The 57,671-nt window shown below is 36.9% G+C and carries 46 protein-coding genes (1 of these 46 only partly in view); all 46 read left to right on the top strand.

Going from position 1 to position 57,671, the window contains the following annotated elements:
- A protein-coding gene (locus J2Z23_RS02685) for an isoprenyl transferase (protein ID WP_057986590.1) crosses the window boundary here: on the top strand, nt 1-366 show its final stretch. 432 nt of this gene lie to the left of the window's left edge; 366 of the gene's 798 nt are visible here — the last part of the coding sequence; the start codon falls outside the window, past its left edge; the stop codon is at nt 364-366.
- Nucleotides 363-1,157, top strand: a complete 795-nt coding sequence (locus J2Z23_RS02680; protein WP_057986587.1) for a phosphatidate cytidylyltransferase — start codon at nt 363-365, stop codon at nt 1,155-1,157. Before J2Z23_RS02685 ends, J2Z23_RS02680 begins: the two co-directional genes overlap by 4 nt.
- Nucleotides 1,158-1,219: 62 nt before the next feature.
- Nucleotides 1,220-2,365: a 1-deoxy-D-xylulose-5-phosphate reductoisomerase gene (gene dxr, locus J2Z23_RS02675; RefSeq protein WP_209973167.1), complete on the top strand. Its 1,146-nt coding sequence runs from the start codon at nt 1,220-1,222 to the stop codon at nt 2,363-2,365.
- Nucleotides 2,366-2,380: 15 nt separating this feature from the next.
- Nucleotides 2,381-3,646 carry an RIP metalloprotease RseP gene (rseP, locus tag J2Z23_RS02670; RefSeq protein ID WP_057986583.1) on the top strand — a complete coding sequence of 422 codons (1,266 nt, stop codon included), beginning with the start codon at nt 2,381-2,383 and terminating at the stop codon, nt 3,644-3,646.
- Nucleotides 3,647-3,670: 24 nt separating this feature from the next.
- Entirely contained in the window at nt 3,671-5,380 is a 1,710-nt protein-coding gene (locus J2Z23_RS02665) for a proline--tRNA ligase (protein ID WP_209973165.1), read from the top strand.
- A gap of 276 nt (nt 5,381-5,656) precedes the next feature.
- The gene (locus J2Z23_RS02660; RefSeq protein ID WP_420798606.1) at nt 5,657-9,991 is read left to right on the top strand and encodes a PolC-type DNA polymerase III; all 4,335 of its coding nucleotides are present in this window, start codon (nt 5,657-5,659) and stop codon (nt 9,989-9,991) included.
- A gap of 650 nt (nt 9,992-10,641) precedes the next feature.
- Entirely contained in the window at nt 10,642-11,109 is a 468-nt protein-coding gene (rimP, locus tag J2Z23_RS02655) for a ribosome maturation factor RimP (protein ID WP_057986577.1), read from the top strand.
- Nucleotides 11,110-11,124: 15 nt separating this feature from the next.
- Nucleotides 11,125-12,252: a transcription termination factor NusA gene (gene nusA, locus J2Z23_RS02650; protein ID WP_057986575.1), complete on the top strand. Its 1,128-nt coding sequence runs from the start codon at nt 11,125-11,127 to the stop codon at nt 12,250-12,252.
- A 14-nt stretch (nt 12,253-12,266) separates the two neighbouring features.
- A complete protein-coding gene (rnpM, locus tag J2Z23_RS02645) occupies nt 12,267-12,542 on the top strand; it encodes an RNase P modulator RnpM (protein ID WP_057986573.1) in 276 nt (91 codons plus the stop codon).
- Nucleotides 12,539-12,847, top strand: coding sequence for a YlxQ family RNA-binding protein (locus J2Z23_RS02640; RefSeq protein ID WP_057986571.1), 309 nt, complete (start codon nt 12,539-12,541; stop codon nt 12,845-12,847). Before rnpM ends, J2Z23_RS02640 begins: the two co-directional genes overlap by 4 nt.
- A 15-nt stretch (nt 12,848-12,862) precedes the next feature.
- A complete protein-coding gene (gene infB, locus J2Z23_RS02635; protein ID WP_057986569.1) occupies nt 12,863-15,172 on the top strand; it encodes a translation initiation factor IF-2 in 2,310 nt (769 codons plus the stop codon).
- Nucleotides 15,169-15,447 carry a DUF503 domain-containing protein gene (locus J2Z23_RS02630; protein ID WP_057986567.1) on the top strand — a complete coding sequence of 93 codons (279 nt, stop codon included), beginning with the start codon at nt 15,169-15,171 and terminating at the stop codon, nt 15,445-15,447. The genes infB and J2Z23_RS02630 overlap by 4 nt, the downstream gene beginning before the upstream one ends.
- 329 nt (nt 15,448-15,776) lie before the next feature.
- A complete protein-coding gene (gene rbfA / locus J2Z23_RS02625) occupies nt 15,777-16,118 on the top strand; it encodes a 30S ribosome-binding factor RbfA (protein WP_057986564.1) in 342 nt (113 codons plus the stop codon).
- A 124-nt stretch (nt 16,119-16,242) separates the two neighbouring features.
- Nucleotides 16,243-17,157 carry a tRNA pseudouridine(55) synthase TruB gene (truB, locus tag J2Z23_RS02620; RefSeq protein ID WP_064467960.1) on the top strand — a complete coding sequence of 305 codons (915 nt, stop codon included), beginning with the start codon at nt 16,243-16,245 and terminating at the stop codon, nt 17,155-17,157.
- A gap of 20 nt (nt 17,158-17,177) precedes the next feature.
- Nucleotides 17,178-18,125 (top strand): bifunctional riboflavin kinase/FAD synthetase, encoded by a 948-nt coding sequence (gene ribF / locus J2Z23_RS02615; protein ID WP_057986562.1) that lies wholly within the window; start codon nt 17,178-17,180, stop codon nt 18,123-18,125.
- Between the two features lie 125 nt (nt 18,126-18,250).
- Nucleotides 18,251-18,520 carry a 30S ribosomal protein S15 gene (gene rpsO / locus J2Z23_RS02610; protein WP_057986560.1) on the top strand — a complete coding sequence of 90 codons (270 nt, stop codon included), beginning with the start codon at nt 18,251-18,253 and terminating at the stop codon, nt 18,518-18,520.
- A 632-nt stretch (nt 18,521-19,152) separates the two neighbouring features.
- Nucleotides 19,153-21,273, top strand: coding sequence for a polyribonucleotide nucleotidyltransferase (pnp, locus tag J2Z23_RS02605; RefSeq protein ID WP_057986556.1), 2,121 nt, complete (start codon nt 19,153-19,155; stop codon nt 21,271-21,273).
- A gap of 251 nt (nt 21,274-21,524) precedes the next feature.
- Nucleotides 21,525-22,523: a polysaccharide deacetylase family protein gene (locus J2Z23_RS02600; RefSeq protein WP_174517088.1), complete on the top strand. Its 999-nt coding sequence runs from the start codon at nt 21,525-21,527 to the stop codon at nt 22,521-22,523.
- A 48-nt stretch (nt 22,524-22,571) separates the two neighbouring features.
- The gene (locus J2Z23_RS02595) at nt 22,572-23,813 is read left to right on the top strand and encodes a M16 family metallopeptidase (protein ID WP_064467930.1); all 1,242 of its coding nucleotides are present in this window, start codon (nt 22,572-22,574) and stop codon (nt 23,811-23,813) included.
- Between the two features lie 548 nt (nt 23,814-24,361).
- Entirely contained in the window at nt 24,362-24,601 is a 240-nt protein-coding gene (locus J2Z23_RS02590) for a YlmC/YmxH family sporulation protein (protein WP_057989310.1), read from the top strand.
- A gap of 152 nt (nt 24,602-24,753) precedes the next feature.
- Nucleotides 24,754-25,653, top strand: coding sequence for a dipicolinic acid synthetase subunit A (dpaA, locus tag J2Z23_RS02585; protein ID WP_057989308.1), 900 nt, complete (start codon nt 24,754-24,756; stop codon nt 25,651-25,653).
- On the top strand, nt 25,653-26,240 hold the full coding sequence (gene dpaB / locus J2Z23_RS02580) for a dipicolinate synthase subunit B (RefSeq protein WP_057989306.1): 588 nt from the start codon (nt 25,653-25,655) through the stop codon (nt 26,238-26,240). The genes dpaA and dpaB overlap by 1 nt, the downstream gene beginning before the upstream one ends.
- A 565-nt stretch (nt 26,241-26,805) precedes the next feature.
- Nucleotides 26,806-27,858: an aspartate-semialdehyde dehydrogenase gene (gene asd, locus J2Z23_RS02575; protein WP_057989305.1), complete on the top strand. Its 1,053-nt coding sequence runs from the start codon at nt 26,806-26,808 to the stop codon at nt 27,856-27,858.
- Between the two features lie 229 nt (nt 27,859-28,087).
- Nucleotides 28,088-29,323, top strand: a complete 1,236-nt coding sequence (gene dapG / locus J2Z23_RS02570) for an aspartate kinase (protein WP_209973162.1) — start codon at nt 28,088-28,090, stop codon at nt 29,321-29,323.
- Nucleotides 29,324-29,339: 16 nt separating this feature from the next.
- Nucleotides 29,340-30,215, top strand: coding sequence for a 4-hydroxy-tetrahydrodipicolinate synthase (gene dapA, locus J2Z23_RS02565; RefSeq protein ID WP_209973160.1), 876 nt, complete (start codon nt 29,340-29,342; stop codon nt 30,213-30,215).
- A gap of 391 nt (nt 30,216-30,606) precedes the next feature.
- Complete coding sequence (locus tag J2Z23_RS02560; protein ID WP_057989300.1) at nt 30,607-32,277, top strand: ribonuclease J; 1,671 nt, start codon at nt 30,607-30,609, stop codon at nt 32,275-32,277.
- A gap of 262 nt (nt 32,278-32,539) precedes the next feature.
- Nucleotides 32,540-33,295, top strand: a complete 756-nt coding sequence (locus tag J2Z23_RS02555) for a ClpP family protease (RefSeq protein WP_064467929.1) — start codon at nt 32,540-32,542, stop codon at nt 33,293-33,295.
- Nucleotides 33,292-33,507 (top strand): YlzJ-like family protein, encoded by a 216-nt coding sequence (locus J2Z23_RS02550; RefSeq protein WP_057989298.1) that lies wholly within the window; start codon nt 33,292-33,294, stop codon nt 33,505-33,507. Before J2Z23_RS02555 ends, J2Z23_RS02550 begins: the two co-directional genes overlap by 4 nt.
- A gap of 204 nt (nt 33,508-33,711) precedes the next feature.
- Nucleotides 33,712-36,042, top strand: a complete 2,331-nt coding sequence (locus J2Z23_RS02545) for an FtsK/SpoIIIE family DNA translocase (protein WP_209973158.1) — start codon at nt 33,712-33,714, stop codon at nt 36,040-36,042.
- Nucleotides 36,043-36,373: 331 nt separating this feature from the next.
- Nucleotides 36,374-37,648 (top strand): EF-P 5-aminopentanol modification-associated protein YfmF, encoded by a 1,275-nt coding sequence (gene yfmF / locus J2Z23_RS02540; protein ID WP_064467928.1) that lies wholly within the window; start codon nt 36,374-36,376, stop codon nt 37,646-37,648.
- Between the two features lie 3 nt (nt 37,649-37,651).
- A complete protein-coding gene (gene yfmH, locus J2Z23_RS02535) occupies nt 37,652-38,941 on the top strand; it encodes an EF-P 5-aminopentanol modification-associated protein YfmH (protein ID WP_057989292.1) in 1,290 nt (429 codons plus the stop codon).
- Nucleotides 38,942-39,030: 89 nt separating this feature from the next.
- Nucleotides 39,031-39,753 carry an elongation factor P 5-aminopentanone reductase gene (ymfI, locus tag J2Z23_RS02530; RefSeq protein ID WP_209973155.1) on the top strand — a complete coding sequence of 241 codons (723 nt, stop codon included), beginning with the start codon at nt 39,031-39,033 and terminating at the stop codon, nt 39,751-39,753.
- A gap of 72 nt (nt 39,754-39,825) precedes the next feature.
- Entirely contained in the window at nt 39,826-40,083 is a 258-nt protein-coding gene (locus J2Z23_RS02525) for a DUF3243 domain-containing protein (protein WP_057989282.1), read from the top strand.
- Nucleotides 40,084-40,267: 184 nt separating this feature from the next.
- On the top strand, nt 40,268-41,056 hold the full coding sequence (locus J2Z23_RS02520) for a DUF3388 domain-containing protein (RefSeq protein WP_057989280.1): 789 nt from the start codon (nt 40,268-40,270) through the stop codon (nt 41,054-41,056).
- A 12-nt stretch (nt 41,057-41,068) separates the two neighbouring features.
- Nucleotides 41,069-41,974 carry a helix-turn-helix domain-containing protein gene (locus J2Z23_RS02515; RefSeq protein WP_128738513.1) on the top strand — a complete coding sequence of 302 codons (906 nt, stop codon included), beginning with the start codon at nt 41,069-41,071 and terminating at the stop codon, nt 41,972-41,974.
- Between the two features lie 74 nt (nt 41,975-42,048).
- Nucleotides 42,049-42,627 carry a CDP-diacylglycerol--glycerol-3-phosphate 3-phosphatidyltransferase gene (gene pgsA / locus J2Z23_RS02510; protein ID WP_209973153.1) on the top strand — a complete coding sequence of 193 codons (579 nt, stop codon included), beginning with the start codon at nt 42,049-42,051 and terminating at the stop codon, nt 42,625-42,627.
- Between the two features lie 30 nt (nt 42,628-42,657).
- Entirely contained in the window at nt 42,658-43,908 is a 1,251-nt protein-coding gene (locus tag J2Z23_RS02505; protein WP_057989273.1) for a competence/damage-inducible protein A, read from the top strand.
- Between the two features lie 441 nt (nt 43,909-44,349).
- A complete protein-coding gene (gene recA / locus J2Z23_RS02500) occupies nt 44,350-45,402 on the top strand; it encodes a recombinase RecA (protein ID WP_209973151.1) in 1,053 nt (350 codons plus the stop codon).
- A 233-nt stretch (nt 45,403-45,635) separates the two neighbouring features.
- Nucleotides 45,636-47,198 (top strand): ribonuclease Y, encoded by a 1,563-nt coding sequence (gene rny / locus J2Z23_RS02495; protein ID WP_057989270.1) that lies wholly within the window; start codon nt 45,636-45,638, stop codon nt 47,196-47,198.
- 98 nt (nt 47,199-47,296) lie between these two features.
- Entirely contained in the window at nt 47,297-48,097 is an 801-nt protein-coding gene (locus J2Z23_RS02490; RefSeq protein WP_209973149.1) for a TIGR00282 family metallophosphoesterase, read from the top strand.
- A 261-nt stretch (nt 48,098-48,358) separates the two neighbouring features.
- Nucleotides 48,359-48,619, top strand: a complete 261-nt coding sequence (spoVS, locus tag J2Z23_RS02485) for a stage V sporulation protein SpoVS (RefSeq protein WP_018705045.1) — start codon at nt 48,359-48,361, stop codon at nt 48,617-48,619.
- A 716-nt stretch (nt 48,620-49,335) separates the two neighbouring features.
- Complete coding sequence (miaB, locus tag J2Z23_RS02480; protein WP_057989266.1) at nt 49,336-50,871, top strand: tRNA (N6-isopentenyl adenosine(37)-C2)-methylthiotransferase MiaB; 1,536 nt, start codon at nt 49,336-49,338, stop codon at nt 50,869-50,871.
- 1 nt (nt 50,872) lies between these two features.
- Nucleotides 50,873-51,298: a YlbF/YmcA family competence regulator gene (locus J2Z23_RS02475; protein ID WP_057989264.1), complete on the top strand. Its 426-nt coding sequence runs from the start codon at nt 50,873-50,875 to the stop codon at nt 51,296-51,298.
- Between the two features lie 630 nt (nt 51,299-51,928).
- Entirely contained in the window at nt 51,929-52,483 is a 555-nt protein-coding gene (gene cotE / locus J2Z23_RS02470) for an outer spore coat protein CotE (protein WP_057989262.1), read from the top strand.
- Nucleotides 52,484-52,874: 391 nt separating this feature from the next.
- A complete protein-coding gene (mutS, locus tag J2Z23_RS02465; RefSeq protein WP_057989260.1) occupies nt 52,875-55,469 on the top strand; it encodes a DNA mismatch repair protein MutS in 2,595 nt (864 codons plus the stop codon).
- Nucleotides 55,470-55,661: 192 nt separating this feature from the next.
- On the top strand, nt 55,662-57,527 hold the full coding sequence (gene mutL / locus J2Z23_RS02460; protein WP_057989258.1) for a DNA mismatch repair endonuclease MutL: 1,866 nt from the start codon (nt 55,662-55,664) through the stop codon (nt 57,525-57,527).
- The last annotated feature ends 144 nt before the right edge of the window (nt 57,528-57,671 follow it).

Raw genomic sequence — 57,671 nt, 5'->3', positions numbered from 1 at the left:
GGAAATACGGGTTTAAATTTGAATTTTGCATTAAATTATGGTGGAAGAGCTGAGATCATTGATGCAGTCAAAAATTTAGCTGATGATGTTAAAAATAATAAATTAACGCCTGATGAAATTACTGACTCGTGTTTTTCACGCTATTTAATGACTCAATCTCTAACTGATCCGGATTTACTAATACGAACTAGTGGAGAACTGCGATTAAGTAATTTTATGCTTTGGCAAATCGCCTATACCGAATTATGGTTTACCGATGTATTATGGCCGGATTTTTCTGAAACACAACTTATCGAAGCTGTCGAAGCCTTTCAACAGCGAACAAGACGATATGGTGGATTAAATGAAGAGGAGTCCAAAAGATGAAGGAAAGAATCATTACTGCAGCTATACTAATAGCTATTTTTATACCAATGGTCATTATTGGAGGCATACCATTTTTATTATTGACTTATGTGATGGCAACTATTGCTCTCTATGAACTATTACAAATGAGGAAATTATCTATTTTTTCTTTTCATGGAGCATTAGCAACGTTGTTCCTCTGGATATTTCTGTTGCCTCCTCATTTATATGATAAACTCTATCTTTTTAGTTTGTCGAAAATGGAGATATCCTTTGTTATAGTGTTAATTTTACTCTCTTATACGGTCATCGTAAAAAATAACTTTAATTTTGATCAAGCCGGTTTTTCCTTTTTTTCGATATTTTACATTGGAATAGGTTTTTACTACATGGTCCAAATTAGAGAACAAGGACTTGTATTATTATTTTTTGCCTTACTCGTTGTATGGATGACAGATTCAGGGGCTTATTTTGTTGGTAAATATTTGGGGAAACGTAAACTTTGGCCAGAAATTAGTCCTAATAAAACAATTGGTGGTTTTATTGGCGGAATTCTATCAGCTATTTTAGTTGCGATTGTTTTTGCCATTTTCACTAATATTCCAGTAACTACTGTTAAATTGTTAATTATCACAGTAATCCTGTCAATATTTGGACAACTAGGTGACTTGGCTGAATCTGCTTTGAAACGCCATTTTGCTGTCAAAGATTCAGGGCGGATTTTTCCAGGACATGGTGGGATGTTAGATCGATGTGACAGTTGGCTATTTGTATTACCACTATTGTACTTTTTATTAACCAAGCTCCCTTAATAGGGGAACTGAGACCAATAAAAATTATCCAGATGTGCTTTTAGCTATAAGGAGAGAACATAATGAAGTTAATAGGTTTATTAGGTGCGACCGGTTCAATTGGGACGCAAACCCTTGATATTATTAGAAATAATCCTGAGTATTATAAATTAGTGTCAATGTCGTCAGGAAGAAATATAGATTTAACAAGAAAAATTATTACAGAATTCAAACCTCAATTTGTCTCCGTACAGGAAAAAGCACATTGTGAACAATTGAAAAGTGAATTTCCCCACATTACAATTTCATATGGGAACGATGGACTAATCGATGCGGCTGTTCATAGTAAGGTGGATATTGTAATAAATGCTGTAATGGGAAGTGTTGGTTTAGAGCCAACCTTAATGGCGATTGAAGCGGGGAAAACGATTGGACTAGCCAACAAAGAAACACTCGTGACGGCTGGTCATATTGTTATGGACGTGGCAAAGCAAAAGCAAGTACCGATCATTCCGGTTGACAGTGAGCACTCGGCTATTTTTCAATGCCTGAATGGGGAAAGTAAGGGAAATGTATCACGATTAATTCTTACTGCTTCAGGTGGAAGCTTCAGAGATCTTACAAGGGAAGAGCTTAGAGAAGTGACAGTCGAGCAAGCCTTAGCCCACCCAAATTGGTCAATGGGGTCCAAAATAACGATTGATTCTGCTACAATGATGAATAAAGGATTAGAGGTAATTGAAGCTTATTGGTTGTTCGGAATTGCTTATGATCAAATTGACGTCATCCAGCATAGAGAAAGTATTATTCACTCAATGGTTGAGTATCATGATAGTAGTGTTATAGCTCAATTAGGGAGTCCGGATATGAAAGTTCCGATTCAATATGCACTTAGTTATCCGGAACGATTACCTCTCCAGAATGGGGAGTCACTTGATCTTGTAAAAATCGGGAAACTTCATTTTGAAGAAATGGATACAGAACGTTTTCCATGTTTGCGATTTGCCTATGAGGCGGGTAAGATAGGAGGCTCTATGCCAACCGTATTAAATGCAGCAAATGAAGTGGCAGTGAACCAGTTTCTAAATGGTAAAATTTCCTTTTTAATGATTGAAACTTTAATAGAAAAAGCCCTCACACATCATCAACATATTAAAAATCCTGATTTATTAACTATTCGGGAAGTTGATACCGAAACTAGAAATTATGTTCATTCACTCTCTTTATAAAGGTGGTTATGCCGGTTGAATACAATTATATCGTTTATTATCATTTTCGGGGCTCTAGTATTTTTCCATGAATTTGGACACTTTATTTTTGCAAAAAGAGCGGGAATTTTAGTAAGAGAATTTGCTATCGGTTTTGGTCCAAAGGTTTTTTCTTATAAAAAGAACGAGACAATATATACAATTCGATTACTTCCTATTGGCGGATATGTCAGAATGGCTGGCGAGGATCCAGAAATGGCAGAAATTAAACCAGGTCATAGAATTGGTCTCCTCCTTGATGATAATGAGATTGTCACGAAAATAATTCTGAATGGCCGTGATCGCTTTCCAAATGCCCGAACCATTGAAGTGGAAAAAGCTGACTTAGAACATCAATTATTTATTAGTGGATATGAGGATGTTGAAGATGATTTGCTACAAACTTTCCAACTTTCTCGTGAAGCCGTCATTGTAGAGAATCAAACTGAAACTCAAATCGCGCCATGGGATCGCCAATTTGCTTCGAAAAAGCTTAGTAGCAGAGCGATGACAATTTTCGCTGGCCCATTGTTTAATTTTATTTTAGCTGTAGTTGTTTTCACAGTTATCTCTATGATCCAAGGGGTGCCTGTGAAAGAAGCTGTTTTTGGAAATATATTGCCAGATAGTCCAGCAAAAGAAGCTGGATTTCAAGAAGGTGATATCGTCTTAAGTATCGATGGCTCTGAAGTAAAGTCATTTACCGACATGACAACCATTGTGAGAGCACATCCAAATGAAGAATTATTATTCACGATTGAAAGAGACCAACAAACATTAGAAATTCCTGTTGTTCCAGAAAAACAAGAGGTGGAAGAAAGTGAGCCGATTGGTTTAATTGGGGTTCAGGCAGAATTAGATAAATCCTTTAGTAAGATTGCATTAAGTGGTTTTCAAGAAACGTATTTAATGACAATTGAAATTTTTAAGTTACTCGGACAACTTGTAACAGGGAATTTCTCTATAGATATGCTCTCTGGCCCAGTTGGAATTTATAAAACAACTGAAACAGTTGCGAAAACAGGGCTGTTAAACCTTCTTCGCTGGACTGGTTTACTCAGCATTAACCTAGGTATTATGAATCTTTTACCTATTCCTGCTCTTGATGGTGGACGGCTCTTATTTTTTGGAGTGGAAGCTTTGAGAGGAAAACCTGTCGATCGGCAAATGGAGGGTGTTGTTCATTTTATCGGCTTTGCGTTGCTTATGCTACTAATGATTGTTGTTACCTGGAATGATATTCAGAGATTTTTTATACATTAATATTGTAAAAGTCGAGGTGCCAAGATGAGACAAAGTATGACGTTAATTCCTACACTTCGTGAAGTTCCTGCTGATGCAGAAGTAAAAAGCCATCAGCTCCTTCTTCGCGCAGGGTTTATTAAACAAACGGCTAGTGGTGTGTATACTTATATGCCACTAGCCAAACGAACGTTAGATAAAATAGAAAAGATTATTAGGGAAGAAATGGAAAACGCTGGGGCGGCGGAAATTTTAATGCCTACATTGCAACCAGCTGAGCTATGGCAGGAATCAGGCCGTTGGGATAGCTATGGGGCAGAGTTAATGCGCATGGAAGATAGGCATGGACGTGAGTTCGCGCTGGGACCTACTCATGAAGAAGTAATTACTTCGATTGTGAAAGATGAACTGAAATCATATAAACGCCTTCCACTAACTTTATACCAAATCCAAACGAAATTCCGTGATGAAAAACGCCCAAGATTTGGTCTGTTACGTGGACGTGAGTTTATTATGAAGGATGCCTATTCCTTCCACGCTAGTCAAGAAAGCCTTGATAAAGTTTATGATAAAATCTACGAAGCTTATAATAATATCTTCTCAAGATGTGGTTTAGATTTTCGTGCTGTTCTAGCTGATTCAGGAGCAATCGGCGGAAAAGATACACAAGAATTTATGGTCTTATCAGAGATCGGTGAAGATACGATTGCTTATTCTGACTCCTCCTCATATGCCGCAAATATTGAAATGGCTGACGTAAAACGTACATATGAGCGACCAACTGAAGCTGAACAAATATTAACAAAGGTAGAAACGCCAAATCAAAAAACGATTGAAGAGGTATCTTCCTTTTTAAAAGTTGCAGCAGAGCAGTGTATAAAATCGCTTGTTTTTAATGTTGATGGAGAATTTGTATTGATCCTTGTCCGTGGGGATCATGAAATTAATGATATAAAAGTGAAAAATTTATTACAGGCTGATTCCGTTGAGCTAGCAGAGCATGCCAGTGTTGAAAAACTACTAGGATGTTCAGTAGGTTCAATTGGACCTGTTCAATTGCCAAAAGAAGTTAAAATCTATGCTGATCTTGCCATACAGTCGATGATAAATGCTGTATGTGGTGCAAATGAAGAGGGGTACCATTTTACTGGTGTTATACCTGAAAGAGATTTTAAAGTAGATGAATATGCAGATCTACGCTTTATACAAGAGGGAGACCCTTCACCAGATGGGAATGGCACGATTCGTTTTGCTCGTGGAATTGAGGTAGGGCATATTTTTAAATTAGGAACAAAATATAGTGACGCATTAGAAGCTAAATATTTAGATGAAAATGGAAAAGCACAAAGCATTATAATGGGGTGCTATGGAATTGGAGTTTCGCGTACCCTTTCTGCTATTGCTGAACAATACAACGATGAAAATGGACTGAAATGGCCAAAAAATATTGCTCCATATCAAGTTCATTTGATTCCGATCAATATGAAGAATGAACAACAAAAAGACCTAACTGAAAGTTTATATCAAGAATTGCAGTCGCAAGGCTTTGAGGTATTAATGGATGATCGTTTAGAACGTCCAGGTGTTAAATTTAAAGATGCTGATTTAATTGGTTTGCCGATAAGAGTCACAGTTGGTAAAAAAGCTACAGACGGCATCCTTGAAGTTAAAATAAGAAATTCAAATGAAGTATTGGAGATTGAAAAATCCGATCTACAAGCGACAATTGCCCAATTATTAAAAAGTGGTGAGTAATTCAAGATACCTTTAGGTTCATGCTCAAAATGAGTTTGGCTAAAGGTGCTGACGTCAATAGCAACATCATGATAGTAGTACATCCTGTACATCGAAAGTTCGAAGTGGCAAGACTTCGATCAGCAGACTTGTACAGGATGTATTCACTTCTGCGTTGTCCTGGGACGTTGGCGTTCCTTAGTAGAAATGACTTTATTATTCAAAGCGGCATTTTTACCAGTTTTTTGAACAGCTTCTAAAAGGGTACCATATTCCGTTAGAAAATCATTATAAAGGATGGGAGAGAGAAAAATGGCTAATGATCCCGCCTCTAGAAGAGAGAGATTTCAAGTACTATTACAACAATTAGAACTGACTGCTGATGTAAATGTTCCTTATTTTCAGCATGCCGAAATTACGAAATTAGTTGTAGATCGAACACAAAAAAAATGGCATTTTTCTTTTCAATTTAAAAAAGTACTTCCATATGAATTATTTATTCAATTTGCTCAAAGACTGCAACAGTCTTTTCAACATATTGCATCTATTAGTTTTGAAATTTCAACAGAAGAATCCACCGTTACGGAAGAAACGGTACAGGCCTATTGGACTCATTGCCTTAAAGAACTAGATGGTATATCCCCAGTATTATTATCCTTATTAAATAATCAGGTACCACAAGTAAATGGGAATATCATCTTAATCAATGCTAGAAATGATACGGAATTGCAAACTTTAAAACGTAAATACAGCCAAATCATTCAAGACATTTTTAGGAAATTCGGCTTTCCTGCTTTGCAATTGGATGGTCAGATAATGAATCAAGATGAAACAAATGATGATTATCAGAAATTCCTTGAAGCAAAGCAAAAAGAGGATGAAGAAAGGGCTAAGCAAGCTGTAATCGAGATGCAGAAACAGGAAACTGAAAAAGAAAGTAGAAAAGGAATCCCTAGTGGCCCCCTAACTATTGGAATAACAATCAATCCGACAGAAGAAATCATAAGTCTAAAAAATATAGTTGATGAAGAAAGAAGAATCACTGTGGAGGGCTATATTTTTGATGCAGAAACAAGAGAACTTCGGAGTGGGCGTACACTTTTAACATTTAAAATAACAGACTATACGGATTCGATACTTGTTAAAATGTTTTCTAGAGATAAAGAAGATGCGGAAATTCTCAAACAAGTATCAAAGGGTATGTGGGTTAGAGCGCGAGGGAGTATTCAGAACGATACTTTTGTCCGCGATCTAGTAATGATTGCGAATGATATAAATGAAGTTAAGCCAAAAGAGCGGATTGACAAGGTAGAAGAAAAAAGAGTTGAACTTCATCTACACACAACCATGAGTCAAATGGATGGTCTAACATCGATGTCTAATTATGTAGCTCAAGCTAAAAAATGGGGACATAAAGCAATTGCTGTAACGGATCATGCTGTTGTTCAGTCTTTTCCAGAGGCATATAGTGCAGGGAAAAAACATGATATAAAAATCATTTATGGATTGGAAGCCAATCTTGTCGATGATGGTGTACCGATTGCCTATAATAGTATACATCTTAAATTAGAAGATTCAGAGTTTGTAGTGTTTGACGTGGAAACGACAGGTCTCTCTGCGATATATGACACGATTATTGAATTAGCAGCAGTTAAGATTCGTGGTGGAGAGATTGTTGATACTTTCGAAAGTTTTGCTAACCCCCATCATCCACTTTCCAATACAACGATTGATCTTACAGGAATCACTGATGAGATGGTCCAAAATGCTCCTGACATCGATGCTGTTTTACATCGGTTCCATGAATGGACAGGAGATGCTATTTATGTTGCTCATAATGCATCATTTGACATGGGATTTTTAAATACAGGTTATCAAAGGTATGACCTTGGAAAATCAACGAATCCAGTCATTGATACATTAGAGCTCGCAAGATTATTATACCCACAATTGAAAAATCACCGATTAAATACTTTGGCTAAAAAGTTTGATATCGATCTTACTCAGCATCACCGTGCTATATATGATGCAGAGGCAACAGGTTATTTGTTTCTGAAAATGTTGAAAGATGCATCTGAAAAAGGAATCGAATATCATGATCAATTTAATGACTATATGGGAGAAGGAGAAGCCTATAAACGGGCACGTCCTTACCATTGTACGATTTTAGCTAAAAATGAAATTGGTTTAAAGAATTTATATAAATTAGTTTCTATTTCTCATCTTCATTACTTTTATCGAGTACCTCGTATTCCAAGATCTGTATTAGAAAAATATCGAGAAGGCTTGGTAATTGGTTCCGGATGTGACAAGGGCGAAGTCTTTGAAGCGATGATGCAAAAAGGACGCCAAGAGGCAGAAAAAGTCGCAAGTTTTTACGATTATTTTGAAGTCCACCCTAAACCTGTGTATGCCCCATTAATTGAAATGGAGCTTGTCAGAGATCAAAAGGACTTGGAAGATATCATTACAAACATTATTGATATGGGGGAAAAAATGGATATTCCTGTTGTAGCAACGGGGAATGTGCATTATTTAAATGAGGAAAATAAAATTAATCGGCAAATATTAATCAATTCTCAAGGTGGGGCCAATCCATTAAATCGTCATCGACTTCCGTCTGTTCATTTTCGTACAACGGATGAAATGTTAGCTGAATTTTCTTTTCTAGGTGATGACAAGGCCCGTAAAATTGTGGTGGAGAACTCTAACGCAATTACGGATTCCTTAGAGTCGATTAAGCCAATTAAAGATGACTTATATACGCCGAAAATTGAAGGGGCCGAAGAGGAAATACGTTCCATGAGTTATGGTCGAGCGAAGAGCATCTACGGAGATCCATTACCAGAGATCATCGAAGCGAGACTTGAAAAAGAATTAAAAAGTATAATTGGACACGGTTTTGCTGTTATCTATCTAATCTCACATAAATTAGTAAAAAAATCTTTGGATGATGGATATCTAGTTGGATCAAGGGGTTCGGTTGGTTCCTCTTTAGTAGCGACGATGACAGAAATTACCGAGGTTAACCCACTGCCTCCACACTATGTCTGTCCAGAATGTAAGCATTCTATCTTTTTTGATGATGGCTCAGTTGGATCTGGTTTTGATTTACCTGATAAAGATTGCGAAAACTGTGGGACACCCTATAAAAAAGATGGACATGATATCCCATTTGAAACATTCCTTGGATTTAAAGGGGATAAGGTTCCTGATATCGATCTTAACTTTTCTGGAGAATATCAGCCACAGGCTCATAATTATACGAAGGTTCTGTTTGGAGAAGATTATGTCTATAGAGCTGGAACAATTGGTACTGTTGCTGAAAAAACGGCTTATGGTTATGTGAAAGGTTATGCCCAAGACCATAATCTTCAACAGAGAGGTGCAGAAGTCGATCGACTTGTACAAGGATGTACAGGTGTTAAACGAACGACAGGACAGCATCCCGGCGGTATCATCGTTGTCCCAGACGATATGGAAATTTATGATTTTACGCCCATTCAGTTTCCGGCAGACGATGTAGGCTCAGAGTGGAGGACAACTCATTATGATTTCCATTCAATCGACAGCAATCTGCTCAAACTAGATATACTTGGACACGATGATCCGACTGTTATCAGGATGTTGCAAGATTTGAGTGGTATTGATCCTAAGACAATACCTACGGACGATGCAGAAGTAATGAAAATATTTACCGGTACGGAATCTCTCGGTGTGACAGAAGAACAGATCATGTGTAAGACAGGGACATTAGGTATTCCAGAATTCGGGACTCGTTTTGTTCGGCAAATGTTAGAGGACACAAAACCTACCACTTTTTCAGAACTTGTCCAAATCTCAGGCCTATCTCACGGAACCGACGTATGGCTAGGAAATGCCCAAGAATTAATCCATAACAAAACATGTACTCTGTCAGAGGTAATTGGCTGCCGGGATGATATCATGGTTTATTTAATTTACCAAGGGTTAGATTCTTCACTTGCCTTTAAAATTATGGAATCTGTTCGTAAGGGGAAAGGTTTACCTCCAGAATGGGAAGAAGAAATGAGAAAAAATAATGTCCCTGAGTGGTATATAGATTCTTGTAAAAAAATTAAATATATGTTCCCAAAGGCTCACGCAGCTGCGTATGTGTTAATGGCTGTAAGAATTGCTTATTTTAAAGTTCATCATCCTCTTTATTATTATGCAGCTTATTTTACTGTCAGAGCAGAAGACTTTGACCTTATTGCAATGAATCGCGGTTCACAAGCCATTCGTACACGAATTCAAGAAATTAATGCTAAAGGATTAGATGCAGCTCCAAAGGAAAAGAGTGTTTTAACTGTACTGGAACTTGCGTTAGAGATGTGTGAGAGAGGATTTAAATTTAAGCAAGTTGATCTCTACCGTTCTAGTGCAACAGACTTTATTATTGATGGGGATGCATTAATTCCTCCTTTTAATGCAATTCCAGGGCTCGGCACGAATGCAGCTTTAAATATCGTCAAAGCTCGAGAAGAAGGAGAATTTCTCTCTAAAGAAGATTTGCAAAAACGCGGAAAAGTATCTAAAACAATTATCGAGTATCTTGATCAACAAGGTATTTTGCAGGATCTCCCAGATCAAAACCAATTATCGTTATTTTAATTGTCCATAATGGAGTCTGATCTATAACTTGTTGAAAGCTAGATAGAAAAAAGTTCATGTTTCAAGGAGTAATTAAGAATTTTCATTTTAATCAACATTACTCACTATTCAGAAATGGCAAGCTTCGTGTTTGCAACTACTTAGTGATTGTGGTATATTTTTTATGGATATACTATGAATAACTCTCTGTTAAAAAGAGTGGGCGCCCCCCACTCTTTCGTATTGTCACAACAAATTTGATTATAGTATGCGTTCAAAAACTCCGATAAAAAGAGTCAGGTCGGCTAAAGGCTGACGCTAAGCAAACAACGACACTAGTTCATATTGTACGTCGAAAGTTTGGGGCGGTGCCGTTTCGCATAGCGGGCTTGAACAGGAAGTACTGACTTCCGTGTTGGCGATTGTCGTGGGTGCTTTTGATTGAAACCCTATTCCTGTTACAGGATCACAAGGAAGATACCTCGGGTCCGCACCACATGAAAAAATGTTTTTTTCGGCATGGAGGAATAAGTAACTAAATTTATGCGTGTTGTAGTGACTTTGATGTTTGAGACTAATGTGGCTTTTATTCAAAGATCCCCATTACGCATTGTCATTTTTACCGGATTATTTGAACAACCACTTATAACTTTGAAATTCTGGAGGTAATTATGAGCAAAGTAACAGACCTCGTTGAAGAGCTCGCAAGGCCGATTCTTGATGATATGGAACTAGAATTAGTTGATATTGAATATGTAAAAGAAGGAAAAAACTGGTTTCTACGCCTATTTATCGATAAGGAAAATGGCGTTGATATTGAAGAATGTGGTCTTGTTAGTGAGCGACTAAGTGCACAACTAGATGAAATTGATCCAATTCCTCATAATTATTTTTTGGAAGTATCTTCACCCGGAGCAGAACGTCCACTAAAAAAAGAGAAGGATTTTATGAAGGCAATCGGCAAAATGGTACACATTAATCTCTATGAACCGATGGATGGTGATAAGTCCATTGAAGGTCGTCTCACTGCCTTTGATAATCAAATTCTCACACTTGAAGTGAAAGAAAAAACACGAATGAAAAAGATTGAACTGCCATTAAATAAAGTATCAAAAGCTAGATTAGCTGTAGAATTTTAAAGGGGATGACATTTAATGAGTTCAGAGTTATTGGATGCTCTCATTATTTTAGAAAAGGAAAAGGGAATCAGCAGAGAAGTCTTAATAGAAGCAATTGAAGCTGCGCTCGTATCAGCATATAAAAGAAATTTCAATCAAGCGCAAAATGTTCGTGTTGATCTAAATTTAGGAACGGGAACGATGCGGGTTTTCGCAAGAAAAGATGTAGTTGAAGAGGTTTTTGATTCAAGACTAGAAATTTCTATCGATGAAGCGAAGAAAATAAACCCTGCATATGAAATTGAAGATATTGTTGAGTTGGAAGTAACACCGAAGGATTTTGGTCGTATTGCTGCTCAAACAGCTAAACAAGTAGTTACTCAACGAGTTCGTGAAGCAGAACGTGGGATTATTTATTCTGAATTTATTGACCGTGAAGATGATATTATGACAGGGATTGTTCAACGCTATGATTCCAAGTTCATCTATGTCAGTCTTGGTAAAATCGAGGCGATTTTACCACAAAGTGAACAAATGCCGAATGAAGTGTATAAGCCGCATGACCGCATTAAGGTATACATTACTAAAGTAGAGAAAACAACAAAAGGTCCGCAAATCTATGTTTCCCGAACCCATCCAGGTCTATTGAAAAGACTTTTTGAAATCGAAGTTCCAGAGATTTATGATGGAACGGTAGAATTGCGATCTGTTGCGCGTGAAGCCGGAGACCGTTCGAAAATTTCGGTAAGTACTGATTATCCCGAAGTAGATCCTGTAGGTTCTTGTGTTGGACCCAAAGGATCCAGAGTTCAGGCAATTGTAGATGAACTCAAAGGCGAAAAAATCGATATAGTTGAATGGTCAGCTGATCCGAAAGTGTTTGTTGCTAATGCTCTAAGTCCATCTAAAGTTTTAGAAGTTATAATAGACGAAGAAGACAAGGCAACAACAGTAATTGTACCAGACTATCAGCTTTCTCTTGCAATTGGTAAAAGGGGCCAAAACGCAAGACTTGCTGCAAAGCTTACAGGTTGGAAAATTGATATTAAAAGTGAAACAGATGCCCGTGAAGCCGGAATATATCCTTTAAATAATGATCTGTTTTTTGAAGAAGAAGATACCTCAGAGGTAACATTCGATTTAACCGAGGATGAGATCGAATAGGGGGGGGAGAAAAAATGGCTCGCAAAAAAGTGCCATTGAGAAAATGCCTAGCAACGGGTGAAATGAAACCTAAAAAAGAAATGATGCGAATTGTCCGCTCTAAAGAAGGGGAAGTTTCGATTGATCCTACAGGTAAAAAACCTGGAAGGGGAGCGTATGTTTCTTTAAGTGAAGAAGCAATATTAAGCGCAAAAAAGAGTAATGTATTTGCTAATCAATTGAATGCTAAAGTAGAGGATTCTCTTTATGATGAATTACTTACCTTAGTTCAGAAAGATGAGTCAAAATGAGAAAGCAGGACCCTTGGATGAACCTGCTTGGTTTGGCAAATCGAGCTAGAAAAATAATTTCAGGGGAAGAATTGGTGTTAAAGGAAATTAAGGCGCAAAAGGCAAAATTAATTTTAATTTCCAAAGATGCATCAATGAATACTTCTAAAAAAATACAGGATAAATGTACTTTTTACCATGTTCCTTTCCGCTTTGTAGAATCCAGAGAAAAACTCGGCCACTCTATAGGAAAGGATGAAAGAGTGGTTGTGGCTGTCCTGGAAGAAGGTTTCGCAAAGAAACTTATTTCAATGCTCGATGATTAAAACGGGGGTGAACCGATGAGTAAGGTACGAGTTTATGAATATGCAAAAAAGCAAAACAAAACAAGTAAAGAAATTATTAATAAATTAAAAGAAATGAATATTGAAGTAGGAAATCATATGTCGATGATTGATTCTCAAACAATTAGTCGACTTGATGCTACTTATCAGAAAAACGAAAAATCTACGGATAAGTCAAATGAGAAAAAGAGTTTCCCAAGAAAGAATGAACAACATAAGCCATCACAATCAAATCAGAAAAATCGCCATCATCATGGTCAACAAAGACCACCTTTTCAGAAAAATGATGCGAAAAAATCACAAACAAAGGGAAATGATCAGCAAAATAGATCAAACCAGTCTGTTAAGCAGTCTTCTGTTCAACAACAGACAGATAAAAAACAAAAAATGGAGCAAAGTAAACCACATATGAATAATAAAGGATCTCAAACAGCTTCACACGGTGGGAATAAAGGTTTTAACAAAAATAAAAAAGGTAACCAGAACAGAAATAACCATAGAAATAGAACAAATACGCCATCACCTCAATCAGCTCCAAAGAAACAAAAAGAGTTACCGGAAAAAATTGTTTTCACGGAGTCTTTATCTGTTGGTGAATTAGCTAAAAAGTTGCATAGAGAGCCATCTGAGATTATAAAGAAACTCTTTTTACTCGGTGTTATGGCTACGATCAATCAAGAATTGGATCGGGATGCTATTGAATTAATTTGTAGTGAGTATGGCGTAGAAGTGGAAGAAGAAATCCTAGTGGATACAACAGATCTAGAAGTCTATTTTACTGAGGACGAAAATGCTGAATTGCAGGAGCGACCAGCTGTTGTTACCATCATGGGGCATGTTGACCACGGGAAAACAACCTTGTTAGACTCTTTACGTCATACAAAAGTGACAGCAGGAGAAGCTGGGGGGATTACTCAGCATATCGGTGCTTACCAAATTGAGGAAAATGGTAAAAAGATTACTTTCCTTGATACACCTGGGCATGCCGCGTTCACGACAATGAGAGCAAGAGGAGCAAAAATTACTGATATTACGATTCTTGTTGTTGCAGCAGATGATGGGGTTATGCCGCAAACTGTCGAGGCAATCAACCATGCAAAAGCAGCAGAAGTACCAATCATTGTGGCTGTGAACAAAATGGATAAGCCAACGGCTAATCCAGACCGGGTTATGCAAGAACTAACAGAACATGGCCTTGTCCCAGAAGATTGGGGTGGCGATACGATCTTTGTTCCAATTTCTGCCTTAAAGGGTGAAGGAATAGACAATTTACTAGAAATGATTCTGTTAGTAAGTGAAGTTGAGGAATTAAAGGCTAATCCGACACGCAATGCAATGGGGACAGTAATTGAAGCTCAACTAGATAAAGGTAGGGGATCTGTAGCTACACTTCTAGTTCAGAATGGAACCTTAAATGTTGGGGATCCTATAGTTGCCGGCAATACTTTTGGCCGAGTCCGCGCCATGGTAAATGATATAGGTAGAAGAGTGAAAACAGCATCACCTTCAACGCCAGTCGAAATTACAGGTCTAAACGATGTTCCACAAGCTGGAGACCGCTTCGTTGTATTTGCGGATGAAAAAACAGCACGCCAAATTGGGGAAACTAGAGCTCAACAAGCTCTACTTGCTTCTAGGGGCGAAAGTTCTCGGGTAAGTCTAGATACACTATTTGAGCAAATGAAGCAAGGTGAAATGAAGGATTTGAACGTCATTGTGAAGGCAGATGTTCAAGGGACTGTTGAAGCTTTAGCTGCTGCCCTTAGACAAATAGATGTCGAAGGTGTCAACGTTAAAATTATTCATACAGCTGTTGGGGCTATTAATGAATCAGATATTACCCTTGCCGCCGCGTCAAATGCTATTGTAATCGGCTTTAATGTCCGTCCAGATGTAAATGCTAAACGTGCTGCTGATTCTGAGAAAGTAGATGTACGTTTGCACAGAGTGATATATAAAGCCATTGAAGAAATTGAATCAGCAATGAAAGGGATGTTGGACCCTGAATTTAAGGAAGAAGTCATCGGGCAAGCAGAGGTCCGCCAAACTTTCAAAGTATCTAAAATTGGTACAATTGCAGGTTCTTATGTGACAGATGGAAAAATCACTCGTGATAGTGGTGTGCGCATCATTAGGAATGGCATTGTCATCTATGAAGGAGAAATTGATGATTTGAAACGCTTCAAAGATGATGTGAAAGAAGTTAATCAAGGATATGAATGTGGAATTACAATTAAAAACTTCAATGATCTTAAAGAAGAAGATGTTATTGAAGCATTCGTTATGAAGGAAATTGAACGAGCTTGATCGGTTTTGTCGAACTGGAATTTAGAATTCATGATGCACACTCCTTAAAAGAAAAGAGAGCTGTTTTGCAACGAACTCTAACAAGGTTACGACAGAAATTTAATATATCTGTAGCAGAAACTGGACAACAGGATGTTTGGCAATTATCAAGCATCTCTCTAGTTACTGTATCTTCATCAAGACAAATTGCTGAGCGTGAAATAGAACGTGCAATAAAATTTCTAGACTCTTTTCCTGAGTGGGAAAGAATTGATACAAAATATGAATGGCTCTAACTTGCTAAAAGTAGTAAAAGTGCCAAATAACTAGTTGGTTAGCTTTTCCTTTCTTTAGAAAAGGCTAGCTAGCCGACATTGTTATTTTTAAAGTATAACTGTTCTGGGCGCCAGCGGTGAGAGGCTACAGAAGCGGATCCATTGACGTGACGCCAGGACGGCATCTTTATTAGTCGCTGTATTTACTATTAGAGCTGTGCCAATTAAAACGTCAGTGAATTATTGCTTGTCGCGAGCCAGGAACGGTGTGCCATAGCCGTTTATCTTTTTGGTGGGCGCCTTGCGCTTTTCTTATTTTGGACATGTTAGTATAAGGCGAGGTGTTAAAAATGAACGTTCGTGCCAATCGAGTTGGAGAGCAAATGAAAAAAGAACTCGGCGATATCATTGGTAGAAAACTTAAAGACCCTCGGGTGGGATTCGTAACCGTAACCGATGTACAGGTAACGGGTGATCTACAACAAGCTACAATTTTCATTTCCGTTTTAGGAAATGAAAATCAAATGGAAGATACCCTTAAAGGCCTATCAAAAGCTAAGGGGTTTATAAGGTCGGAAATAGGAAAGAGAATCCGCCTTCGTAAAACTCCGGAAATCGACTTTGAATTTGATGAATCTATTAGCTATGGAAACAGAATTGAATCCATACTTAAAGAATTGAAAGATGAATAACAGCTTTTGCTAATGGCTGTCTCATGAAATGTAGGGCTCTTCTAGAAATTGCTATTGCAATAGAACAGTCTAAATTCATTTTGGAGGCAGTCTATTTTTGTGTGGAAAAAAGGGAGTGAATAAATTGGACGGAATTATCCCATTATGGAAACCTAAAGGGTTGACTTCTCATGATTGTGTTTTTAAAATAAGGAAATTATTAAGAATGAAGAAAGTTGGTCATACAGGAACATTAGACCCTGAGGTAGATGGTGTCCTACCTATTTGTTTAGGGAAAGGAACTAAAATTGCTGAATATATAACAAATGCTGGTAAAGTGTATGAAGGGAAAGTAACGATTGGTAGATCAACCACAACAGAAGATGCTGAAGGAGAAACTGTAGAGATAAAAAAAGTGGAAAGCCCTATTTCAAAAACGAAAATTCAGCATGTTTTACAAGAATTAACAGGTACAATTGAACAAATTCCCCCAATGTATTCAGCAGTTAAAGTGAATGGCAAAAAATTATATGAGTATGCTAGGGCAGGGATACATGTTGAAAGGCCGAAAAGGCAGGTACATATTTATGAATTATATTTGCTGGATGATAAAATAGAATGGAAGGAAGATGAGGTAAGCTTTTCCTTTCGAGTTCATTGTAGCAAAGGAACTTACATTCGTACACTTGCTGTTATGATTGGGGAGAAACTAGGATACCCTGCGCATATGTCTTCTTTAACGAGAACAGCTTCTGCTGCCTTCACACGCAATCAATGTGTAACCTTGGAAGAGCTTGAACAAAGGACCAAGGAGAATCGTTCTATTGCCGATTTTCTTTTACCTTTAGAAGAAGGATTATTTAATTTACCAATAATTGAAATGGATGAATCATTACTGGAGCAAGTGATCAATGGCGCTGTACTGCCAATACCGGAAAATTGGTCTCAAGGTCCAGTCGTAATGGCTTATCATGATTTAGCCTATGCTGTTTATGATATACATCCTAATAAACCGAATTTTATCAAACCTGTTAAGGTCATTCGTAACGTAAAACTTTGACATAGAAAGAAGGAAAAATCTTGAAAGTAATCCAGCTTGATTATTCGCATTCTTATTCTAATAGTGATTTTCCACCATTGGTTATGGCTCTAGGTTTTTTTGATGGGGTCCATTTAGGACATCAAAAAGTAATCAATCAAGCAAAAGAAATTGCTTCTCATAATAATCAAAAATCTGCAGTTATGACCTTTGATCCACACCCATCTGTTGTGCTTGGGAAAGCACAACAAGAGGTTCAATACATCACACCATTACAAGATAAGATTCAATTAATGGAAAATTTAAATGTAGACTATCTATTTATCGTTCATTTTACGAAAGAATTTTCTCAATTATTACCAGAGGAATTTGTTGAAAATTATTTGGTTCATTTAAATGTAAAACATGCTGTTGCTGGGTTTGATTTTACATATGGAAAATTTGGAAAAGGCAATATGGACACTTTACCGATTCATTCAGAAGGTTATTTTGATGTCACTGTCGTGCCAAAATTAGAAAACGACCAAGAGAAGATTAGCTCAACCTCTATTCGTCAGTTTATTAAAGATGGAGATATAGAGAATGCTAATCAATTATTGGGTCGTTGCTTTATAACAAAAGGTACTGTTATTCACGGAAAAAAGCGAGGAAGAGAACTTGGTTTTCCTACTGCGAATATTAGCACTGATCTAACCTATTTGTTGCCGCACACAGGTATATATATTGTAAAAGTATTAGTTAATGGGAAATGGAACCAAGGTGTGTGCAGTGTGGGGTATAATCCGACATTTCATGACCCAGAAGAAAAACAATTATCAATAGAAGTTTATTTGCTTAATTTTAATCAAGACATTTACGGGGAATTTGTAACAGTTGAATGGCATAAAAAAATTAGGGATGAAAAAAAGTTTGATGGAATTGACCAGTTAATTTCTGAGATTAAAAAAGATACAGAGGAAGCAAAAGAATATTTTTCTTCCATGGAATAAAGAAACTTGATTTTTTGGTTATAAAGATGTATTCTAATACAGTACTAAGAACCTTTGCTTGGCAATTCGACTCACCAACGATTGCTCGGTAATGGGGGATTTGCAAAAATTAGGAGGTGAAAACGATGGCGATTTCTCAAGAACGTAAAAATGAAATCATCAATGACTTTAAAATTCATGATACTGATACTGGTTCTCCAGAAGTTCAAATTGCTGTTTTGACAGAAGAAATTAACAAATTGAACGATCATCTTCGCGTACACAAAAAGGATCATCACTCAAGACGCGGATTGATGAAAATGGTTGGCCGACGCCGCAATCTTTTAACTTATCTTCGTAATAAAGATGTGCAGCGCTATCGTGAACTTATTACTAGACTTGGATTACGTAGATAATAATGAAACAAAAAAGCGGGAGTTTTCCCGCTTTTTTGTTAGCTAGTTATGTGAACTCTGCGATATGCTGACTGAGGCAATATTGAAGGACTGTCATGCAAAGCATGGCAGAACTGAACATTGGACATGAATATGAAGGACAATCCGGATAAGGATATGTTTAAAAATTAGAATTTTTACATACATGAGTCAATCTCATCATTGTTTATTGATGATCAATACACGAACGTTATTGTTAACGGGGATTGAATTGTTAGTCAATGTATATCCTTAACTTAGTTGATTGGAGCGGAAGGTGCCGTCTCCTGGGGGGATTAGCGTGACAGGTGAGATCCCACAGGAGCATAGTGACGAGGAAGCTCACCGCACGCCCCCCGGAAAGCGTCCACCTGAAGCGTAAATCAACGTTGTTCGGATTTGAATGCTAAAATCTCTATTATGAAATTGATTCACACAGGTATATACATAAAAATTCTTGGGGAATTGGCATTCGATTTTTCATATTTATGTCTAATGTTCAGTGGTTCAGCAAGCTATCCAGATTCCAACAAGTTACATTCACTTATTTTCTACATTTGATCAAAATAATACTAGGCGATGAAATCGCAATTTGAAAGAGAGGAAAATATTGCATGGAACAGAAGAAAGAAATTTTTAGTATGGACTGGGCTGGCCGAACTTTAACTGTTGAAATTGGCCAATTAGCTAAGCAGGCTAGTGGTGCCGCTTTAATTCGTTACGGTGATACAGCGGTTTTAAGTACTGCAACTGCTTCTAAGGAAGCGAAAGCTGTTGATTTTTTTCCGTTAACTGTTAATTATGAAGAAAGATTATATGCAGTTGGGAAAATTCCTGGTGGATTTATTAAGCGAGAAGGAAGACCAAGTGAAAAAGCAATTCTTGCAAGTAGATTAATCGATCGGCCGATTCGTCCTTTATTTGCAGATGGATTCCGGAATGAAGTGCAAATCGTGAATATTGTTATGAGTGTGGACCAAGACTGTTCATCAGAAATGGCAGCTATGTTTGGCTCATCACTTGCTCTTTGTATTTCTGATATTCCGTTTGAAGGACCGATCGCAGGGGTAGTAGTTGGTCGAATTGACGGACAGTTTATTGTGAATCCAACAGTAGAGCAAATGGAAAAAAGCGATATCAATTTAAGTGTAGCTGGTACGATGGATGCTATTAATATGGTGGAAGCGGGTGCTCTGGAAGTACCTGAAGAAACAATGCTTGAAGCGATCATGTTTGGTCATGAAGAAATTAAAAAATTAATTCAGTTTCAAGAAGAAATTGTAAGTAAAGTTGGAAAAGCAAAAAGAGAAATTTCTTTATATGAAGTAGATTCTGAAATAGAGGCAGAAGTTCGCAAAATGTGTGAACAATCTCTTGTTGAAGCGATTCAAGTGGAAGAAAAACATGCACGTGAAGAAGCCATTCAAAACGTAAAAAATCAAGTTGTTTCTGCTTATGAAGAAAAAGAAAATATTGATGAAGAGACGATTAAACAGGTGAAGCGGGTTTTAGATGATCTTGTGAAAGAAGAAGTCCGTAGACTGATTACAGTGGAGAAAATTCGTCCAGATGGGCGCAATCCTCATGAAATTCGCCCATTGTCTTCAGAGATCAATTTATTACCTAGAACCCATGGTTCCGGCTTATTTACCCGTGGACAAACACAAGCTCTAAGCATTTGTACATTAGGAGCTTTAGGCGATGTACAGATTTTAGATGGATTAGGGATTGAAGAATCGAAACGCTTTATGCATCATTATAATTTTCCACATTTCAGTGTAGGCGAAACAGGCCCTGTCCGCGGTCCTGGCCGACGAGAAATTGGTCATGGAGCTTTAGGGGAGCGAGCTTTAGAACCAGTCATTCCGAATGAAACAGATTTTCCGTACACGATACGACTTGTTTCTGAAGTGCTAGAATCAAACGGTTCTACATCACAGGCTAGTATTTGTGCAAGTACATTAGCGATGATGGCCGCAGGTGTTCCAATTAAAGCGCCTGTTGCAGGGATTGCAATGGGACTTGTAAAATCAGGCGAGCATTACACGATTTTAACCGATATACAGGGAATGGAAGACCATCTTGGAGATATGGACTTTAAAGTTGCTGGTACAGAGAAAGGTGTTACAGCTCTTCAAATGGATATCAAAATTGATGGACTTTCTCGAGAAATTCTTGAAGAAGCATTACAACAGGCAAAAGATGGCCGGATGCACATTCTTAATTCCATGTTATCTACAATTTCATCACCAAATGAACAATTATCAGAATATGCCCCTAAGATTTTAACAATGCATATTAACCCTGATAAAATTAGAGATGTTATTGGGCCAAGTGGTAAACAAATTAATAAAATTATTGAAGAAACGGGTGTGAAGATTGATATTGAGCAAGATGGTAGAGTGTTTATCTCATCAGCTGATCAAGCCATGAATGCCCAAGCTAAGAAAATTATTGAAGACCTGGTCCGTGAAGTGGAAGTAGGACAAATGTATTTAGGAAAAGTAAAGCGTATTGAAAAATTCGGTGCCTTTGTTGAATTATTCCCAGGTAAAGATGCACTTGTTCATATTTCACAACTGGACGAACAAAGAGTTAATAAGGTGGAGGATGTAGTTTCCCTTGGAGATGAGATTCTTGTAAAAGTAATTGAAATTGATAATCATGGACGGGTAAATGCATCTAGAAAAGTCGTTTTAAAAGACCAAAAAGAAGCTCAGAAAACGGATGAATAAAACGGGGGGATTTCCCCGTTTTTTTAATGCTTCTACAATATTACATACTTATCTCTGAGATAGAGGTCTTTCGCCTACTTTATAAAGTGGTAGGGTCTTAAAGAGCAAAACATAGAAGGTGAAGGAAAAAAAGCACCCTTTCCTGTCAGGAACATTTGCTTATTGGAAGCTGCTCAAGATGCTTGCGCTTTGTTCTTTAGTTCTAACTTGTCCGCCTTTTTCATATTTTATGATGAAGGAGGTAGAACTGATTGAGTGCAAAAAACTTGATAGCCTTTACACTGATTGCTATTCTATCAATATCTGCCATATTTAATCCATATACAAATCAGTATTTAGGACAATTAAAAAACGGGTATGTACCAGTAAGCAACGGGCAAGATGAATTATATAACCAAATTAAAGAAGCTGCTGAACATTATCGAACAGAGTCCCAAGATGCAAAAATTGATCGAGTATGGAAAGCGATGCCTGGATATAATGGTATTCAAGTCGATGAAAAAGCTTCTTATCAAAAAATGAAAAAGAATAAAATGTTTGATGAGCGTAAGTTAGTCTTTATTCAGGATAAACCGAAAATTCATTTAGCGGATTTACCACCTGCACCTATTTATCGTGGGCATCCTGATAAACCTATGGTTAGCTTTCTAATTAATGTAGCTTGGGGCAATGAATATATTCCTTCTATCCTTGCAACTTTAAGAGAGCATAAGATCTATGCAACATTTTTTTTAGAAGGTCGCTGGGTTAAAGAAAATCCCGAGTTGGCTAAAATGATTGCTGACAGTGGCCATGAAATTGGGAATCATTCTTATAGTCATCCTAATATGGCGAATATTAGTAATGAACAAGTGAAACAAGAATTAATAAAAACAAACGATATTATTGAAGCAACCACTAATATCACACCGACATGGTTTGGTCCACCAAGTGGGGCCTACCGTAATGAAACAGTAGAAATAGCTCATGCTCAAGGATTAAAAACGGTTATGTGGACGGTTGATACGATAGATTGGAGAAAACCCTCGCCCCAAGCCTTAATCCAAAGAGTTATGTCAAATATTCACCCCGGCGCTATGATTCTTATGCACCCAACAGAATCTACCGCCAAATCATTAGATACATTGATTACGGAAATCAATGCGCAAAATTTAAAAATTGGCACTGTAACAAAACTGATGGATGAAGAAAGAATAATTAGATTAGATGGGAAGCAAGGCTTAAAGCAGGATGAAACTGAAGATCGTTAATTCTGTTAACTGCTACGTTTTTTGCACCTAGAATAGGAGGAATTGTAAATGATGAAAAAACATACATGCCAAAATGGAGTAAGAGTAGTACTTGAATCAATTCCTACAGTGCGGTCTGTTACAATTGGTATTTGGATTGGTGTAGGCTCCCGTGATGAGGATGAAAAAAATAATGGGATATCACACTTTTTAGAACATATGTTCTTCAAAGGTACAAACACAAGAACGGCAAAGGAAATCGCGGAATCCTTTGACTCCATTGGAGGACAGGTGAATGCTTTTACTGCTAAAGAGTATACATGTATTTACGCAAAGGTGTTAGACAACCACGCAACATATGCGCTTGACGTTCTAGCTGATATGTTTTTTTATTCTACTTTTAATGAACAAGAATTAAAAAAAGAAAAAAATGTAGTTTTAGAAGAGATAAAAATGTATGAAGATACTCCTGATGATATTGTTCACGATATGTTAAGTAAAGCTGCTTATCATAATCATCCATTAGGATTTCCGATTTTAGGAACGGAAGAAACATTAGATACATTTACAAGTGATATGTTACATCAATATATCCATGATATGTATACGCCGGATAATATTGTTATTTCTGTAGCAGGTAATATAGACGACAATTTTATTTATCAAATTGAAAATCATTTTGGATCGTTTGAAAGAGGAAAAAACAAAATTTCAAATGAGAAGCCAATATTTTATTCAGAACAAGTGGCAAAACAAAAAAAGACTGAGCAAGCCCATCTTTGTTTAGGGTTTGAAGGATTACCGATCGGTTCAGAAAAGATTTATGATTTGATTGTGATGAATATTATTTTTGGTGGAGGTATGTCTTCTCGTTTGTTTCAAGAAGTTCGAGAAGAACGAGGATTAGCCTATTCAGTTTTCTCTTATCATTCTTCTTATAAAGATACGGGGACATTAGTCATTTATGGAGGAACAGCTGCCCACCAATTAGATGAACTCCAAGATACTATATTCTCTACTTTAGCTCAGTTCAAAAATAACGGTATTTCACAAAAAGAATTAAAAAATAGTAAGGAACAGTTAAAAGGAAACTTAATGCTTAGTTTAGAAAGTACAAATAGCAGAATGGGTAGAATCGGTAAAAATGAGTTATTATTAAAAAAACATCGCTCATTAGATGAAATTATCAGTGATATAGATCGAGTGACAGTAGACTCTGTTTATCAATTAACGAGCGAAATATTTACAGATGATTTTACCTCTGCGCTAATCAGTCCACATTCTCAATCAATGTCAAAAGCTATTTATTAGATTGGATTGACAGCAGGTAACGAATAACTAACGCGGGGCATTTTATTACCTTGAAACGATAAAATTATATTGAGCCGCCAGCAAGGAATATTCCTTGAGCTTGTCTTTTTATTCCCTTATCAGTTGATAAGGGAATTTTGCTTCTAAAAATAAAAGCTGTTCACTATATATGATATAAGGAAGCATTAAAAGTGTAAGCGACCATTTGCAACTAACTTTTACGCTTCTCAAAAAGATATTGGAAACGCGATGAGCTGAGACAAAAAGTTAATCTGACAAGCAGACACATAGTGGTGAATGATGTTTTACAACTAAAGATTCTTGGATCAAGAGAGAGTGTATCGTTCTCTTTTCTGGATCCATCCTTCTTGAAGACTTACCGACTAACCAAAAAATAGTAAATCGCTGTTGACATATCACAGGAAGAAACCGAAGTTTGCTAGTTGCTGGAACGCTGCAGCTAAGTAATCCCGTTTCGGGAGCTTACATTAATTTAAAATACACTACTTAATAAAATTCCTTAATAAATAAAGAGGGGGAGAAAATGGATGCGACTTAGTGAACTTGGTGGAAAAGAAATTGTAGATTATCGAAAAGCGAAAAGATTAGGGGTGCTTGGCCAAACAGATCTAGAAATTAATGCGCGGACAGGGGAAATTAATTGCTTAATCATTCCAACAAGCAAATGGATAGGAAAAAAAGCAGGAAATGAAATAAAGGTCCCTTGGCACTATATTCGCACAATTGGTACAGATATGCTTATTCTGGAAGTACCGGAAGATAAATAACATATTTAAATGATGAGGAACAATATACAGTATTAGCAGAAGAGGAAACCTCCTCTTCTTTTTTTGTTAATAATTAAGCACAGCAAAAGGGCACATACATACAATAATCTTGCAGTGATATTTATGATGCGTAAAGAAGGTGAACACCATTGATGTTGACAGAAATGCAAATCGCTGTATTAGGTGGTGATGCAAGGCAACTAGAAATTATAAAAAAGTTAACAGAACTAGATGCAAAATTATATTTAATTGGATTTGAACAATTGGCACAGGTTTTTTCTGGAGCGGTTAAAGAAAAAATCAATGATGTTGATTTTTCAAAAATAGATGCCATTGTTTTGCCAGTGCCAGGCACAAACTTTGAAGGTGAAGTAGATACAATATTCTCCAATGAAAAAATAATTTTAACAGAAAAAACACTTCGCGAAACACCATCCCATTGTAAAATTTATTCCGGTATTAGTAATGCATATCTCGATAAAATAGCAAAGAAAGCGGATCGAGAACTTGTTCAATTATTTAAACGCGATGATGTCGCCATTTATAACTCCATTCCAACTGTCGAAGGAACAATTATGATGGCGATTCAAAATACTGATATAACGATCCATCAATCTTCAGTCGCTGTATTAGGGTTAGGAAGAGTTGGCATGAGTGTAGCTAGAACGTTTTCTTTGCTAGGAGCAAAGGTAAAAGTTGGGGCTAGAGATCTTGCTCACCTAGCTAGAATCACAGAAATGGGGTTAGAACCCTTTCATTTAGATTCATTAAAAGAAGAGGTCAAGGATTTAGATATTTGTATAAATACTATTCCCTATTTAGTACTAACAGCCGGAATTATTGCGGGAATGCCTACAAATACATTAATCATTGACTTAGCATCTAAACCCGGTGGAACGGATTTTCGCTATGCAGAAAAACGCGGAGTAAAGGCCTTACTTGCTCCAAGTCTACCTGGAATCGTCGCACCAAAAACAGCAGGTCAGATTTTAGCTAATATTCTTTCACAACTATTATCAGAGGATTTTGAGATGAGAGAGGAGAATTTATAATGGATTTGCAAAATAAAAGAATTGGATTTGGGATCACAGGATCTCATTGTACTTATGATCAAGTTGTGCCACAGATACAAAAATTGGTGGATTTAGGTGCCGAAGTAGTACCAGTTGTCACTTTTACAGTCCAGAATACCGATACGAAATTCGGAAATGGAGCCGATTGGGTAGAGAAAGTAGAAGAAATTACAGGAAGAAAAGTGATTGACTCCATGGTCTCAGCAGAGCCGTTAGGGCCAAGAGAACCGCTAGATTGTATGGTTATCTCTCCTTTAACTGGAAATTCAATGAGTAAATTTGCCAATGCCTTGACTGATTCACCTGTTTTAATGGCAGCTAAAGCTACTTTAAGAAATCGGAGACCTGTTGTATTAGGTATCTCTACCAATGATGCATTAGGACTGAACGGTGTTAACTTAATGCGTTTAATCTCGGCTAAAAATATTTATTTTATCCCATTTGGTCAAGATGACCATATAAATAAACCGACTTCTATGGTATCAAAAATGGAGTTGTTACCGGAAACCGTAATGGCGGCACTTGAAGGGAAACAACTACAACCTGTTGTTCAAGAATATCGTTAGGAAAAATTTAAGAATGGACTAAATAACAGTCCAATGGTCCTTTTAAATAAAGTAATCATGTTGATGGAGCCGGAAGGCATAGGAAATATAATCTAGGCTAGACCTAAGACTTTTATAGCCCGCGAAGTTATGCTGCTCGCTCTTGGACAGCGAGTGCTTCTACGGGCATTTTTCGTGCAAGGGCCATAACGAGAAAAATGCAATATTAAAGAGCGCAAACTTCATCTTAGTAAATAATAAATTTCTTTCCATCAACAAGCTTAATAAACAAGGTTGGAGGTGCGGAAAAGAATGAATACTCGCCCACGACTAGCGAAGTATAGGCGGGAGGCATCATATTATCTACATGATAAACCGAAAACTTTAAGGTTTTGCTAAAATAAAATAGGAATGACCTAGTCATTCATTTAGGAGCCAATCCCTGGCTTTAACATTTAATCATTCAATATTCGACAGCTTTTTATCAAAAAATTATCGTTAGCTGCTTTAAGTATGATAATATATTAATTATTAATGAATAAAAACAACGATAATTATAGTTTGTTGGAGTGGAAGGGGAATTTAGATGTTAAATAAACAAGGCTTTCATATTGCTGTAATGGGGGCAACCGGGGCAGTTGGTCAACAGATCATTCAAACATTAGAAAAAAGAAATTTTCCTATATCTCAATTAACCCTGCTGTCTTCAGCTCGTTCAGCTGGCACAAAATTGAAATTTAAAGATGAGACTATAACAGTTCAAGAGGCGGTTCCAGAGTCTTTTGAAGGTGTTGATATAGCTTTATTTAGTGCAGGTGGTAGTATATCGCAAAAATTTGCTTCTGAAGCTGTTCAGCGTGGTGCGATTGTAGTTGATAATACGAGTGCTTTTCGTATGGATCCGGAAGTTCCGCTTGTGGTTCCAGAAGTAAATGAACATAAGCTTAAGGAACATAAGGGAATTATTGCTAATCCTAATTGTTCAACGATCCAGATGGTTGCAGCACTTGAACCAATCCAAAAAGCATTTGGCCTTAAAAAAGTAATTGTTTCAACTTATCAAGCTGTTTCAGGTGCAGGTGCTGAAGCGATTCAAGAATTAAATGATGAAACGAATGCGATTCTAAATAATCAAGAATATAAGCCTGCTGTCTTACCTGTTGCGAGTGGGGAAAAGCATTACCAAATTGCTTTTAATGCAATCCCACAAATTGATACATTCACAGATAATGGTTTCACATTTGAAGAAATGAAAATGATCAATGAAACGAAGAAAATCATGGAAATGCCAGAATTGAAAGTAGCTGCTACTTGTGTGCGTCTACCTGTTGAAACAGGGCATTCTGAATCAGTATATGTAGAATTAGATAGAGAAGATCTGAAAGTGCAAGATTTATGGGCAGTTCTTTCAGAAGCACCAGGCATTACACTTCAGGACCAACCTGAGGAGCAAATTTATCCGATGCCCGCAACAGCTGTAGGTAAGGATGATGTGTTTGTAGGAAGGGTTAGACAAGACCTTGACGAAAAATCTGGTTTCCATATGTGGATCGTTTCAGATAACTTATTAAAAGGTGCAGCATTAAACACTATACAAATTGCTGAAAGTCTAATTAAATTAGGTTTAGTAACTAAGTAGAAAAGTTCATTATAAAGAACGTTCAAAAGGTTTAGTGAAAAAGACGTTACGAGGTAGTGACTCTTCGCATAAGGATTGTCATGTTCGGTGGCGAGTATAAGTCATTATCTCCTGCTGAATCTGTTTCTCTGCCTAAAGTATTTGGCGTAAAAGAGGTATTCAATTCGGCATAGTCGACTTTTTTAACTAACTAGTTCCTTTTTGAACAGGCTTATGTAGGGGTGTCATCATGAAAATAATCATCCAAAAATTTGGCGGAACATCAGTTCAAAATAGTGAAACGAGACAATATGCTCATAAGCATATTCAGAATGCTATTAAGCAAGGATATAAGGTAGTCGTAGTTGTCTCAGCGATGGGAAGAACTGGAGCTCCATATGCGACAGATACATTGTTATCACTTGTGGGAGGGTCTAACACTCTTTTAAATAAAAGGGAACAAGATCTATTGCTTTCATGTGGCGAAACGATCTCAAGTGTCGTTTTTACTAATGAATTATTAGCAAAAGGACTAAAAGCTACGGCATTAACTGGGGCTCAAGCAGGGTTTATAACAACGAATGATCACACGAATGCAAAAATTAATGAGATGAATTGTAAAAGGCTTTTAAAACAATTAGAGTCGATGGATGTAGTTGTTGTCGCAGGCTTCCAAGGAGCAACCAAAGATGGTGATGTAACAACAATTGGAAGGGGAGGCAGTGATACATCTGCAGCGGCTCTTGGAGCAGCATTGAATGCTGAATGGATTGACATTTATACAGATGTCGATGGAATGATGACTGCTGATCCTAGACTCGTTAAGAAAGCCCGTTCCCTTTCATCGGTTACTTATAATGAGGTATCAAATATGGCCTATGAGGGTGCAAAAGTAATTCACCCTAGGGCTGTAGAAATTGCCATGCATGCTAAAATCCCGATTAGAATTAAATCAACTTATACAGATTCACCGGGGACATTAGTAACTTCTTTAGATGCTCAAGCTGAAAAATTTGATGTAAAAGAACGGCTTGTAACGGGGATCGCTTATGTTCCTAATGTTTCCCAAATAAAGGTAAAAGCAAGTAAAGGTGAATATAATTTGCAATCCGATGTGTTTAAAGCAATGGCGAATGAAGGTATTAGTATAGACTTTATTAATATTTCTCCTAATAACGTGATTTATACAGTTCCTTCCACTGTATTACAAAAAGCCGTAACTGCTTTAGAGCAAATTGGATATACCCCTACTGTGGAAAGGAATTGTGCGAAGGTCTCTGTTGTTGGCGCAGGGATTACTGGTGTTCCTGGCGTTACAGCTAAGATAGTCGCGGCACTATCTGATAAGGAAATTAAAATACTTCAATCTGCTGATAGTCATACCACAATTTGGGTACTTGTTAATGGGGATGATTTAGTAAATGCGGTAAATGCTTTACACGATGCGTTTGAACTACAAAATGAAGAAGTTCAATACGAACGATAAGGATGGAGGTGTTTTTATGGTTCATTTCGGCCGAGTGTCAACAGCGATGGTAACTCCCTTTGATCGCAAAGGAAATATTGATTTTTCAAAAACAACTATGTTAATTGAGCATTTGATTAACCATGGAAGTGATTCTCTTTTAGTTGCTGGTACAACAGGAGAATCACCAACATTGACTACTGAAGAAAAATTGGCCTTATTCGAACATGTAGTAAAAACGGTGGATGGGAGAGTTCCCGTCATTGCCGGAACGGGAAGTAATAATACGTATGCCTCTATAGAACTTACGAAGAAGGCGGAAGAAATTGGTGTTGATGCTACTATGCTTGTGGCACCTTATTATAATAAGACTAATCAAAAAGGGTTATATGAGCACTTTGCGACCATCTCCCGATCAACTAATTTACCCGTTATGATTTATAATATTCCTGGGAGATCGGTAGTTAATATTGAGCCCGAAACGATTATTGAGTTAGCAAAAATTGATAATATTATTGCGGCGAAAGAAGCTAGCGGTAATCTTGATGCAATGGCGCAGATTATTGCGGAAACTAAAGAAGATTTTCAATTATACAGTGGGGATGATGGTTTAACTTTACCAGTTATGTCTATTGGAGGTAGTGGTGTTGTCTCGGTTGCCAGTCATGTAATTGGTTCTGAAATGCAACAAATGATTCAATTGTATGAACAAGGAGAAAATTCCCGGGCAAGTCAACTTCATCGAGACCTCTTACCAATCATGAGGGGATTATTCACAGCTCCAAGCCCTGTTCCGGTTAAAACTGCATTACAATTACTTGGATTTGATGTAGGTTCAGTTCGTCTTCCACTCGTTCCTTTAACGGGTGATGAACGAGTTAAATTAAATGAACTACTATCGGCAATTAGATAGTTACAGAAAACTCACGGGACTGTCTCAATAATAGAATTTAGCCTTTTTATTTAGGTTAGGAAAGACCTCTTGGCTAAACTCTTTGGGACAGTCCTTTTTTATGGTTCAAGAAATTAAGAAAGTATTTGGAATTGGTAATTATACGAATTATAACGTGGGTTCACAATAAGAACAAAACCAATATTTGATTAAACTGGGGGCTCAGTTTATCGCGAGAAAATAAAATAATTAGCAAATTAGATTGGGAGAATCATATTTCCACACACATAGTTGGTACATATGTTTGTAGTATTCTTATTTTGAAAGTAAATAAGCTTGTACAGGTAATGGACATTAAAGTATAATGGAGCTACTGATGAAGATCGGAAATAAATGGTAGGAGGAAAAGATTTTGGTAAAAACAAAAAATGAAGTCATCAAAGTCATACCATTGGGGGGAGTAGGAGAGATTGGCAAAAATATGTATGTCATCGAAATTGATTCGGAAATTTTTATTATCGATGCCGGTCTCATGTTCCCTGAAAATGAAATGTTAGGTATTGATATTGTCATACCTGATATTACATGGCTTGTTGAACAGAAAGAACGAATTAAAGCGATATTTTTAACGCATGGTCATGAAGACGCAATTGGGGCATTACCTTATATTTTTCGAAAATTAAAGGTACCTGTTTATGGATCAAAATTAACAATTGCCTTAGCGAAAGAAAAAATGAAAGAGCAAGACATGAAAACAGAAGGCTATTTTCATACAATCAAATCGAGTTCTCGTTTACGATTTGATGGTGTGAACGTAACTTTCTTTCACACAACTCATAGTATACCTGATTCTCTGGGAGTTTGTATTCATACATCTGAAGGAAAAATCGTCCATACAGGGGATTTTAAATTTGACCAAGCCGCCACTGAACATTATCGTTCAGAAATGGGGAAAATGGCAAATATTGGTGAGTCAGGTGTTTTATGTCTATTATCAGATAGTACGGAAGCGGAGCGACCGGGCTTTGCTATTTCAGAGTCTGTTACTGGGCGCGAAATTTCCGATGCTTTCCATGCTGCTAAAGGTAGAATCATTGTAGCTTGTTTTGCTTCAAATTTTATTAGAATTCAACAGGCCCTTGATGCGTCTTTCGAGAACAATCGAAAAGTGGCCGTAGTGGGTAAAAGCATTGAGAAAAGCTTTGAAATCGCATTAAAAATGGGATATATTACCGTGAAAAATCCTGAAAATATTATACCTATTCAGGATATAGAAAAATACAAAGATCATGAAGTGGCTATTATCTTTACAGGGGTTATGGGTGAACCTATTGAGGCCCTGCAAAAAATGGCAAGACAAAATCATAAAAAGATTAATGTAAAAAAGGACGATACAGTTCTTATTACAGCTACTCCATCTCCGGCATTTGAGACTAGCTTATTTAAAACAATTGATATGTTGAGCAGAGCAGGAGCGACAGTAGGATCATTGAATCGCAAGGGTTATGTGTCAGGACATGGGAGTCAAGAAGACTTAAAATTAATGTTAAATTTAATGAAACCTAAATATTTTATCCCTATTCAGGGAGAATATCGGATGTTATACACTCATGCTAAGTTGGCTGAAGAAGTCGGTTTACAAAAAGACCACATTTTTATCCCAGGAAAAGGCGATGTGATCGAATATAAAAATGGGAAAATGTCTGCAGGAAAACGAGTTCAATCCGGAAATGTTTTGATTGACGGAATTGGTGTCGGCGATGTCGGCAATATCGTTTTACGAGATCGAAAACTATTATCACAGGATGGAATATTCATTGTTGTGGTAACAATTAATAAGAAAAATAAAAAGATAGCTTCAGGCCCTGAAATTATTTCTCGAGGTTTCGTGTACGTACGTGAGTCTGAAAAATTACTTGATGAAGCTTCCAAAATTGTTCGGGGAATAGCGGAAGAGGCTATCGCAGAAAATACGTTTGACTGGGCAAGCTTTAAGCAAGATATTCGAGATCGTTTAAACCATTTTCTCTATGAGCAAACGAAACGTCGACCAATGATCCTTCCGATTATTATGGAGGTATAAAACATACAGCTAAACACTGATAGGAAGAACTGATGCAAGCAGGAACCAAAAGTTTGTATTTGCCTGGCACTGGAACAAGACGATTAAACCCTATATTAAACTTATGAATAGGGACGATTTTATAAATTTATTAACAAGGTCAAAAGCCACTCCTATAAAAAATAGGAGCGGCTTTTTTATAGTGAGTGTTTTTTCTACCTGTATGAAAAAATATCCTCCGTTCATACTATAGATACTATTCGTTCAAGCAAGGGAGGATACTATGAGCCAATCCTATAGAGCTAATGCAGAATCTGAGCAAGATCCAAATCGTCAAAATGAGGAAAAAGGAGAAGGGATTATTGAGAAAATCCAGCAACTCGGACAAACAAAAGTTCCTGAATTATCTCAAGACAGTAATATTCATTGTTTAACGATCATTGGCCAAATCGAGGGACATATGCAATTACCACCTCAAAATAAAACAACCAAATATGAACACATCATTCCCCAATTAGTCGCAATTGAACAAAACCCAAAAATCGAAGGGTTACTTGTTGTTCTAAATACAGTGGGTGGAGATGTGGAAGCAGGCCTTGCGATTTCAGAAATGATTGCAACAATTTCGAAGCCGACTGTTTCGATTGTGTTAGGTGGAGGTCATTCAATCGGCGTTCCCATTGCTGTATCGTGTGATTACTCCTATATTGCGGAAAGTGCCACGATGACAATTCATCCAATTCGCTTAACAGGACTTGTCATCGGTGTTCCACAATCATTTGAATATATGGATAAAATGCAAGAACGAGTTGTTAAATTCGTCAAAAAACATTCCAATATCTCAGAAGAAGTGTTCAAAGATTTAATGTTTGCCAAAGGGAATCTGACTAGAGATATTGGCACAAATGTAATAGGGGAAGATGCAGTAAAAAGCGGCTTAATTGACGAAGTCGGGGGTATTGGCAATGCCATTCAAAAGCTCCGCGAGCTAATTACAGCAAAGCAGAATAACTCACCAGATAAGGATTTGATCCAATGATACTCCATACGATTGTCCCACAAGAACTTATTTTTCAAGGTGCGGAACAAGAGTTCACAACTCAACAAATGATTACAAGAAATGGCATTCCATTAATTGTGGAGCAAGATGAAAAAATGTATAAAGTCGTACGTATTCTGAGTAGTAATCCAGATGATTATTTAAGAAATGATTTGTACCCTGGTGCGCTTATTTCTCTTTATGATCACTAAACACCTGACTGTGAGTTTCGTGAAACTCACAGTTTTTTCATGCTAATAAATAGCAGAGCGTTTTGCATATGAACAGGAGATGTTTATCATAGGGGAGATTACCCAAATATGGTATAATATACACATTGAAAAATAGAGAATCTTAAATGACGAACAGACTATTTTTTATCATTCATATATTTATTAATTGGATAAGGTGATGGTATGGCAAAAAATAAACGTAAAAGCCGCAAACGCTCGAAAAAAAAGATGCAAGAGATTTTAAAGTTCGAAATAACAGGGATTATTTTACTAGCTTTAAGTTTGATTATTATTGTAACGGGTGACAAGCTTTTCCCGATGAATTATCCTTTTTATTTTTTATTTGGAGAATGGCATATTATCGGGCCGCTAGGAATTATTGGTATTGCTGGGTATATGATTATTAAGAGAGAAAGACCGCGTTTTATTGGTTATCGTCTTTTTGGAATGTATATTATATTGGCTTGTTTTTTACTACTATCACATATTAAATTTTTTGATTTAAAAATTGAAAGTGGGAAAATTCAAGGGGTTAGTGTTATTGCTAATACCTTTCATGATTTTTTTCAAATTGTGAAGGGGAATACTTCTACTCAAGAATTCGGAGGTGGAATGATTGGCGCCATCTTAACCTCTGTTACATACTTTATTTTTGGATCTTTAGGAACAAAAATTTTAAGTTTCTTTCTTATGATTATTGGGGTTATGTTGATTACTGGAAAATCAATCGGAGAAGTAGTTGCAAAGATCGGAAAGAAATTAGTGGCTTTTATACAAAAACAATGGGAACAATTTAAGATCGATGTGAAAGAATGGCGGGTGGAACAGAAGAAGAAGAAAGAAGAAAAACAAAGCCAGCTTTCAGAAGAGCGTCAAGTGAATGTGACGGAGACACCCCAAACAGAAATTTTAATGGATAATGCCAATGATGAATTGACAGGTAATCCCGAACCGATAATTTCAAGTTTTACAGAGCGGGCTTATCAAGAAGTGGATCCGCTAAGTGAGGAACAGGCGCAAGAAGAAACTGATGAATCGCTAGATGATGAGGCAGTTCCACCAATGGCATTTACAGAGCATGAAAATGTAGATTATCAGCTTCCTTCTATCCAATTATTACGTAGACCAAAGGCAACTGATCAAACTAATGAATATCAATTAATCCATGATAATGCAGCAAAGCTGGAAAAAACATTTCAAAGTTTCGGTGTAAAGGCAAGGGTTACACAGGTTCATCTCGGACCAGCTGTAACGAAATATGAAGTTCATCCGGAAGCTGGTGTAAAGGTGAGTCGGATTGTCAGTCTTAGTGACGATATTGCCTTAGCTCTAGCTGCGAAGGATATTCGTATGGAAGCCCCAATTCCAGGAAAATCTGCAATCGGGATTGAGGTCCCTAACTCCGAAGTTGCAGTCGTATCACTCCGAGAGGTATTGGAATCAAAAGAAAATGACAAACCAGAAGCGAAACTTCAAATTGGTTTGGGGCGTGATATTACGGGACAAGCAGTGGTAGCAGAATTAAATAAAATGCCTCATATGCTTGTTGCTGGAGCTACTGGAAGTGGGAAGAGTGTCTGTATCAATGGAATCATTACGAGTATTTTAATGAGGGCAAAACCCCATGAAGTGAAAATGATGATGATTGATCCAAAAATGGTTGAGTTAAATGTTTATAATGGAGTTCCTCATTTACTCGCCCCTGTTGTAACTGATCCAAAAAAGGCATCACAAGCCCTTATGAAAGTCGTCAATGAAATGGAAAGGCGCTATGAGTTATTTTCACATACGGGGACAAGAAATATTAGTGGTTATAATGAGTATATCGTAAAAACGAATGCGGAAAATGATGAGAAGCAACCATTATTACCATACATCGTTGTAATCGTCGATGAATTAGCAGATTTAATGATGGTAGCTTCTAATGATGTAGAAGATGCCATTACCCGACTTGCACAAATGGCGAGAGCCGCAGGGATTCACCTGATCATTGCTACACAAAGACCGTCGGTTGACGTTATAACAGGAGTTATTAAGGCCAATATTCCATCGAGAATTGCCTTTGCTGTATCATCAGCAACAGACTCTCGTACCATTTTAGACTCGGGAGGAGCGGAAAAATTATTAGGACGAGGAGATATGCTTTTCTTGCCGGTAGGAGCATCAAAACCAATTAGGGTTCAAGGTGCATTTCTGTCAGATCAAGAAGTAGAAGAAGTGGTTGAATATGTGATTGGTCAGCAAAAAGCTCAATATCAAGAAGAAATGATCCCAGATGATATCCCAGAGGTCGTCGAAGAGGTAGCCGATGAACTTTATGATGAAGCAGTGCAATTAATATCAGAAATGCAAACAGCCTCAGTCTCCATGTTGCAGCGTCGATTTAGAATCGGATATACGAGGGCGGCGAGATTGATAGATGAAATGGAAATGCGCGGAATTGTGGGTCCTTATGAAGGAAGTAAACCAAGAACAGTGCTAATCCCTAAAGGGATGGAAGAACATTCCTCCTAGAAAAGTGGAAAGCATTAAAAAGAATCCTGAGACAATAACTGCTCTAATCCGCATCGGGCGGGACTGTGAAAAGTAATTATTCCTGAACTTAAAAAGAGTGCTCCTTACTCGCTCAATTTCAGGGATGGTTACTTAAGTTCAGCTAATATAATTTTCTCATTTCCATTTTTATAAGGTTTATAACTAGACAAATCTGGACTGTCAAACGCATATTTCATATTCATTAACATAAAATAAAGTGCATCATTATATTCCGCTTTTAAAATTTAACATAAAAATATTATGTAAAGTTCCGGATGCTTTTTTATTATTTATTATTGGAGGTTAACCAATGGAATTTGAAAAAGAACATATTGTAAAAATGAATGGTTTTACTCTACATATGATGAAGACAGAGAAGTATAAAACAAATACAATTGTCTGGAAAATGAAGGCACCCCTTCAAAAGGAAACGGCTACGTTAAGAGCGTTATTACCACTAGTTATGCAAAGTAGCACTAAAAAATATTCTACGACTGGCGCTTTACGTTCTTATTTAGATGAACTTTATGGAGCTTCTTTTTATGCAGATACGAGTAAAAAAGGCGAAGAAAATATTATAAGCTTTACATTAGAAATAGCAAATGAAAAATATTTACAAGATAAAACTCCGCTTCTGCATAAGGGCGTTGAATTTTTAACTGATGTGTTGCTTGATCCTAATGTCACGAATGATCAATTTGATGATAAAACAATGAAAAAAGAAAAAAGAGGTTTGAAAGAAAGAATTCATTCTCTTTATGACGATAAAATGCGTTATGCGACCGTCCGGTTGGTGGAGGAAATGTGTCAGAACGAACCTTATGCAATTCAACCAACTGGAGAACTTGATGAAATTGATAAGATTACAGGTGGAGAGCTTTACGAATACTATAAGCAAGCTTTTAACGATGATCAAATTGATTTATATATTATCGGCGATATCAATTTAGCAGAAGTCCAAAATTTATTCTCAGTTTTGTCGCTTTCCGATCGGGTTTTGAAACAAAAAAATCGTCCAGCGACTAAAGAGATTAGGGAAACTAAAGTTGTAAAGGAACATCAAGATTTAAATCAAGGTAAATTAAATATAGGTTGTCGTACAAATATTCTTTTTGGAGATCGTGAATACTTTGCTTTACAAATGTTCAATGGTATTTTTGGTGGATTTGCACACTCGAAACTGTTTATTAATGTGCGCGAAAAAGAAAGTCTCGCATATTATGCCGCTAGTCGAATTGAAAGTCATAAAGGTTTACTAATGATCATGTCAGGAATTGAAAACCAAAATTTTGAGAAAGCAGTTTCTATCATAAAGGAACAGTTGGAAATGATGAGGTTAGGAGAATTTTCGGAAAAGGAAATTGAACAAACTAAGGCAGTCATTAAAAATGAACTTTTAGAAACGCTTGATTCAGCTAAAGGCTTTATAGAGGTGCTTTATAATAATTATGTAGGAAATGAAAATATTACCCTTGAAGATTGGCTGAAACGGATTCAAGCTGTTTCTAAAGAAGAAATTATTGAAGTAGCCAAGAAGATTGAAATGGATACTATTTACTTTTTGGCTGGAACGGAAGGTGAGTAAAAAATGAATAAAGTAGAATTTACTCAAATAAACGAAAGATTGTACCATGAAAAGATGGAAAATGGCTTAGATGTATATATACTACCTAAACCTGGCTTTAATAAAACCTATGTTACTTTTACAACAAAATATGGTTCAATTGACCATCATTTTAAACCACTAAATCAATCCGAATTTAAACGTGTACCTGATGGTATCGCCCATTTTCTAGAACATAAGATGTTTGAAAAAGAAGATGGGGATACTTTTCAAACATTTAGTAAACAAGGAGCCTCGGCCAATGCATTTACATCTTTTGATCGAACAGCCTATTTATTTTCGAGTACAGACAATGTAGAACTAAATTTAAAAACTTTATTAGATATGGTTCAAAAGCCCTATTTCACAGAGAAAACGGTGGAAAAGGAAAAAGGGATTATTGGCCAAGAAATTATGATGTATGATGATAATCCAGACTGGAGAGCGTATTTTGGAACAATTGAAAATATGTATCATAATCATCCAGTGAAAATAGATATAGCTGGTACGGTAGAATCAATTTCTCATATTACAGCTGAGTTACTTTATGAATGTTATGAAACTTTTTATCACCCAAGTAATATGATGTTATTTGTCACAGGACCTCTTGATCCCGAAAAAATTATGACATTTATTCGCGATGATCAAGCGGCGAAGCAATATCAAGCAGCCTCAGAAATTGAGCGGGTTTTTGAGAGTGAGCCATCTGAGGTAGCCAAAAAAATGCAAGTGTTGGAAATGAATGTACAGACACCTAAATGTTTTGTTGGAGTGAAAGGATCAAAGACTGATCAATCAGGTGCAGATATGCTAAAAAATGAATTATCCATATCACTTTTTATGGATATATTGTTTGGCAGAAGTTCTGATTTATATGAAGAGTTATATATAAGTGAATTAATTGATGATACCTTTCAATATGAATATTCACAAGAACAAAGCTACGGTTTTGCTGTAATTGGAGGAAATACAAAAAAACCTGAAGAATTTGCGAATAAGGTGAATAATATTCTATTGGAGGCAAAAACTGGTAAATATATTACGGAAGAAACATTAGAAAGAGCTAAGAAAAAACGAATTGGAAGATTCCTACGCTCTTTAAATTCCCAGGAGTATATTGCGAACCAATTTACAAGGTTTATTTTTAATGATATGAATTTATTTGATGTTGTGCCCGTGTTAGAGAAATTGACCATTCAAGACGTTTTAGCTGCGGCAAAGGATTTGATTGATGAAAGCCGAATGACTGTTTGCCAAGTTGTTCCAAAACAATAAGCTGCTGACAGACTTATGAAAATGAATGAGTTTTTGCCCGGTCTGAATTGCGCCGGGCATTTTTATTTGAAAATGCGAGAGGGGATAAAATGAAAAAATTCGCTTTAATCACTGGTGCCAGTGGAGGGATTGGGTCGGCTATAGCAGAAGAACTGGCCAGCCAAGGATGGAACCTTTATTTACATTATAATGAGAATAAACAAAATGTATTAGATTTAATTAACCAATTGAGTCATTATGAAGTTGAATGTATGCCAATTTATGCCGATTTATCAACAAAAGAGGGAGCGCATCAACTTTCACGAAATGTTTTTCAAATTGATGCGATTGTTTATTCCTCCGGCAGTGCACCTTATGGCTTGTTTTCAGACCTGACTGAAGAAGAAATGGATAAAATGTGGCAATTACATGTAAAAAGTCCAATGGTATTGATTCAATCTTTATTATCTCGCTTAATGCAACGTTCATCTTCTCGCATCGTTCTGATTAGCTCGATATGGGGACAAACAGGTGCAGCATGTGAAGTCTTGTATTCGACTGTTAAAGGAGCGCAAATTGCATTCGTTAAATCATTGAGTAAAGAAATAGCCCGTTCAAGCGTGCGAATTAATTGTGTAGCACCAGGAGCAGTTAAAACAAATATGATCGCACAATTTGATAATCAAGAATTGGAAGAGATGGAATTAGCTATTCCATTAGGATATATAGCTGAACCGAAAGATATTTCCGGCACCGTTTCTTTCTTACTTTCTGAAAGATCCTCCTATATAACTGGACAGGTTTTAGCAGTAAATGGTGGATGGTACACATAATTACTAGAGAATAATGTGATTTTGAATTGTACATAATAACTGCGAAGCTTCTCAATAAAAGGAGGTAATGACATGTCAATTTTAAATAATTGGGATCAATGGAAAAACTTTTTAGGTGATCAGCTCGATGATGCGCAAGAACAAGGAATGTCTGACGGAATTATCGATAAGATGGCTCATCATGTCGGAGATTATTTAGCGAAACATGTAGACCCAAAGAATGAGCAACAAAGAGTATTATCTGATCTCTGGTCTGTTGCTTCAAAAGAGGAACAAGAAGCTATTGCTAGTGTGATGGTAAAACTAGTAGAAAACAACAGTTCCAAATAAAATTTGTGGGTTAGATGACTGTGTTCTAAAAGTATTTCTTTTCTTTTTAAAAGAAAACTTTTAAGAACCAGTCTTTTTTTCATTCAATTCACAATATGTTTTTCTTTCAAATTAAATGATTATCCGCTATTATATATACTAGACATCTTTACGTAAACTTAGTTTGACCGAGGAGTGGGTCGTAGTGGATCGGAAAGAATGGTATTTTGAATATGAAATTACAATTGATCGGCCCGGTCTTTTAGGAGATATTTCTTCTTTATTAGGGATGCTATCGATTAATATTATTAGTATTAATGGAGTAGATAGTGGAAGACGTGGTCTTTTGATACGTGCAAGTAATGAAGTGCAAATAAAACGATTAAAATCTATTTTAGATACAGTTGATACAATTAAACTGACAAAGATGAGAGAACCAAAGCTTCGTGATCGTTTAGCTGTTCGACATGGTCGCTATATACAAAGAGATATGGATGACAAAAAGACATTCAGATTTGTGCGCGATGAACTTGGATTGCTTGTTGACTTTATGGCTGAATTATTTAAACAAGAGGGGCATAAACTAATCGGGATTAGAGGGATGCCACGCGTAGGAAAAACCGAATCGGTTGTTGCTGCGAGCGTTTGTGCGAATAAAAAATGGCTGTTTGTTTCCTCAACTTTGTTAAAACAGACAATACGTAAAGAATTAATCAAGGACGAGTACGATGCTAATAATATCTTTATTATTGATGGGATTGTTTCTAGAAAACGGGCAGATGAAAGGCATTTGCAACTTGTCCGAGAAATTATGTGTCTCCCAGCAGTGAAAGTAATCGAGCATCCTGATATTTTTGTACAGCATTCTGAGTATTCAATTGAGGATTTCGATTACATTATCGAACTAAGAAATACCCCTGAGGAAAAAATTACATACGAGGCGATGTCGCAGAACAGTCTTTTTAGTGAACCTAATTTTGGGTTTGATTTTTAGGATAGGCAGGTGTTGGAATTGTCAGATTTAGGTAGCAGACTGCGAATGGCGAGAGAGGAAAAAAGTCTAACATTGGACGAACTTCAAGCTATTACACGAATACAGAAGCGGTATCTGTCTGCGATTGAAGAGGGAAATTTTGAAGTAATGCCCGGAAAATTCTATACTCGAGCATTTATTAAGCAATACGCTGAGGCTGTTGATCTTGAGCCTGAAGTTTTGTTTGAAGAATATAAAAATGAGATTCCGATAGCTTATGAAGATGATTTGCCAGAACAATTAACGCGTGTACAGTCACGAAATTCTGTTTCACGAAAAGGTTCGAAACTTATTGAGTTTTTTCCGAAAATTCTAATGGCCATCTTCTTTATAGCTATTATCGTTTTAGTCTGGTATTTGGTCACCAATTTTCTTATTTCAAATGATAAAGACGCGGTAAATGATGAACCAAATACATCCATTGATATCTCAGAATCAGATGATGTCCCATCAACTGATTCAAGTGCTGATGACAAGGGTAACGAGGGTCAGACAGATTCAACGGATCAAGAAAAAAAAGATGATGATCAATCAGAAGAGGACAAAGAACAGGACGCACAAACAATCACGGTGGAAAATGTTGCTGGAAATACAACAACTTATGAGGTTTCAGACATGAGTCAGTATGAAGTGACCGTGAAAGCGACAGATTCTGGTGAAGCATGGATTGAAGTGACAAATAACAGCGATAAACAATATGCGTCCAAGAAAATTGCTAACGGGGAAAGTGAAACTTATGATTTCTCTGAAGACATAGAGGCGTATATTCGGACGGGAAGAGCGATGGATACGGAAATTTATGTAAATGATGAGAAACTAGAATTTGAAAGTGAAGCAACTGTACAAAATATCATTATTAAATTTAATAAGCAACAATAACTTTTTCCGCCGCTTGTCGGCGGTTATTTTTACTAAGCTTAGAATTAAGCTTTTGATTGGGAGGAAATTTTTTCATGAATTTACCGAATAAAATTACTGTATCTAGAATATTACTTATTCCAGTTTTTTTAATCTTTATGCTTGTACCCTTTCGATGGGGCATTATACAACTTCCAGGGACAGAGATTGAACTCTCCCATCTTATTGGTGCATTAATTTTTATTATTGCTGCAGTGACAGATTGGGTGGATGGTTATTTTGCACGAAAATACGAATTGGTTACAACTCTAGGTAAGTTTTTAGATCCGCTTGCCGATAAACTACTTGTTTCTGCGGCGCTTATTGTTTTGGTTGAAATGCAGTTGGCTCCCTCGTGGATCGTGATTATCATTATTAGTCGCGAATTTGCTGTGACTGGATTACGGCTTGTGTTAGCGGGCTCTGGTGAGGTAGTCGCAGCTAATATGTTGGGGAAAATAAAAACATGGACCCAAATCATTGCTATCTCTGCCTTACTTCTTAATAATATCTTTTTTGAAGCAATAGGTATTCCCTTCGCTCTAATTGCTTTATGGATTGCGATGTTTTTTACAATATGGTCTGGCTATGAATATTTCCATAAAAATAGAAAAGCACTTTTAAATTCAAAATGATGAATATAATGCGGGAAGGATTTTGTTGGGATGAATGCTGAAATTATTGCGGTAGGTACAGAACTTTTGCTGGGACAAATAGTGAATTCGAATGCACAGTTTATATCGCGTGAACTAGCCGAATTAGGGGTTCATGTTTACTATCATACAGTTGTTGGCGATAATCCGAAAAGATTAGAAAAAGCGATTTCTATTGCTGAAGAGAGAGCAGACCTTATTATCTTTACGGGAGGATTAGGACCGACCAAAGATGATTTAACGAAAGAAGTCATCGCGGCCCATACCGGAAAGCAACTTGTGGAAGACGCTATTGCTATGGAGAATATCGTTTCCTACTTCAAAAAAACAGGAAGAAAGATGTCAGAGAATAATAAGAAACAAGCTCTTGTTTTAGAGGATGCATCAGTCCTTCCAAATGAACACGGAATGGCTCCAGGCATGTTCGTAAAAAAGGATAATCAATTTTATATGTTGTTACCTGGACCACCACATGAAATGCAGCCAATGCTTCGAAAATATGGTGCATCCGCTATTTTAGATCAACTAGAATCACGGGAAAGAATTGAATCCAGGGTATTGCGTTATTTTGGGATTGGCGAATCTCAGTTGGAGGCAGAAATTGAAGATCTTATTGATGCACAAACAAATCCAACTATTGCTCCACTTGCAGGTGATAATGAGGTAACAATTAGAATAACTGCTCGTGATCGATCAGAGGAAAAGGCGATTCAAATGATCGATCAAATGGAAAGAAAGATTAATGACCGGGTGGGAGAATTCTTTTATGGATATGACCAGACGACAATAATGAAAGAATTGCTTACCATTCTGGATAAAAATGATTTAACGATTGCTGCAGCAGAAAGTTTAACGGGCGGTATGTTCCAATCGGAAATGACAGGTGTAACAGGGGTAAGCACGATGTTGATTGGAGGAGTTGTTTGTTACTCTAATCAGTCAAAAATAAAGTTGTGTCAAGTAAAAGCTGAAACGATTGAGAAACATGGTGTTGTAAGCGAACAATGTGCGATTGAACTAGCGGAAAATATCCGCACCATCTTAGGGACCAATATAGGAATAAGTTTTACAGGAGTAGCTGGTCCTGATTCTCTGGAAGGACATCCAGCAGGCACTGTCTGGATTGGTATTTCTTTTGATGATCGTCCGACTAAAACCTATCATTTAAATCTTTCTGGTTCGAGAATTGGCAATCAAAAAAGAACAGTAAAATATGGCTGTTATTACCTATTAAAAGAATTGGACAATTCCCGTATTTCCTAAAGTCTGTTTTGGATTAGAAAAAGTCGTAAATTTTGACACTATTTGATAATTGCAGATGACTGATTCAACCAAGCTTTTCTTTGCAACAAATTTATTTTTGCACTTATAAGAAGTAATCTATTTCTAAAACAATCAAGAGCGCGCTTTGACGCTTTTGATTGTTTTCTATTTTTACATATTCCTTCATTGAAATTTATTCACAGATGTGGGGATTATTATTTTTGAAAATTTATCAAAACGGCGTTTTTAAGGTGAAAAATGTATAAAAAAAGGATTTTCTTTCAATAAAAATGCTCTTTTTCATTCCAATTACTCATGAAAAACAACGAATAAATGTTCGTTTTTTACTTGGCAAACAGGAAAAAAAGCATTATACTAGAGTTAGTTCTAAATGATACAGTAAATTAATTTAATAGAATATAAACATAGGGAGGATATTTCATGAGTGATCGCCAAAAAGCATTGGACTTGGCATTAAAACAAATAGAAAAACAATTTGGTAAAGGTTCGGTTATGAAACTAGGAGAGCAAACAAACCGAAAAATTTCTACTGTATCGAGTGGTTCTCTTGCTCTTGATATTGCATTGGGAGTCGGGGGTTATCCGAGAGGGCGGGTTATAGAAATCTATGGTCCTGAAAGTTCCGGTAAAACGACCGTTGCTCTTCATGCGATTGCTGAAGTGCAAGCGAACGGAGGACAAGCGGCTTTTATTGACGCTGAACATGCTCTGGATCCAGTTTATGCTGAAAAATTGGGTGTGAATATTGATGAATTGCTTCTTTCACAGCCTGACACTGGTGAACAAGGTTTAGAAATTGCGGAAGCTCTTGTTAGAAGTGGAGCTATTGAAATCATTGTTATTGACTCAGTAGCAGCATTAGTACCAAAGGCTGAAATTGAAGGAGAAATGGGAGATGCCCATGTAGGGCTACAAGCTCGTTTGATGTCACAGGCACTTAGAAAATTATCAGGTGCAATAAACAAGTCAAATACGATTGCGATTTTTATCAACCAAATCCGTGAAAAAGTAGGAGTAATGTTCGGAAATCCTGAAACGACTCCAGGGGGAAGAGCCCTCAAGTTTTACTCCTCTGTTCGTCTTGAAGTTCGTCGTGCAGAACAATTAAAGCAAGGGCAAGAAATTGTTGGTAATAGAACAAAGATAAAGGTAGTTAAAAACAAAGTTGCCCCTCCATTCCGAACAGCTGAAGTGGATATTATGTATGGAGAAGGAATTTCGCGTGAGGGTGAGATTGTTGATATGGGGGCAGAGCTTGATATTGTCCAAAAAAGTGGTTCTTGGTACTCATACAATGAAGAACGAGTTGGCCAAGGGCGTGAAAATGCTAAGCAATTTCTGAAAGAAAACCCACAATTACGAACTGAAATTATGTATAAAATTCGTGATCATTATCAATTAGATGAGGAAAAAACAATTTCTCCAGAAGTAGAAGAAGAAGAACAAAATGAGTTCAGCCTTTTAGATGAATAAGTTTAAATTGAAAAAACAAAGTCCATTTGACAAGTGACTTTGTTTTTCTTCTATTATAGGAGCGAACTTCACTTGACATTAAAACGTCACAACTATAAAATTAACATGTATATTTTACATTTTTTTCGCATGCATGAATTTGAGCTTGGCTCAGTATATTGAAACCTATGTAGCAATGTACCAGCCGACATGAAAAAAATTATTGTAATTTCATAGCAAGGGGAGGTGAAAATATGGAAACACCCATTATCATCATCTCCATTTTGCTTGCCCTTATCGTCGGTTTAGTTGTTGGCTATTTCATTTTTAAATTGATTACAGAGGCTAAAATAACAGGTGCTAAAAGTTCTGCTGAGCAGATTTTAGTAGATGCTAAGCGAGATGCAGAAGCATTAAAAAAGGAAGCCTTGTTAGAAGCGAAAGATGAAAATCACCGTCTTCGTACTGAAACGGAACTTGAACTTCGAGATAGAAGAACCGAATTGCAAAAACAAGAAAATCGATTATTGCAAAAGGAGGAGAACCTCGACCGAAAAGACGAAACTCTTGATAAGCGCGAAAATACGCTTGAAAGGAAAGAGGAATCTCTTAATGAAAGACAACAACATATTGAAGAGATGGAAAGCAAAGTGGATGAATTGGTCCGTAAACAAGAGGCTGAGATAGAACGAATTTCCGGATTAACTCGTGAGGAAGCTAAAACAATTATTCTGTCAGATGTAGAAAGAGAATTGGCTCATGAGACTGCTGTTATGATCAAGGAAAGCGAAATGCAAGCTAAAGAAGAAGCTGATAAGAAGGCAAAAAATATTCTTTCTCTTGCTATTCAACGTTGTTCAGCTGAACATGTGGCCGAAACAACTGTTTCCGTTGTAAATCTACCAAACGATGAAATGAAAGGACGAATTATTGGTAGAGAAGGCCGAAATATCAGGACTCTTGAAACATTGACCGGCATTGATTTAATTATTGATGATACACCTGAGGCTGTAATTTTATCAGGTTTTGATCCAATTAGGCGCGAAACTGCGAGAATAGCACTTGAAAAGCTTGTCCAAGATGGAAGAATTCACCCTGCTCGCATTGAAGAAATGGTGGATAAGGCTAGACGAGAGGTAGACGAGCATATTCGTGAAATTGGTGAACAGACAACATTTGAGGTCAGTGTCCATGGATTACATCCTGATCTAATTAAAATACTTGGCCGATTGAAGTATCGTACAAGTTATGGACAAAATGTTCTTAAACACTCAATCGAAGTTGCTTTTCTATCGGGGCTACTTGCGGCAGAGTTAGGCGAGGATGTAACACTTGCTCGTCGTGCAGGTTTATTGCATGACATCGGTAAAGCAATTGACCACGAGGTAGAAGGTAGCCACGTAGAAATTGGTGTTGAATTAGCTACAAAATATAAAGAACATCCAGTTGTGATCAATAGTATTGCATCCCATCATGGGGATACTGAACCAACATCGACTATTGCTGTATTAGTTGCAGCCGCAGATGCGTTATCAGCTGCAAGACCTGGTGCTAGAAGTGAGACTCTCGAAAATTATATTCGCCGTTTGGAAAAACTAGAAGAAATTTCTGAGTCTTATGATGGTGTTGAAAAGTCATATGCTATACAAGCAGGAAGAGAAGTTCGGATTATCGTAAAACCTGAACAAATCAATGATCTAGAGGCACATAAACTAGCACGTGATATCCGGAAGAGAATAGAGCATGATCTCGATTATCCGGGGCATATTAAAGTAACTGTTATTAGAGAAACACGAGCAGTCGAGTATGCGAAATAATACAAAGCGGGGTGTGATCACTCCGCTTTTTTGTGTGTATGCTTTATAATGAAATAAACTGTAGCATGTAATGCATGTTCAAAAGAAAGGGATTTTGCATGGAAATTTTATTTATTGGTGACGTTGTTGGATCACCTGGAAGAGCGATGGTGCAAGAATATTTATCAAAATTAAAAAGAAAATATCGGCCACATGTCACCATTATTAATGGCGAAAATGCTGCAGGAGGTAGGGGAATCACAGAGCAAATATATAAACAGTTTCTTGAAGCTGGAGCGAATGCAGTAACTTTAGGGAACCATGCTTGGGATAATAAGGATATATTTGAATTTATTGATGAGGCTAAATATTTGGTTAGACCAGCAAACTATCCTGAAGGCACACCTGGAAAAGGACTTACCTTTGTTAAAATTAATTCAATTGAAGTAGCCATCATCAATCTGCAGGGGAGAACATTTATGACTGCACTTGATTGTCCATTTAACAAGGCCCAAGAATTAATTAATCTCGCTAAAAAACGCACGAATATTATCTTTGTTGATTTCCATGCTGAAACAACTAGTGAAAAACAAGCGATGGGTTGGTTCCTTGACGGGAAAGCAACAGCTGTAATTGGTACACACACACATGTGCAAACCGCAGATCACCGGATTTTGCCTAATGGAACAGCATATTTAACAGATGTAGGAATGACGGGGCCATATGATGAAATCCTCGGAATGGAGAAAGGTGCAGTTATCCAAAAGTTTCGCACGGCCTTACCAGTGAGATTTGAGGTACCTAAGAGTGGTCGAGCACAGCTTAGTGCTTGTTTAGTCAGTGCAGATCCCAAAACTGGAACAGCTAAAAAAATCCGCCCGATCCTTATTAATGATGATCATCCGTTTTTAGATGAATAGTATTTATCAAAATGTTTTTAGCTTAGCGTCATGGATAATATAAGAATGTAATCTTATCCTTTAAAATGGAGAATTTAAATAGAGATTACCGAAATAGTTAGCGACATTGTTTCATTTTTAATTGACGTTTGAATTCTCTTGTTCTCTCTTTTGGACAATCTGGAATAGTTCATAATTTTCCTGAATATAGTAACAGTGGAAAGGGTTACTGCGATTGTGATTTGTACAATTGTATGGGGAAATGACAAGGAGGAACAAGAAATGGAAATATTAAAAGTTTCAGCTAAATCCAATCCTAATTCCGTGGCGGGTGCGCTAGCAGGCGTTCTCAGGGAAAGGGGAGGCGCGGAAATCCAAGCGATTGGAGCCGGGGCACTAAATCAGGCAGTGAAGGCAGTTGCAATTGCAAGAGGTTTTGTCGCCCCGGGAGGTGTTGATTTAATCTGTATACCTGCATTTACGGATATCTTGATTGATGGGGAAGAAAGAACAGCTATTAAGTTAATAGTAGAACCGAGATAATCCATATTCATTATTTGCAGATCAAAAGATTCGTTTGCGCTAGCTTACGGATCTTTTTCATTTTTTCACTGCTCAGCAACATGTTACAGCTTGTTAATGAAAAAGCCTCATTAAAAACATGCATTGGTTAGTTGGCAAAGCATTTATTTGAATGCTCTAACTCTTAAATAACAAATAAACATGTTGCTTCTTCACCAAGCAAACCTCGGAATCGTTTTATTCATCGGAAAATATAATACCACTAAAGCGAGTAAGTAATAATTTTAGTCCATAGTTAGAGATATTACATTAAAATTAACCAACATAATGGTTGAAATGATTGAGCTAGAGGATTAGTGAGCAATGTGTTCGAAAATTTGTGCGAAATGCAGGTATAATGGAAGGAAGCTGAATGTGGAAAATCATCACAAGCAATGGAAGAGGAGCACCTGACTTTAAAGAGATAGCAAAGGTTATCTCTTTAAAGTCAATTTCTTACTCTCTTAAAAAATTTGGAATAGGCTAATGTTGTATTCAAAAATAAAAGCCTATATACTAGTAGAATGAATGTAAAATTTTAGACCACTTCTTTTTAAACAAGGAAAGTCTAATTTGGCTAGTATGACGCGCAACCTAGGCATCAGGAATGACGCTGTACAAGATATAGAGCTTTTTATGTTCTTGAGCGCTTCTTTTATTAAAAATGATTGAAGGATAAAGTTAGAAAGGGGATTTTCATGAACGAGAAACAACGTTTAGAAAGTCAACAAGTTCAGAGTCCAGAAAAAAATAAAGAAAAAGATTATAGCAAATATTTTCAAACGGTCTATATGCCTCCATCTCTAAAGGATGCTCGTAGAAGAGGAAGAGAGGAAATTAAATATCATGATGATTTTGACATAGATGAACGTTTTAAAGGAATGGGAAATGGTCGTAAATTCTATATCCGGACATACGGTTGTCAAATGAATGAACATGATACAGAAGTGATGGCTGGGATCTTTATGAATCTCGGTTATCAACCTACTGAAACAGTGGAAGATGCTGACGTTGTTTTAATGAATACTTGTGCTATTAGGGAAAATGCAGAAAATAAGGTATTTGGTGAATTAGGGCATTTAAAACATTTAAAAATGGAAAAACCGGATCTTCTATTGGGTGTATGTGGATGTATGGCGCAACAAGAGTCTGTTGTCAATCGAATATTGCAAAAGCATCCTTTTGTTGACATGATTTTTGGAACTCATAATATTCATCGCCTTCCTGAAATTTTAAATGAAGCTTATATGTCTAAGGAAATGGTTGTTGAGGTTTGGTCTAAAGAAGGGGATGTTATTGAAAATCTCCCTAAAGTTAGAACAGGCAATATAAAAGCTTGGGTAAATATTATGTATGGCTGTGACAAGTTCTGTACCTATTGTATTGTTCCTTATACAAGAGGAAAAGAAAGAAGTAGAAGACCAGAAGATATTATACAAGAAGTACGCCAACTAGCTGCACATGGTTATAAGGAAATTACTTTACTCGGTCAAAACGTAAATGCTTATGGAAAAGACTTTGAAGACATCGATTATCGCTTTGGTGATTTAATGGATGATCTAAGAAAAGTAGATATTCCACGTGTTCGCTTTACGACAAGTCATCCGCGTGATTTTGATGATCATTTAATTGAAGTACTGGCTAATAAAGGAAACCTGGTTGAACATATTCATCTACCTGTACAATCAGGATCTAGTGCCATGTTAAAAATTATGGGTCGTAAATATACAAGGGAGCATTATTTAGAACTTGTTAGGAAGATTAAGCAAGCAATACCGGATGTTTCACTTTCTACCGATATCATTGTAGGGTTCCCGAATGAAACGGATGAGCAATTTGAAGAAACAATGTCCCTTTACCGTGAAGTTGGATTCGAGACAGCTTATACTTTCATCTATTCAGCTAGAGAAGGTACTCCAGCGGCGAAGATGAAAGACAATGTTTCGATGGAAGTGAAGAAAGAGCGACTACAACGATTAAATGCTTTAGTGAATGATTATTCAAGAAAAGCAATGGAAGCTCATAAAGGGCAAATCGTAGAAGTGTTAGTTGAAGGGGAAAGCAAGAACAACCCTGAGATTCTATCTGGTTATACACGGAAAAACAAATTAGTGAATTTTAAAGGTCCGAAATCGGCAATTGGAAATCTTGTTCAAGTTAAAATTACTGATGCTAAGACATGGACACTAAATGGAGAAATGATTGATGTAAAGGAATCGGTTGAGGTGATTTAATATGGAAAAATACACGAAAGACGATATATTAGTTCGGGCACATGAATTAGCAACAATGATTGCAAACACTGAAGAGGTTGATTTTTTTAAGCGAGCGGAAGCACAAATAAATGAAAATCAAAAGATCCGCGAAATGATCGCTAGTATTAAGAGTCTACAGAAACAAGCTGTTAATTTCCAACATTATGGGAAAGAAAGAGCGCTCCATTTGGTAGAGGAAAAACTGGAAAAATTAGAAGCAGAATTAGATGAAATACCTATTGTGCAAGAATTTAAACAATCTCAAGTAGATGTTAATGATTTGCTACAAATGGTTTCCTCTGCAATTTCTAATAAAGTAACAGATGAGATATTACTTTCAACTGGTGGCGATTTACTGACAGGCGAGACAGGATCTAAAATTAAAAACAGCCCATCTAGCTGTTAATAGCAAAAGCGCTAGTCACTGTTTAGCGACGAATAAACTTGAATAATAAGGGGGAGTGGCTAAAAACGCTGTCCTCGTAAATGGCTTGGCTTTCCAATGCTGGAAGTCGCATATTCTAAGTATTTCAACGCTAACAATTATGATATAGAATATAAATATAAATAAAGACTTTCTATCTAATTAAGCACTAAAAGCATTTCTAATGTACTTCATATAGGAATGCTTTTTTGCATGGCACTTTTTCAGAAAAAGGGGGATTCGGATTATCGTGTAGAAATTTAAGGAGGGATAAGCTGACTTAGCAAATAGGATTTACGAGGGGTCGTTACGTGACAGTCACGCCCTGGGGCCTGTCGACACTACCTTGATGTTCCCTCTGCAGTGCAGGTCATGCTCACTGGCCGCGAGGGAGCATATTCCATTTGTGTTAATTAAAAGCTCTATTTCATTCCGTACTATTTCCGACTATCCAAAAAAGTTTAAAGTTGTCTCCGCACTTTCCTCAACATTTTCCATTTCCATCATACACTATCATAGGCGCAAAAGAAGTTTTGGTTTTTTAGGAAATGAGCACAATCATCTAGGTAAATGCATAGGATGAAGGGAAAATGAATGAGGAGGTTCGCTCGAATGGCAGAATATAGAGAAATTATAACTAAAGCAGTCGTTGCGAAAGGGCGTAAATTTACGAAAGCCAATTATACAATTAGCCCACCGCATCATCCTTCGAGCATTTTAGGCTGTTGGATTATCAATCATAAATATGAAGCGCGGAAAGTCGGCAAGAAAGAAGTCGAGGTAAGCGGCTCTTTTGATATGAATGTTTGGTATTCCCATCACGATAACACGAAAACATCTGTTGCAACTGAAAGGGTAGATTACAGAGATATACTCAAGCTTCACTACAAAGATCCTGATTGCATGGATGACCGACAAGTTTTAGCCAATGTTTTACAACAGCCTAATTGCGTAGAAGCCGTTATTTCTAAAAAAGGGAATAAAATTCTTGTGACAACCGAAAGAGAATTTCAAGTTGATGTCATTGGTGAAACAAAGGTTTGTGTTGAAGTTCACTATGATAAATGCTCAGATGATGATGATTATGATTTACATGAAGAATTATCTGATAGTGAACTTGAAGACATTAACACGGAATTTCTTACCGCTGACGAGGAAAAAGATTAACCGGGAAGGTGTTCCCGGTTTTCTTTTGTTTCAAGATAAGTTTATATGATGAAATTGCGGGTTCAGGTTAGCAAAAGACATGGTCGTAGAATGTATATGTTCGACACTAGTCCACTTTAGACGTCTGAAGTTCGAGAGCGTGTACTTTTAGCCGAAAGAAAGCTTTAAATTCGTGATGCAAGCAAGAATAATGATTTTCAATTCTTAGGAGTGGACTTGCTGCTTGAATGCTGGCCTCTGTCTGTTACAAGATATGTCGCTTCTTCGCTGCCAATCCTTATTTTTTTAAATCGCCTAAAATGAAATGGGAATTTACGCTAGTGATTGATTAATCCTTGATATGTTATACTAGTTTGGACATAGTTTTTGAGAAGAAAGGAAATCGGTACATATGGCTCAATATACTCCGATGATACAACAATACTTGAAAATAAAGGCAGAGTATCAAGACGCCTTTTTGTTTTTTCGTTTAGGGGATTTTTATGAAATGTTCTTTGAAGATGCGCTAAAAGCATCTCAGGTTTTGGAAATAACATTGACTAGCAGGGATGGCGGGGCTCAGGACAAGATCCCTATGTGTGGGGTGCCTTACCATGCTGCTGCTGGTTATGTAGAACAATTAATTAATAAGGGATATAAAGTGGCCATTTGTGAGCAAACAGAGGATCCCAAGCAAGCTAAAGGGGTAGTACGACGTGAAGTCATTCAACTAATTACCCCTGGAACAGTTATGGATGAGAAAGGCTTAAATGATAAAGAAAATAACTATATTGCCTCGATTCACCGTGATCAAGATGGAAAATATGCGATCGCCTATACTGATTTGTCAACAGGGGAGAGCAAAGCTTTATTAGTAGAAAATTCCCTGGAAAGATTAGCAAATGAAATAGCCTCTATAGGCGCAAAAGAAATCGTTGTCGATCCGAACTTTGCCCAAGATGAAATTACTTTTATACAGACACGTTGTCAGGTAGTAATTTCTTTTGAAGATGAGTCAACAGAGATTCAAGAGTTTCATGAATTGGTAAAGCAACTTCAAAGTGCTCCACTGAAGAGTGTTGCTCAGAGACTATTATGTTATCTAAAAAAATCTCAAAAAAGAAGCCTCCATCATTTACAACCATTTACTGAATATGAATTAGATCAATATATGAAAATTGATTACTTTTCAAAACGTAATCTTGAGATTACAGAGTCAATCCGGGGAAAAAATAAAAAGGGCACATTATTATGGCTTTTAGATGAAACAGTTACAGCTATGGGCGGCCGTTTACTAAGACAATGGATTGATCGTCCCCTTATTAAAGAGGATAAAATTAACCAACGGCTTGATATGGTTGAAACACTGTTGAATCATTATTTCGAAAGGGAAGACCTGCGCGATAAATTAACAGGTGTTTATGATTTAGAACGCCTGTCAGGGCGAGTAGCATTTGGAAATGCCAATGCTCGGGATTTCATTCAATTAAAGAAATCCTTAATGCAAATTCCGGCTATCATACAATTAACGGAACAGTTAGAGCAAGAGTGGGCTAAAACATTAGCAAGCCAATTAGATCCATGTAAAGAACTAGTTACTGTTTTAGAGAATGCTATTGTAGAACAACCTCCCATTTCTATTAAAGAAGGGGGGCTTATCAAAGACGGTTTTCACGAGGGATTGGATCAATATCGGGATGCCAGTCGAAATGGAAAACAATGGATTGCCCAATTAGAAAAAGAAGAAAGAGAAAAAACAGGAATAAAATCACTAAAAGTAGGATTTAATCGTGTATTTGGATATTATATTGAAGTGACGCGAGCAAATATTCATCTTCTCCAAGATTCGCGTTATGAACGTAAACAAACATTAGCCAATGCGGAAAGATATATAACTCCTGAATTAAAGGAAAAAGAAGCACTAATTCTTCAAGCAGAGGAGAAAAGTGTAGATTTAGAATATGAATTATTTGTGAAGATAAGGCAAACTGTTCAATCCTATATAAAAAGAATTCAGCAAACAGCAAAAATTATTAGTATGTTAGACGTTTTTCAATGTTTTGCCACTATAAGTGAAAAACGCCATTATACACGTCCGATTTTCAATACAAATCGAAGAATTGCTATAGAAGAAGGACGGCACCCGGTTGTTGAAAAAGTGATGGATTCAAATAGCTATGTACCAAATGATTGTTATATGGATGCACAAAATGAGATGTTCTTAATTACGGGTCCTAATATGTCTGGTAAGAGTACATATATGCGCCAAATTGCGTTGATTTCTTTGATAGCACAGATCGGTTGTTTTGTTCCTGCTAAATCAGTTGAGTTACCAATTTTTGATCAAATATTTACTCGAATTGGAGCAGCAGATGATTTGATTTCTGGACAAAGTACTTTTATGGTCGAGATGCTTGAAGCGAAAAATGCCCTTATGAATGCAACAAATGCTAGTTTAATATTATTTGATGAAATAGGACGTGGTACGTCTACATATGATGGAATGGCATTAGCTCAAGCTATTATTGAATATATTCATGAAAATATCGGAGCAAAAACGCTTTTTTCCACTCATTATCATGAATTAACAGTCTTGGATGAAAAATTAACCAAATTAAGTAATGTCCATGTTAGTGCGATCGAGCAACAAGGAAAACTTGTTTTCCTTCATAAGGTAAAAAAAGGTGCGGCTGATAAAAGTTATGGTATTCATGTTGCAGAATTGGCGGAACTGCCGGCTAGTCTCATTAAAAGAGCGAATGAAGTTTTAAATGAATTGGAAAAATCGGCTAGGGATTCTCAATTGGAAACAGCTGTGACAATTGATGAAGAAGAAGAATCTACTCATGTTCAAGAACAGCTAACATTCTTTGAGCCGCCAGAATCAAACAAAGTGGAAAAATCAGCGCATAAAGTGTTAGAGAAAATCCGCAGCATTGATATTTTAGAACTGAATCCAATGCAAGCAATGAACGTACTCTATGAGATTAAAAAACAACTTAAATAGGATATGCAAAAGAATTTTAGTTGGAGCGAGATTATTAAGTAACGTTTACGCATAATAAGCATAAACATGGAATATCGCATATTTTGTACAAGCCAGCCGTTAACCAACAGCGCCTTAAGCCGATTTAGTTTTATTTAACCTCCTTATTAGGCATGCATTGAAATAACATATGGCGAAAGGTGGGAATGAACAATGCCTGAAATTATTGAATTAGATGATTTTCTTTCTAATAAAATTGCGGCAGGAGAAGTAGTAGAGCGTCCTGCCTCTGTTGTAAAAGAGTTAGTTGAGAACGCCATTGATGCGCATAGCACGATCATTGAAATTGATGTCGAAGAAGCTGGCCTAGGGAAAATACGGGTTTTAGATAATGGGGATGGGATTGATGAAGCAGATATCCTACGAGCCTTTAAACGCCATGCTACTAGTAAAATTAAAGATGAGAGAGACCTCTTTCGGATTCGCACTTTAGGCTTTAGAGGGGAGGCCCTTCCAAGTATAGCCTCTGTTTCGATCATTGACCTAATCTCCGCAAAAGCAGGAAAATCTGGAACAAGGCTCCAGCTGGAAGCAGGGAAGGTAATAAGCCAAGAGAAGTCATCTGCTCGAGTTGGAACAGACCTTACCGTTTCAGATTTGTTTTTCAATACTCCTGCCCGATTAAAATATATGAAAACTATTCATACTGAAATTGGCCATATTTCCGATATTGTCAATCGATTAGCATTGGCACATCCAGAAATTTCCTTCAGACTTCGCCATAATGAGAGAGAGTTATTAAGAACGAATGGAAATGGCGATATTAGACAAGTATTAGCTGCAATATATGGAATGAATATCGCCAGAAAAATGGTTCCCATTGAGGCACAATCACTTGATTTTACCTTAAGTGGATGGGTATCCTTACCTGAAATAACGCGGGCTTCTCGAAATTATATATCAACGATGGTGAATGGCCGTTTTATTAAAAATTATTCATTGGTGAATGCGATTATGGATGGATATCACACATTATTACCAATCAATCGCCATCCTATTGTTTTATTGTCTATTCAGATGGATCCTATATTAGTTGACGTCAATGTTCATCCAGCGAAAATGACTGTACGTCTTAGTAAAGAAGCTGAACTTGAACATATTATTTCAACTTCCATTAAGCGAGCATTTAAACATCAGGAATTAATTCCAGCAGGAAATATAGCAGCAAGAAAAAGTGAAAGAAAATCAGAGCAGACATATCTTCAGTTAGAAGAAAGTAAGTTTAGTAAACCGCCGCTACCTAAAAGTGAGAACAGACCAATAAGTGATTGGCCGCAACAAAATAAGCGAGTAGTGGACCCAGAGCCAGTTGAATTAACAAAAGTATATGAGCCCCCTGAGATGGAGGAAGAAGAGTTAGCAACTGGTTTTGTTGCTAATGAATCGCCAGTAACGATAGAGCCAATTGTAGAGGAGAATACAGAGGAAACGCTTGATCGTATCCCTCCCTTGTACCCAATTGGGCAACTACATGGCACCTATATTTTGGCACAAAATGATCGCGGCTTTTATATGATAGATCAACATGCCGCCCAAGAACGAATTAAATATGAATATTTTCGGGATAAAGTCGGTGAGGTTACCAATGAACTTCAGGAAATGCTTGTTCCGTTAACTTTAGAATTTTCAACCGATGAATATATTAAAATCGAAGAACATAAAAACGAATTAGAAAAAGTAGGTATTTTTCTAGAGAATTTTGGGACGAATAGTTTTATTATTCGCTCGCACCCACATTGGTTTCCAAAAGGCTATGAGAAAGAAACGATTGAGGACCTAATTGAACAGCTGCTTACGATGAAAAAAATGGACATTAAGACACTATTAGAAGAGGCAGCTATTATGATGAGTTGTAAAGGATCCATAAAGGCGAATCGTTTTTTAAGGCAAGATGAAATTCAAGCTTTAATTCAAGAGTTACGTAAAACTGAAGATCCTTTTACATGTCCACATGGAAGACCTATCATCGTTCACTTTTCAACTTATGAAATAGAAAAAATGTTTAAAAGAATTATGTAATATTCAACAACGCGAATCCCTTGCCTGTATATGGGGGTTGCGTTGTTGTTTAATATATTGACAACAATTTGACCACAATCACCAGTTACTCGCCTGATTTCTTATCGATTTTGCGCACTTTTCGATTAAGATCTTGCTAGCTGG

This window comes from Lederbergia galactosidilytica, from assembly GCF_017873565.1.
In the GTDB taxonomy this organism is placed as follows: Bacteria; Bacillota; Bacilli; order Bacillales; family Bacillaceae_C; genus Lederbergia; species Lederbergia galactosidilytica.
The sequence above is the reverse complement of the archived record's forward strand: the minus strand, read 5'-3'. Positions and strand labels throughout refer to the sequence as shown.

What these genes read in the sequence shown, in the direction of transcription:
- J2Z23_RS02680 (WP_057986587.1), top strand. Translation starts at nt 363, where the DNA reads ATGAAGGAAAGAATCATTACTGCAGCTATACTAATAGCTATTTTTATA.
- dxr (WP_209973167.1), top strand. Translation starts at nt 1,220, where the DNA reads ATGAAGTTAATAGGTTTATTAGGTGCGACCGGTTCAATTGGGACGCAA.
- J2Z23_RS02665 (WP_209973165.1), top strand. Translation starts at nt 3,671, where the DNA reads ATGAGACAAAGTATGACGTTAATTCCTACACTTCGTGAAGTTCCTGCT.
- J2Z23_RS02660 (WP_420798606.1), top strand. Translation starts at nt 5,657, where the DNA reads ATGGGAGAGAGAAAAATGGCTAATGATCCCGCCTCTAGAAGAGAGAGA.
- rimP (WP_057986577.1), top strand. Translation starts at nt 10,642, where the DNA reads ATGAGCAAAGTAACAGACCTCGTTGAAGAGCTCGCAAGGCCGATTCTT.
- nusA (WP_057986575.1), top strand. Translation starts at nt 11,125, where the DNA reads ATGAGTTCAGAGTTATTGGATGCTCTCATTATTTTAGAAAAGGAAAAG.
- rnpM (WP_057986573.1), top strand. Translation starts at nt 12,267, where the DNA reads ATGGCTCGCAAAAAAGTGCCATTGAGAAAATGCCTAGCAACGGGTGAA.
- J2Z23_RS02640 (WP_057986571.1), top strand. Translation starts at nt 12,539, where the DNA reads ATGAGAAAGCAGGACCCTTGGATGAACCTGCTTGGTTTGGCAAATCGA.
- infB (WP_057986569.1), top strand. Translation starts at nt 12,863, where the DNA reads ATGAGTAAGGTACGAGTTTATGAATATGCAAAAAAGCAAAACAAAACA.
- rbfA (WP_057986564.1), top strand. Translation starts at nt 15,777, where the DNA reads ATGAACGTTCGTGCCAATCGAGTTGGAGAGCAAATGAAAAAAGAACTC.
- rpsO (WP_057986560.1), top strand. Translation starts at nt 18,251, where the DNA reads ATGGCGATTTCTCAAGAACGTAAAAATGAAATCATCAATGACTTTAAA.
- pnp (WP_057986556.1), top strand. Translation starts at nt 19,153, where the DNA reads ATGGAACAGAAGAAAGAAATTTTTAGTATGGACTGGGCTGGCCGAACT.
- J2Z23_RS02595 (WP_064467930.1), top strand. Translation starts at nt 22,572, where the DNA reads ATGATGAAAAAACATACATGCCAAAATGGAGTAAGAGTAGTACTTGAA.
- J2Z23_RS02590 (WP_057989310.1), top strand. Translation starts at nt 24,362, where the DNA reads ATGCGACTTAGTGAACTTGGTGGAAAAGAAATTGTAGATTATCGAAAA.
- dpaA (WP_057989308.1), top strand. Translation starts at nt 24,754, where the DNA reads ATGTTGACAGAAATGCAAATCGCTGTATTAGGTGGTGATGCAAGGCAA.
- dpaB (WP_057989306.1), top strand. Translation starts at nt 25,653, where the DNA reads ATGGATTTGCAAAATAAAAGAATTGGATTTGGGATCACAGGATCTCAT.
- asd (WP_057989305.1), top strand. Translation starts at nt 26,806, where the DNA reads ATGTTAAATAAACAAGGCTTTCATATTGCTGTAATGGGGGCAACCGGG.
- dapG (WP_209973162.1), top strand. Translation starts at nt 28,088, where the DNA reads ATGAAAATAATCATCCAAAAATTTGGCGGAACATCAGTTCAAAATAGT.
- dapA (WP_209973160.1), top strand. Translation starts at nt 29,340, where the DNA reads ATGGTTCATTTCGGCCGAGTGTCAACAGCGATGGTAACTCCCTTTGAT.
- J2Z23_RS02555 (WP_064467929.1), top strand. Translation starts at nt 32,540, where the DNA reads ATGAGCCAATCCTATAGAGCTAATGCAGAATCTGAGCAAGATCCAAAT.
- J2Z23_RS02550 (WP_057989298.1), top strand. Translation starts at nt 33,292, where the DNA reads ATGATACTCCATACGATTGTCCCACAAGAACTTATTTTTCAAGGTGCG.
- J2Z23_RS02545 (WP_209973158.1), top strand. Translation starts at nt 33,712, where the DNA reads ATGGCAAAAAATAAACGTAAAAGCCGCAAACGCTCGAAAAAAAAGATG.
- yfmF (WP_064467928.1), top strand. Translation starts at nt 36,374, where the DNA reads ATGGAATTTGAAAAAGAACATATTGTAAAAATGAATGGTTTTACTCTA.
- yfmH (WP_057989292.1), top strand. Translation starts at nt 37,652, where the DNA reads ATGAATAAAGTAGAATTTACTCAAATAAACGAAAGATTGTACCATGAA.
- ymfI (WP_209973155.1), top strand. Translation starts at nt 39,031, where the DNA reads ATGAAAAAATTCGCTTTAATCACTGGTGCCAGTGGAGGGATTGGGTCG.
- J2Z23_RS02525 (WP_057989282.1), top strand. Translation starts at nt 39,826, where the DNA reads ATGTCAATTTTAAATAATTGGGATCAATGGAAAAACTTTTTAGGTGAT.
- pgsA (WP_209973153.1), top strand. Translation starts at nt 42,049, where the DNA reads ATGAATTTACCGAATAAAATTACTGTATCTAGAATATTACTTATTCCA.
- J2Z23_RS02505 (WP_057989273.1), top strand. Translation starts at nt 42,658, where the DNA reads ATGAATGCTGAAATTATTGCGGTAGGTACAGAACTTTTGCTGGGACAA.
- recA (WP_209973151.1), top strand. Translation starts at nt 44,350, where the DNA reads ATGAGTGATCGCCAAAAAGCATTGGACTTGGCATTAAAACAAATAGAA.
- rny (WP_057989270.1), top strand. Translation starts at nt 45,636, where the DNA reads ATGGAAACACCCATTATCATCATCTCCATTTTGCTTGCCCTTATCGTC.
- J2Z23_RS02490 (WP_209973149.1), top strand. Translation starts at nt 47,297, where the DNA reads ATGGAAATTTTATTTATTGGTGACGTTGTTGGATCACCTGGAAGAGCG.
- spoVS (WP_018705045.1), top strand. Translation starts at nt 48,359, where the DNA reads ATGGAAATATTAAAAGTTTCAGCTAAATCCAATCCTAATTCCGTGGCG.
- miaB (WP_057989266.1), top strand. Translation starts at nt 49,336, where the DNA reads ATGAACGAGAAACAACGTTTAGAAAGTCAACAAGTTCAGAGTCCAGAA.
- J2Z23_RS02475 (WP_057989264.1), top strand. Translation starts at nt 50,873, where the DNA reads ATGGAAAAATACACGAAAGACGATATATTAGTTCGGGCACATGAATTA.
- cotE (WP_057989262.1), top strand. Translation starts at nt 51,929, where the DNA reads ATGGCAGAATATAGAGAAATTATAACTAAAGCAGTCGTTGCGAAAGGG.
- mutS (WP_057989260.1), top strand. Translation starts at nt 52,875, where the DNA reads ATGGCTCAATATACTCCGATGATACAACAATACTTGAAAATAAAGGCA.
- mutL (WP_057989258.1), top strand. Translation starts at nt 55,662, where the DNA reads ATGCCTGAAATTATTGAATTAGATGATTTTCTTTCTAATAAAATTGCG.